Source organism: Desulfosporosinus fructosivorans (genome assembly GCF_004766045.1).
Classification (GTDB): domain Bacteria; phylum Bacillota; class Desulfitobacteriia; order Desulfitobacteriales; family Desulfitobacteriaceae; genus Desulfosporosinus; species Desulfosporosinus fructosivorans.
This window is the reverse complement of sequence record NZ_SPQQ01000002.1, coordinates 1-57,671: the sequence shown is the minus strand read 5'-3', so window position 1 is coordinate 57,671 and position 57,671 is coordinate 1. Positions and strand designations below refer to the sequence as shown.

At 39.1% G+C, this 57,671-nt stretch carries 60 protein-coding genes (1 of these 60 running past the window's edge); 53 read left to right on the top strand and 7 right to left on the bottom strand.

Features of this window, described 5'->3' with window-relative positions; all coding sequences use genetic code 11:
• The 21 genes from E4K67_RS04490 to E4K67_RS04390 all read left to right on the top strand — a co-directional run.
• On the top strand, window positions 1-502 hold the 3' portion of the coding sequence (locus tag E4K67_RS04490; protein WP_135545242.1) for a GntR family transcriptional regulator. 203 nt of this gene lie to the left of the window's left edge; 502 of the gene's 705 nt are visible here — the last part of the coding sequence; the start codon falls outside the window, past its left edge; the stop codon is at window positions 500-502.
• 246 nt (window positions 503-748) lie between these two features.
• Window positions 749-1,171: a phosphonate C-P lyase system protein PhnG gene (phnG, locus tag E4K67_RS04485; RefSeq protein ID WP_135545241.1), complete on the top strand. Its 423-nt coding sequence runs from the start codon at window positions 749-751 to the stop codon at window positions 1,169-1,171.
• Between the two features lie 16 nt (window positions 1,172-1,187).
• The gene (gene phnH, locus E4K67_RS04480; RefSeq protein WP_135545240.1) at window positions 1,188-1,787 is read left to right on the top strand and encodes a phosphonate C-P lyase system protein PhnH; all 600 of its coding nucleotides are present in this window, start codon (window positions 1,188-1,190) and stop codon (window positions 1,785-1,787) included.
• Entirely contained in the window at window positions 1,788-2,948 is a 1,161-nt protein-coding gene (locus E4K67_RS04475) for a carbon-phosphorus lyase complex subunit PhnI (RefSeq protein WP_135545239.1), read from the top strand.
• Entirely contained in the window at window positions 2,938-3,783 is an 846-nt protein-coding gene (locus tag E4K67_RS04470) for an alpha-D-ribose 1-methylphosphonate 5-phosphate C-P-lyase PhnJ (RefSeq protein ID WP_135545238.1), read from the top strand. Before E4K67_RS04475 ends, E4K67_RS04470 begins: the two co-directional genes overlap by 11 nt.
• Window positions 3,784-3,794: 11 nt before the next feature.
• Window positions 3,795-4,655, top strand: a complete 861-nt coding sequence (locus tag E4K67_RS04465) for an ATP-binding cassette domain-containing protein (protein ID WP_420841523.1) — start codon at window positions 3,795-3,797, stop codon at window positions 4,653-4,655.
• A 73-nt stretch (window positions 4,656-4,728) separates the two neighbouring features.
• The gene (locus E4K67_RS04460) at window positions 4,729-5,352 is read left to right on the top strand and encodes an LbetaH domain-containing protein (protein ID WP_135545237.1); all 624 of its coding nucleotides are present in this window, start codon (window positions 4,729-4,731) and stop codon (window positions 5,350-5,352) included.
• Entirely contained in the window at window positions 5,353-6,066 is a 714-nt protein-coding gene (locus tag E4K67_RS04455; RefSeq protein WP_135545236.1) for a phosphonate C-P lyase system protein PhnL, read from the top strand.
• Window positions 6,067-6,184: 118 nt separating this feature from the next.
• Window positions 6,185-7,234, top strand: coding sequence for a PhnD/SsuA/transferrin family substrate-binding protein (locus tag E4K67_RS04450; RefSeq protein WP_135545235.1), 1,050 nt, complete (start codon window positions 6,185-6,187; stop codon window positions 7,232-7,234).
• A 72-nt stretch (window positions 7,235-7,306) separates the two neighbouring features.
• The gene (gene phnC, locus E4K67_RS04445; RefSeq protein ID WP_135545234.1) at window positions 7,307-8,098 is read left to right on the top strand and encodes a phosphonate ABC transporter ATP-binding protein; all 792 of its coding nucleotides are present in this window, start codon (window positions 7,307-7,309) and stop codon (window positions 8,096-8,098) included.
• Complete coding sequence (locus E4K67_RS04440; RefSeq protein WP_135545233.1) at window positions 8,088-8,873, top strand: PhnE/PtxC family ABC transporter permease; 786 nt, start codon at window positions 8,088-8,090, stop codon at window positions 8,871-8,873. Before phnC ends, E4K67_RS04440 begins: the two co-directional genes overlap by 11 nt.
• On the top strand, window positions 8,870-9,769 hold the full coding sequence (locus E4K67_RS04435) for a PhnE/PtxC family ABC transporter permease (protein ID WP_243454330.1): 900 nt from the start codon (window positions 8,870-8,872) through the stop codon (window positions 9,767-9,769). Before E4K67_RS04440 ends, E4K67_RS04435 begins: the two co-directional genes overlap by 4 nt.
• Before the next feature lie 81 nt (window positions 9,770-9,850).
• On the top strand, window positions 9,851-11,056 hold the full coding sequence (locus E4K67_RS04430) for an alpha-D-ribose 1-methylphosphonate 5-triphosphate diphosphatase (RefSeq protein WP_135545232.1): 1,206 nt from the start codon (window positions 9,851-9,853) through the stop codon (window positions 11,054-11,056).
• The gene (locus tag E4K67_RS04425; RefSeq protein WP_135545231.1) at window positions 11,050-11,925 is read left to right on the top strand and encodes a PHP domain-containing protein; all 876 of its coding nucleotides are present in this window, start codon (window positions 11,050-11,052) and stop codon (window positions 11,923-11,925) included. The genes E4K67_RS04430 and E4K67_RS04425 overlap by 7 nt, the downstream gene beginning before the upstream one ends.
• 102 nt (window positions 11,926-12,027) lie before the next feature.
• The gene (locus E4K67_RS04420) at window positions 12,028-12,711 is read left to right on the top strand and encodes a response regulator transcription factor (RefSeq protein ID WP_135545230.1); all 684 of its coding nucleotides are present in this window, start codon (window positions 12,028-12,030) and stop codon (window positions 12,709-12,711) included.
• 112 nt (window positions 12,712-12,823) lie between these two features.
• Window positions 12,824-13,702 (top strand): phosphate ABC transporter substrate-binding protein, encoded by an 879-nt coding sequence (locus E4K67_RS04415; protein WP_135545229.1) that lies wholly within the window; start codon window positions 12,824-12,826, stop codon window positions 13,700-13,702.
• 335 nt (window positions 13,703-14,037) lie between these two features.
• Complete coding sequence (gene pstC, locus E4K67_RS04410; RefSeq protein ID WP_135545228.1) at window positions 14,038-14,919, top strand: phosphate ABC transporter permease subunit PstC; 882 nt, start codon at window positions 14,038-14,040, stop codon at window positions 14,917-14,919.
• Window positions 14,916-15,761 (top strand): phosphate ABC transporter permease PstA, encoded by an 846-nt coding sequence (pstA, locus tag E4K67_RS04405; protein ID WP_135545227.1) that lies wholly within the window; start codon window positions 14,916-14,918, stop codon window positions 15,759-15,761. The genes pstC and pstA overlap by 4 nt, the downstream gene beginning before the upstream one ends.
• A 33-nt stretch (window positions 15,762-15,794) precedes the next feature.
• The gene (pstB, locus tag E4K67_RS04400) at window positions 15,795-16,547 is read left to right on the top strand and encodes a phosphate ABC transporter ATP-binding protein PstB (RefSeq protein ID WP_135545226.1); all 753 of its coding nucleotides are present in this window, start codon (window positions 15,795-15,797) and stop codon (window positions 16,545-16,547) included.
• 47 nt (window positions 16,548-16,594) lie between these two features.
• Window positions 16,595-17,254 (top strand): phosphate signaling complex protein PhoU, encoded by a 660-nt coding sequence (gene phoU / locus E4K67_RS04395; protein WP_135545225.1) that lies wholly within the window; start codon window positions 16,595-16,597, stop codon window positions 17,252-17,254.
• Between the two features lie 296 nt (window positions 17,255-17,550).
• Complete coding sequence (locus tag E4K67_RS04390) at window positions 17,551-19,779, top strand: YcdB/YcdC domain-containing protein (protein ID WP_135545224.1); 2,229 nt, start codon at window positions 17,551-17,553, stop codon at window positions 19,777-19,779.
• A gap of 65 nt (window positions 19,780-19,844) precedes the next feature.
• Here E4K67_RS04390 and E4K67_RS04385 read toward each other — a convergent pair whose 3' ends face one another.
• Entirely contained in the window at window positions 19,845-20,525 is a 681-nt protein-coding gene (locus E4K67_RS04385; RefSeq protein ID WP_135545223.1) for an AIM24 family protein, read from the bottom strand.
• Between the two features lie 458 nt (window positions 20,526-20,983).
• Here E4K67_RS04385 and E4K67_RS04380 point away from each other — a divergent pair, with 458 nt between their 5' ends.
• The 9 genes from E4K67_RS04380 to E4K67_RS04345 all read left to right on the top strand — a co-directional run bounded on the left by E4K67_RS04380 (window position 20,984) and on the right by E4K67_RS04345 (window position 28,619).
• Window positions 20,984-21,766: an ABC transporter substrate-binding protein gene (locus E4K67_RS04380; RefSeq protein ID WP_135545222.1), complete on the top strand. Its 783-nt coding sequence runs from the start codon at window positions 20,984-20,986 to the stop codon at window positions 21,764-21,766.
• 54 nt (window positions 21,767-21,820) lie between these two features.
• Window positions 21,821-22,477: an amino acid ABC transporter permease gene (locus tag E4K67_RS04375; protein WP_135545221.1), complete on the top strand. Its 657-nt coding sequence runs from the start codon at window positions 21,821-21,823 to the stop codon at window positions 22,475-22,477.
• A gap of 41 nt (window positions 22,478-22,518) precedes the next feature.
• Window positions 22,519-23,250, top strand: a complete 732-nt coding sequence (locus E4K67_RS04370; protein ID WP_135545878.1) for an amino acid ABC transporter ATP-binding protein — start codon at window positions 22,519-22,521, stop codon at window positions 23,248-23,250.
• Window positions 23,251-23,712: 462 nt separating this feature from the next.
• A complete protein-coding gene (locus tag E4K67_RS04365) occupies window positions 23,713-24,909 on the top strand; it encodes an amidohydrolase family protein (RefSeq protein ID WP_135545220.1) in 1,197 nt (398 codons plus the stop codon).
• Window positions 24,910-25,023: 114 nt separating this feature from the next.
• On the top strand, window positions 25,024-26,373 hold the full coding sequence (locus tag E4K67_RS04360) for a D-serine ammonia-lyase (protein ID WP_135545219.1): 1,350 nt from the start codon (window positions 25,024-25,026) through the stop codon (window positions 26,371-26,373).
• Between the two features lie 105 nt (window positions 26,374-26,478).
• Window positions 26,479-27,285 (top strand): DUF3786 domain-containing protein, encoded by an 807-nt coding sequence (locus E4K67_RS04355; protein WP_135545218.1) that lies wholly within the window; start codon window positions 26,479-26,481, stop codon window positions 27,283-27,285.
• 42 nt (window positions 27,286-27,327) lie between these two features.
• Window positions 27,328-27,501: a hypothetical protein gene (locus E4K67_RS30065; protein WP_199242465.1), complete on the top strand. Its 174-nt coding sequence runs from the start codon at window positions 27,328-27,330 to the stop codon at window positions 27,499-27,501.
• Window positions 27,502-27,540: 39 nt separating this feature from the next.
• Complete coding sequence (locus E4K67_RS04350) at window positions 27,541-27,903, top strand: YccF domain-containing protein (RefSeq protein ID WP_135545217.1); 363 nt, start codon at window positions 27,541-27,543, stop codon at window positions 27,901-27,903.
• Between the two features lie 158 nt (window positions 27,904-28,061).
• Complete coding sequence (locus E4K67_RS04345) at window positions 28,062-28,619, top strand: GDSL-type esterase/lipase family protein (protein ID WP_135545216.1); 558 nt, start codon at window positions 28,062-28,064, stop codon at window positions 28,617-28,619.
• Window positions 28,620-28,723: 104 nt separating this feature from the next.
• Here the strand turns inward: E4K67_RS04345 and E4K67_RS04340 are convergent, their stop codons facing one another.
• Window positions 28,724-29,278: a hemerythrin domain-containing protein gene (locus tag E4K67_RS04340; protein WP_135545215.1), complete on the bottom strand. Its 555-nt coding sequence runs from the start codon at window positions 29,276-29,278 to the stop codon at window positions 28,724-28,726.
• Window positions 29,279-29,652: 374 nt separating this feature from the next.
• Here E4K67_RS04340 and E4K67_RS04335 point away from each other — a divergent pair, with 374 nt between their 5' ends.
• From E4K67_RS04335 to E4K67_RS04325, 3 genes are all read left to right on the top strand, one after another.
• Window positions 29,653-30,024, top strand: a complete 372-nt coding sequence (locus tag E4K67_RS04335) for an MmcQ/YjbR family DNA-binding protein (protein ID WP_135545214.1) — start codon at window positions 29,653-29,655, stop codon at window positions 30,022-30,024.
• Complete coding sequence (locus tag E4K67_RS04330; protein WP_135545213.1) at window positions 30,021-30,842, top strand: nitroreductase family protein; 822 nt, start codon at window positions 30,021-30,023, stop codon at window positions 30,840-30,842. Before E4K67_RS04335 ends, E4K67_RS04330 begins: the two co-directional genes overlap by 4 nt.
• A 79-nt stretch (window positions 30,843-30,921) precedes the next feature.
• The gene (locus E4K67_RS04325) at window positions 30,922-31,233 is read left to right on the top strand and encodes a hypothetical protein (RefSeq protein ID WP_135545212.1); all 312 of its coding nucleotides are present in this window, start codon (window positions 30,922-30,924) and stop codon (window positions 31,231-31,233) included.
• Window positions 31,234-31,343: 110 nt separating this feature from the next.
• Here E4K67_RS04325 and E4K67_RS04320 read toward each other — a convergent pair whose 3' ends face one another.
• From E4K67_RS04320 to E4K67_RS04310, 3 genes are all read right to left on the bottom strand, one after another.
• Window positions 31,344-32,117 carry an ABC transporter permease gene (locus E4K67_RS04320; protein WP_135545211.1) on the bottom strand — a complete coding sequence of 258 codons (774 nt, stop codon included), beginning with the start codon at window positions 32,115-32,117 and terminating at the stop codon, window positions 31,344-31,346.
• A complete protein-coding gene (locus E4K67_RS04315) occupies window positions 32,114-32,869 on the bottom strand; it encodes an ABC transporter ATP-binding protein (protein ID WP_135545210.1) in 756 nt (251 codons plus the stop codon). Before E4K67_RS04315 ends, E4K67_RS04320 begins: the two co-directional genes overlap by 4 nt.
• 182 nt (window positions 32,870-33,051) lie before the next feature.
• A complete protein-coding gene (locus E4K67_RS04310) occupies window positions 33,052-34,035 on the bottom strand; it encodes an ABC transporter substrate-binding protein (RefSeq protein WP_135545209.1) in 984 nt (327 codons plus the stop codon).
• Window positions 34,036-34,433: 398 nt separating this feature from the next.
• On the opposite strand from E4K67_RS04310, the gene spo0A reads away from it, so the two are divergent.
• The 12 genes from spo0A (at window position 34,434) to E4K67_RS04250 (ending at window position 51,721) form a co-directional block, all read left to right on the top strand.
• Complete coding sequence (gene spo0A / locus E4K67_RS04305) at window positions 34,434-35,234, top strand: sporulation transcription factor Spo0A (RefSeq protein WP_135545208.1); 801 nt, start codon at window positions 34,434-34,436, stop codon at window positions 35,232-35,234.
• A 154-nt stretch (window positions 35,235-35,388) separates the two neighbouring features.
• On the top strand, window positions 35,389-36,360 hold the full coding sequence (locus E4K67_RS04300; protein ID WP_135545207.1) for a tyrosine-type recombinase/integrase: 972 nt from the start codon (window positions 35,389-35,391) through the stop codon (window positions 36,358-36,360).
• A 634-nt stretch (window positions 36,361-36,994) separates the two neighbouring features.
• A complete protein-coding gene (locus E4K67_RS04295) occupies window positions 36,995-38,248 on the top strand; it encodes a DNA polymerase Y family protein (RefSeq protein WP_135545206.1) in 1,254 nt (417 codons plus the stop codon).
• Between the two features lie 418 nt (window positions 38,249-38,666).
• Complete coding sequence (locus E4K67_RS04290; protein ID WP_206752180.1) at window positions 38,667-39,353, top strand: helix-turn-helix domain-containing protein; 687 nt, start codon at window positions 38,667-38,669, stop codon at window positions 39,351-39,353.
• Between the two features lie 614 nt (window positions 39,354-39,967).
• Entirely contained in the window at window positions 39,968-41,089 is a 1,122-nt protein-coding gene (locus tag E4K67_RS04285) for a ParB N-terminal domain-containing protein (RefSeq protein WP_135545204.1), read from the top strand.
• Window positions 41,090-41,317: 228 nt separating this feature from the next.
• A complete protein-coding gene (locus E4K67_RS04280) occupies window positions 41,318-42,004 on the top strand; it encodes a ParB N-terminal domain-containing protein (protein ID WP_158408391.1) in 687 nt (228 codons plus the stop codon).
• Between the two features lie 271 nt (window positions 42,005-42,275).
• Window positions 42,276-44,420, top strand: coding sequence for a hypothetical protein (locus tag E4K67_RS04275; RefSeq protein ID WP_206752178.1), 2,145 nt, complete (start codon window positions 42,276-42,278; stop codon window positions 44,418-44,420).
• A 1,687-nt stretch (window positions 44,421-46,107) separates the two neighbouring features.
• On the top strand, window positions 46,108-47,373 hold the full coding sequence (locus E4K67_RS04270) for a hypothetical protein (RefSeq protein WP_206752177.1): 1,266 nt from the start codon (window positions 46,108-46,110) through the stop codon (window positions 47,371-47,373).
• A gap of 315 nt (window positions 47,374-47,688) precedes the next feature.
• On the top strand, window positions 47,689-48,651 hold the full coding sequence (locus E4K67_RS04265; protein ID WP_135545200.1) for a hypothetical protein: 963 nt from the start codon (window positions 47,689-47,691) through the stop codon (window positions 48,649-48,651).
• Between the two features lie 54 nt (window positions 48,652-48,705).
• Window positions 48,706-50,433: a metallophosphoesterase family protein gene (locus tag E4K67_RS04260; RefSeq protein WP_135545199.1), complete on the top strand. Its 1,728-nt coding sequence runs from the start codon at window positions 48,706-48,708 to the stop codon at window positions 50,431-50,433.
• Window positions 50,430-50,783, top strand: coding sequence for a MazG nucleotide pyrophosphohydrolase domain-containing protein (locus E4K67_RS04255; protein WP_199242464.1), 354 nt, complete (start codon window positions 50,430-50,432; stop codon window positions 50,781-50,783). Before E4K67_RS04260 ends, E4K67_RS04255 begins: the two co-directional genes overlap by 4 nt.
• Complete coding sequence (locus E4K67_RS04250; RefSeq protein WP_135545198.1) at window positions 50,780-51,721, top strand: radical SAM protein; 942 nt, start codon at window positions 50,780-50,782, stop codon at window positions 51,719-51,721. The genes E4K67_RS04255 and E4K67_RS04250 overlap by 4 nt, the downstream gene beginning before the upstream one ends.
• Before the next feature lie 27 nt (window positions 51,722-51,748).
• Here the strand turns inward: E4K67_RS04250 and E4K67_RS30060 are convergent, their stop codons facing one another.
• The gene (locus E4K67_RS30060) at window positions 51,749-51,913 is read right to left on the bottom strand and encodes a site-specific integrase (protein ID WP_420841525.1); all 165 of its coding nucleotides are present in this window, start codon (window positions 51,911-51,913) and stop codon (window positions 51,749-51,751) included.
• Window positions 51,914-51,984: 71 nt separating this feature from the next.
• Between E4K67_RS30060 and E4K67_RS31715 the strand changes: the two genes are divergently transcribed.
• Window positions 51,985-52,221 carry a sunset domain-containing protein gene (locus tag E4K67_RS31715; RefSeq protein ID WP_199242463.1) on the top strand — a complete coding sequence of 79 codons (237 nt, stop codon included), beginning with the start codon at window positions 51,985-51,987 and terminating at the stop codon, window positions 52,219-52,221.
• Window positions 52,222-52,258: 37 nt separating this feature from the next.
• Window positions 52,259-52,474, top strand: a complete 216-nt coding sequence (locus E4K67_RS04235) for a hypothetical protein (RefSeq protein WP_135545197.1) — start codon at window positions 52,259-52,261, stop codon at window positions 52,472-52,474.
• A 283-nt stretch (window positions 52,475-52,757) separates the two neighbouring features.
• Here the strand turns inward: E4K67_RS04235 and E4K67_RS04230 are convergent, their stop codons facing one another.
• Window positions 52,758-53,402: a hypothetical protein gene (locus E4K67_RS04230; protein WP_135545196.1), complete on the bottom strand. Its 645-nt coding sequence runs from the start codon at window positions 53,400-53,402 to the stop codon at window positions 52,758-52,760.
• A 698-nt stretch (window positions 53,403-54,100) separates the two neighbouring features.
• Here E4K67_RS04230 and E4K67_RS04225 point away from each other — a divergent pair.
• The 6 genes from E4K67_RS04225 to E4K67_RS04200 all read left to right on the top strand — a co-directional run bounded on the left by E4K67_RS04225 (window position 54,101) and on the right by E4K67_RS04200 (window position 57,407).
• Window positions 54,101-54,577: a hypothetical protein gene (locus E4K67_RS04225; RefSeq protein ID WP_135545195.1), complete on the top strand. Its 477-nt coding sequence runs from the start codon at window positions 54,101-54,103 to the stop codon at window positions 54,575-54,577.
• Between the two features lie 22 nt (window positions 54,578-54,599).
• Complete coding sequence (locus tag E4K67_RS04220; protein ID WP_135545194.1) at window positions 54,600-54,905, top strand: hypothetical protein; 306 nt, start codon at window positions 54,600-54,602, stop codon at window positions 54,903-54,905.
• Between the two features lies 1 nt (window position 54,906).
• On the top strand, window positions 54,907-55,149 hold the full coding sequence (locus E4K67_RS04215) for a hypothetical protein (protein WP_135545193.1): 243 nt from the start codon (window positions 54,907-54,909) through the stop codon (window positions 55,147-55,149).
• Window positions 55,150-55,310: 161 nt separating this feature from the next.
• A complete protein-coding gene (locus E4K67_RS04210; RefSeq protein WP_135545192.1) occupies window positions 55,311-55,805 on the top strand; it encodes a hypothetical protein in 495 nt (164 codons plus the stop codon).
• 310 nt (window positions 55,806-56,115) lie between these two features.
• Window positions 56,116-56,535, top strand: a complete 420-nt coding sequence (locus E4K67_RS04205) for a hypothetical protein (RefSeq protein ID WP_135545191.1) — start codon at window positions 56,116-56,118, stop codon at window positions 56,533-56,535.
• 302 nt (window positions 56,536-56,837) lie between these two features.
• Window positions 56,838-57,407 carry a recombinase family protein gene (locus tag E4K67_RS04200; protein ID WP_338031839.1) on the top strand — a complete coding sequence of 190 codons (570 nt, stop codon included), beginning with the start codon at window positions 56,838-56,840 and terminating at the stop codon, window positions 57,405-57,407.
• The last annotated feature ends 264 nt before the right edge of the window (window positions 57,408-57,671 follow it).

The window sequence follows — 57,671 nt, the reverse complement described above, 5'->3', positions numbered from 1 at the left end:
CCGCCATAAACAAATTGAACTTGTGCTTTCTGGGGATGTGAGTTTCAGCCAAAAAATGATTGAAAAAGGCTATGATTTTCGATCGGAAACAATATTTTGCAAAGAGATTAAATATGAGAAAAGGATTCATGACTCTTTAGAAACGGACGAGGAGGATAAGGTTTTCAAAGTAGGGAGACTGAGGTATATCGATCGACAGCCCATCGCCCTTCATATCTCCTACGTTGCCAAATCAGTCTTTCGGGATATTAATGCTGTAGGAATGGATATTACATCAATGTTTGACTATTACCATAGTAAAGGATATCGAGAATTTTTCTCAAAACCCAGCATCTTGAGCGTTTCTTTTCCCACGAAGTCCCAACGAAATTTGTTGAATTGTACATCATTAATACCGCTTTTAGTTTTAGAGTCAGGCTGCTCGGATAAAAAGACCGGCACAGTATTAGAGTATTCAAGGATATTATACAGATGTGATTGTTTTTCCTATGTCATACCATAAACTGACAAGCCTTATGCGTAATTGTGTAAGGTTTTTAATTTTATACTAGTCAGAAAGTATAACTTTCATTTATATACTTTCTGGAAACATAAGTGCAACTAAGGTGCCGCCTTCGCCAAGGCTTGGCGCCAGCCAAGTTTTCTTTACCCAGATTTAACAGGGAAGTAACAGACTTTTAACAACTGCCAACTTGGCAACAAGTTATGATTAATTACGTAGATAACTGCAAAAAAGGAAGGCTAATTGATGATTAGAAAGAAAAGAACTGAACTCTTAATCAAAGGGTCAGCCGAGGTTTCCAAAGAATTTGCCCAGGAAATTCTTAAAATGTATCAGGTCAAAATCATAGAGGAACCCAATAATAGTCTGGTGATGGTTAAAGTGCGGGAAAGCGCTCAACAAAGCTTGTTCTATCTAGGCGAGGTATTTATCACGGAATGTAAGGTTATGATCGACGGATATTTAGGAATCGGCATGGCCAAAGGGCATGAGCTGGATCTCGTATACAATCTGGCAATTATTGATGCAGCTTATAATGCAGATTTACCAGAGACAAAAGAATGGATGGACGTTTTACTGCTTGAGGAACGCCGGATCAAGGACGAATGTGAAGGACTAAATAATAAGGTGTTACAGACAAAAGTCCACTTTGAAACTATGGATTTGTGAAAAGAGGGGTGAATTAATGAAACTGGATTTGGTTCATGATCTTCAACGGGTTTATCGCAAAACGCTAGATTCAATGTCTAGGCCGGGTGTTATTCACAATTTCTTGAATCAGGCGGACAAGTTGGATATGGAGGAGATCGGTTGTTTTGACGCAACCTTCTTATTGGTGCTGATGCTGTTAAATACAGAAGTAAAATTTAGCGTGTGTTCCAAACATGAAGCTGAAATGGCGAAACTAGTAAATCAGTTAACGTATGCCAAAAGAACGGAAGTCCAGAATGCGGAATATATTCTTGTTTTACAGGACGCACAACCTGAGGAGTTGGAAAGAGCACTCAGATTGGCTTATCTAGGAGATTTGAAAGATCCCCACAAAGCAGCAACAATTATCATTGAAGCTGATGCTTTGAGTAATGAACGCGATTTGATTCTGACAGGTCCTGGAATCGAAACAGAAAGCTACGTCAAAGTGACAACAGCAGATTGTTGGGTAGATCTACGGGCGGATAAAAACTCTGAATATCCCTTGGGAATCGATCTTATCTTCACCGATCCTAATAACAACATTTTATGTTTGCCGCGTACGGTTCAAATCTTAAAACAGGTGGTTGGGTAGATGGGGTATGTTGCAGTAAAAGGCGGAACTCAAGCAATTGAAGAATCCATCAAACGGCTAAAGTATGAACGGCTGAAAAAGGGTCTAGTTTTAGATTGTCATGAAATTGAAAGTGGCATGCGCTGCCTGATCGACCAAGTTATGTCCGAAAGTAGCCTATACAGCGAAACTCTGGCAGCGATCAGCATTAAGCAGGCTGAAGGAAGCCCTGAAGAAGCGGTGTTTTTGCTGAGAGCATATCGTTCAACGTTGCCACGCAAGCATTATTCGCGAACGGTTCACTCCGAGGACATGTTGGTGGAAAGAAGAATATCAGCCAGCTTTAAAGAGATTCCAGGAGGACAAATCTTAGGGGCTGCCTATGATTATACTCATCGATTAATCGATTTTGACTTAATTATGGAAACGGATGAAGATGCCATCAACTGGGTGCGTGAGTTTAACAAGGAAAGCGTAGTTCACAGTGAGAAGGCTGATTTAGCCAATCTGCCTAAAGTTCTGGATTATTTGCGGGCGGAAGGGTTGATTCCGGCCTGTGCCAAGGATGATAGTGATCCAGATGATGTCACCAAAGAAAGCGTCCAGTTTCCTACCAGCCGCAGTGAGAGGTTGCAGATTTTAACCAGCGGACAAACAGGTGCTGTCACATCGTTAGGGTATGCTGCCTTGCGAAGTTTTGGGGCGTTACATCCTAATGTGGGGGAACTTCGGATTGGAAATTTACCCGTGTATGTCGATAACCCCTTTAATGAGCATATCGAGAATGAGGAGGGTGAATGTGATGAGAATAAGGATAAGCGTGAGGATAAGGATGCTTATTACATCGGTGAAATCAAAGTCACGGAAGTTGAGACGTTGTTTCCGACATCTGCTCAACAGGGAAATGGTCAGAGAGTGATTGAATTTGGCTTAGGATATGGAATCTGCTTTGGTCAAAATGAAACAAAAGCAATTGCCATGAGTATTTTAGACCGTTGCTTGGAAATAGGTGGTACGGAGTATCCAACCCATAACGAAGAGTTTGTCTTGTTGCATATTGACTCCGTCGAATCAACTGGGTTTATATCCCATCTCAAGTTGCCCCACTATGTGACCTTCCAATCAGAGCTCGACAGTGTTCGTAGATCAAGAAAGGAAGGGCGTGAAATCAATGAAAATTAACTACAACTTTGCCTTTTTTGATGAAGATTCAAAACGTGAGATTAGAAGGGCGACACTAAAGGCAGTTGCCCTACCTGGGTACCAAGTGCCTTTTGCTTCAAGAGAGATGCCGATTGCCAGAGGGTGGGGAACCGGAGGGCTACAACTGACTCTTTCATTAGTGGGCAAGGAGGACATCCTAAAGGTGATTGACCAAGGTTCAGATGAATCTGTAAATGCGGTCAATATTAAAAAGCTCATCCACCTAACCACCGGCATAAAAGTAACCGACGAGACAGCGGAAGCCACGATCATTCAATCAAGACACAGAATACCCGAAATTCCTTTGCAAGCAGGTCAGATTCTGGTACTGCAGGTACCCCTTCCAGAACCACTCCGATATTATGAGCCGAGCGAGTTCGAAACGAAAAAGCTCCATGCAGAACAAGAGTACAGTGGTGCCTGGCTTATGCTCTTTGAGCAAATCATGAATTACAAAACGATGGCGACAGGTGCAGATCACCCAGTGATGGTTCATGACCGGTATGTGATGGCTCCTAGCCCTATCCCGAGATTCGATAATCCCAAGCTTAATAGTTCCCCAGCGTTAATCCTGTTGGGGGCAGGGCGTGAAAAGAAGGTTTATGCAGTGCCACCGTTTACTAGAGTCGTTTCCCTTGATTTTGAAGACTATCCTTTTAAGGTTGAATCGTTTCAGGATAAGAGCTGCCGATTGTGCGCCGCTAAAGGTGTGTATTTGGATGAGATTTTGGATAGTACCACGGGCGAAACCGTTTATCAATGCAACGATACCAGCTTTTGTTTGCAGAGAATGAATGGAAGAATGGTAGGGTGAGAGATTTTAGTATGAAAGATTTTAGTATAAAAGATTTCGAACAACCTGTCTTATCTGTAAAGAGTATAAATAAACAATTTGGCAGCGGGTGTGAAAACTGTAGCGGGTCAAAAGGGGAGCGTTTGCTGAAAAATTATTGCCCTGTCTGCGGTACGGTGTATGCCTGTCGAGATATCACGTTCGAGTTGTTTGAGGGAGAAATTTTAGGTGTTGTAGGAGAAAGCGGCAGCGGTAAGTCCACCTTGATGGAGTGTCTGTATTTTGATCTGGAGGTGAGTAGTGGAGAAGGATATATCAGTTCCTACAAAGGGGGGGCGGCGAATGTTTTTGCAGAATCATCCCAGCAGAAACGCTACATCAGGAATCATAGGATGGGTAAAGTTTATCAGAATCCACTTATGAGTTTGAAAATGAATTTCTCATCGATTGGCAATATCGCCGAGAAATTGATTTCTGCGGGAAACAGAAATGTTGGGAAGATGGAAGCCAGAGGGAAAGAACTGTTGGAGCACGTCAACATACCGATATATCGTATGAAAGAGGCTCCCAAGAACTTTTCAGGGGGAATGCAGCAAAGAGTTCAAATTGCCAAAGCGTTATCGAACAATCCACCGATTCTCTTGCTCGATGAGGTTACCACAGGGCTGGATTTGTCGGTACAAGCGAGTGTACTTGACTTAATCAAGACAATACAAAGAGAGTTGATGATCACGGTGGTCATTGTCTCCCATGATTTGGGCGTTATTCGAATGCTCGCGGATAGAACCATGGTGATGTTGGATGGCAGGATAATTGAACAAGGCTTGACTGATCAGATCCTCGAAGATCCTCAGCATAGCTATACTCAGCAGTTAGTGCAATCTTTGCTATAGGATGCTAGGTAAAAAAGGAACACATAATCCGAGAGCTTGGATAAGTTCAACTTCATACGGAGGGATAAAGATAATGATAAAAAGGCTTAGTACAGAACCCTGTATCCATGAGAACTGCAAGTTGCAGAATGTAGAGTTAGGTGAGTACACAGAGGTTGGGATGTACAATGTCTTCGAAAATATCAAATTAGATGACTTTTCCTATACAGATCAGTTTTGCACGCTGCAAAATGTTGAAATTGGTAAGTTTTCCAACATTGCTTCTATGGTTAGAATTGGACCGACGGATCATCCAATGGATAGGCCAACTATGCACCACTTCACTTACCGGCGGAGGAAGTATGATTTAGCAGAAACGGATGATGACGTGTTCCTAGAGTGGCGAGCGAAACAAATAGCCTATATTGGCCATGATACTTGGATTGGCCATGGGGTGATCATTATGCCGGGTGTGAAGATAGGCAACGGAGCGGTGGTCGGCAGTGGTGCTGTGGTGACTAAAGATGTTGCCGCGTATACCATTGTGGTCGGAGTGCCAGCCAAGCCAATCAAGCAGCGATTTGCTGAAGATACTGTCAGAAAATTAGAGGTGATCAAGTGGTGGGACTGGTCTTACGAAATTCTCAAAGAGAGGCTGGATGATTTTTACCTTCCTATTAATGAATTCACAGACAAGTATTACAAAGTAGGTGTTTAAGTGGAAGAGATACTAGCAATCAAACACTTATCAAAATCATTTACTATCCATAATTTAGACAAGCATATTGAAGCGCTGCATGACATTAGCATCGACATAAATGAAGGGGAATTTGTGGGTATCACGGGGAAAAGTGGCAGTGGAAAATCGACCGTATTCAAGTGTATTTATCGTACTTATGCCCCACAGAAAGGGAGTATATGGTATAACTCTAAAAAATTTGGGCCTCTTAACTTGGCAGAAATATCGGAACGACAGATGATTTATCTTAGAAAATTTGAAATTGGCTATGTATCTCAGTTTTTAAGCATTATGCCACGAACAACCGCTCAAGAAATCGTAAAACAGGCGGTTTTAGAGATGGGGTACGTCGAAGCTTATGCAGAGCAAGAAGCTAATGATATGCTCGAGCATTTTGAATTGGACAGAGAATTATGGGACTGTCATCCTAGCACCTTTTCCGGCGGTGAAAAGCTGCGTCTAAATATTGCCAGGGCCATGGTAAAGCGTCCAAGGTTGTTGCTTCTGGATGAACCGACTGCCAGTTTAGATCATGCTTCAAAATTAAAAGTCAGAGAACTTATTGAGCAATTGAAAAGTGAGGGAACGACGATGCTGGGAATATTCCATGATATCGAATTTATGGAGAACCTCTGTAGTCGGGAATACACTATGCGCGCAGGGAAATTGACGGCTTTTGAAAATTTAACCTAAATCTTACAGTAGTATAATCGGGACTTAACCCTCAACAGGTAGAATAAGTTAACGATCATCTACATTGTTAAATTCAATGGATGAGATAAATAGTTCAAAATTGAGAGGAGAATACAACATGAAAAAAGTCCTACCGCTAGCACTGGCTGTTGTTCTTGTGTCATCTCTTTTAACAGGATGCGGATCCACAACGTCAGCCTCAGACTCCGCTACAGACGTGAAAGACCCAAATACTATCACGATTGCTTGGTTGCCGAATAATGCGGCAGAGGAGTTTAAAGAGGCTCGGGCTGAGATTGGCAAGGTCATTGAAAAGGCAACGGGCCTAAAAGTTGAAGACAAATTAACCACAGATTACGCCATTACCGTTGAAGCCCTTGCCAGTGGCAATGCCCAACTTGCCTTCGTAGGAGCGGAATCATATGTTGAGGCCCATAAAAAAAATAGTAAGGTTATTCCCCTAGTGGTCAACAGCGGAGATTCAGGAACCTTAAAAGATGCCATGTATTATAGCCGGATACTGGTAAAGAAAGGCAATGGAGATCAATACAAATCTGGCTCAGGTTATGCTCTGGATAACATAGTTGGGAAAAAGTTTTCGTTCGTTTCAACTAGTTCGACATCCGGATTTAAGGTGCCTTCTTCAGCTATCGTGTCTCATTTCTCCAAGCAAGACAAATGGAAGGACCTAAAGTCAGAAGATCTATTGCAAGGGGGCAGTGGCAAATTTTTCAGCCAAGTAATTTTTGGAGGTTCTCACCAACTATCTTTAGTAAACGTGCTTACAGATAAATCTGATCTCTCAGCCGTCGATGATTTCGATGTAGTCAGTTATGTGGATCTCACTTCAGGAACAGACAATACGCCGGGAGCTGTCTATACAGTCAAGAAGGACGCCGCCGATCCGTTCAGCAAACTGGCCGGTGAACAATTCGAGGTCATCCAATCGGTTCCGGTCATCAATGCACCAATCGCGGTCAATACTGGTGCGTTAAGCAAGAAAACTATTGACGCAATCACTCAAGCGCTTACCTCGGATGAAGTTGCCAAGAATGAAAAGATTTTCTTACCCAAGGATTCCAAAAGTAAAGGAATATGGAAAGCTCCACAGCGTTTTCTTACCACAGAAGATGCCTGGTATAACCCAATCAGAGAACTGAGCAAATAAGAGATATTCCCAGTAAGGGAGCGGTTTAGAGACACAGCTCTTTCAACTTAGGATGAGAAAGGAAGAGTCAATATGGCATTATTAGAATTGAAAAATATAACAAAAAGATATAACCATGAATGTTGCGCTTTGGACGATGTCAGCTTCAGTGTCGATAAGGGCGAGTTTGTGTCCGTGATTGGTCCATCTGGATCAGGAAAGTCCACGCTTCTGCGCTGTATTAACCGGATAGTTGAACCAACCACGGGAGAAATCTGTGTAGACGGCGTTATATCATCGAGTTTAAACAAAAAAAAGTTAAGAAAGCTTAGGACAAAGATTGGCATGATATTTCAGCATTATAACCTAGTTGAACGACTAACTGTGATTGAGAATGTACTCCATGGCAGGCTCGGCTATAAATCGACGCTAGCGGGTGTCTTTGGGAGATACAGCCAAGAAGAAAAGAGACAGGCTTTCCAAATCCTTGAGATGTTGGGGCTTAATGATCAAGTGAACAAGCGGTGTGATCAGTTAAGTGGCGGCCAAAAACAGCGGGTTGGTATTGCTCGGGCTTTAGTTCAGAATCCCAAACTGATTTTATGTGATGAACCGATTGCTTCGCTGGACCCTAATGCTTCAAAGATCATCATGGATCATTTAAGAAATATTTCCACGGAGATGGGGATCACTGTCATTGTAAATTTGCATCAGGTAGAAGTCGCTTTGAAATACTCAGACCGGATTATAGGGGTTAACAATGGGAAAGTCGTTTTTGACGGTCCACCAAGTGAACTAACAACTCGCCAAATTCATGATATTTATGATTCAGAGCCTGAGAGTGTAGAGCTGATGGTTTACCAAGGAGAAAGACATGCGGGATGATATTTTTACCAAACGCAGGAACGTTAATCTGGTCTTCTCATCGATACTAATAATCTTAACAGTAGGCTCGATTAGTATAACTCAGTACGATGTGTTGAAAGGCTTTGCCAGTATCGGCAAAGCCTTAATATGGGGAATGGCTAATTTTTATCCTGATCCCAACTCAATGAGGATAGTACCTGAAGTGTTACCTAAGTTACTGGAAACGGTTTTGATGTCTATTGCAGCAACCACTGTAGCGGCAGTATTTGCTTTATTATTGTCTATAGCTGGCTCTAAAACGACACGGATTAACAGCCTATTTAGTATGTTTTGCAGAGGAATAGCGTCTCTTTTTCGGAACATACCCCTTGTGGCTTGGGCCATGGTTTTGATGTTAGCGTTCAGCCAAAGCCCACTGACAGGATACTTGGCCTTGTTTTTTGGTTCTCTTGGGTTTCTGACACGGGCCTTTATGGAAACGATCGATGAAGTGGGCAATAACTCGATTGAAGCTTTGCACGCGACGGGTGCTAATTATAGCCATATCGTTTTCCAGGCGGTCTTGCCAGCTTGTATGCCTCAAATGATCAGTTGGTTATTGTTTATGATTGAAACCAATATCCGTGATGCAACCTTGGTTGGAGTCCTAACTGGAACGGGTATCGGTTTCTCTTTTGATCTGTATTACAAACAGTTTGATTACCATGCAGCTAGTCTAGTGGTGATGCTCATTGTGATCACAGTTATTTTGATTGAAATTGTATCAAATAATATCAGAAGGGTGATTTTATGATCCAATTTGAAAAAGAAATACTTGAGGAATCAATATTGATTGAAGATTCACTTACAGAATATATGGCGTTAAGCTATAACACCAAGGATGTTTTCCAAGGCACAAATAAACCTGTTGATAGATCATCTGTTGTTATGCAGACATTACTCCTAGTGCTTACAGGGTTGACAGTGTATTTTTTTGTCACTCTCGATTATCAGAGTGTCGATGTTCTCAAGGGTTTTGTCGATACACTCATCAATTTTCAGACGATGTTTCTCCACCCTGCAACGCATCGCTTTACGTTAGGAGAAGCTTTCTACAATGTTGTGGTGACGTTAGGTTTAGCCTTTTTGACAACGTTGATCGGTGGAATCGTCGCTTTGTTTTTAGGGCTGCTGGCCGCGCAGAATTTGGCTCCGAAAATGGTTACCAATATTATTAAAGGCTTTGTCGCTTTCATTCGAGCAGTGCCAACGATCTTATGGGTTTTAATTTTTGCAGTGGCTGCTGGACTTGGTAGTGCAGCAGCGGTTATTGGTATGAGCTTTCATTCGATTAGCTATTTGACTAAGGCGTTTTCTGAGTCATTTGAAGACCTAGATAAAAGCGTTATTGAAGCGTTAAAGGCCAGTGGGGCCAACTGGTGGCAAATTGTCTTTCAGGCAGTTATACCTTCCTCTGCGACCTATCTATTGTCTTGGACATTTTTAAGGTTTGAAATAAACTTCGCGAACGCCGTTGCTATGGGTGCCGCTGCTGGAGCAGGTGGGATTGGCTTTGATCTGTTCATGGCCGGTGGCTTCTATTTTGATCTGCGAGAAGTGGGATTGATCACGTATCTCATTATAGCCATTGCGATTGTTCTGGAGGTGGTTTCTACGAATGTGAAGGCGAAACTCCAGCAAAGTACTTAATTATTAAAATATCAATGTCAATATCAATGAACTCTATGGTTAGAGCTGAAATATCATTTTAAAGGCAAGGAGTAATCACGTATGAGAACAAACAAGATATGCATTTACAACGCCCAGATCATTTTGCCTGAAAAAGTTATTATGGGTCATATCCTCATTGAGGGTAATCGTATTTCAGAGGTGACAGAAAGTAATTTTCCAAAAGTCAAATGCTATTCCGATGTCACGATGATAGATGCAGAAGGTTGTTATGTTATGCCTGGAATGATCGATCTTCATAGTGATGCTATTGAAAAAGAGATACAACCTAGGCCAAACACCTTATTCCCTATCGATATGTCCTTTTATGAACTGGAAAAAAAGCTGACAGTTAGCGGTATTACCACCATGTATCATTCTCTTACGTTGAGTGACGAGTGGGGAGTACGAAATATTGACATGGTTATCGAAGTTATCAGGAGCATAAACAGGCTTAAAAGGGCTCGTTCGATGATCAACCACAAAATACATCTCAGATATGAGTTGACTTTCCTGGCTGGAATTAGTGTCTTAGAAGGTCTTATTAGAGATAAGAGCATAGATTTTATGTCCTATATGGACCATACTCCGGGTCAGGGGCAGTTTAAAGATGCCGAAGCACTAAAGACCTTTACCATTCAACAGCATGGTAAAAAAGAGCAGGAAGTTGAAGATTTTATGGATAGAACCTTCATGAACCAGGCGAGAATCGATTGGTTCAAACTAATAGGCTTAGCTAAAATCGCCAAAACAATGGGAATTAGATTAGCTTCTCATGATGATGACAATAGAGAGAAAATCGAGACACTAATAGCGTGCGAAGGAGTATTAAGCGAATTCCCTATCAACATGGAGACTGCCATCTATGCCAAATCCAGAGATATTCATGTATGTGTGGGAGCGCCGAACATTATACGAGGGAAGTCTCATAGCAACAATATGCGAGCGATTGAAGCCATCACGAACAATGCCGCTGACATCATATGTTCTGATTACCTGCCTAGTGCTATGCTCCCGGCAGTTTTTCATTTAACCAAGGAAGGGATTAAGCTAACCGAAGCCGTTAAGATGGTAACGTTAAATCCAGCAAAGGCTTTGGGAGTGGACTGTGAAGTTGGAAGTATCGAAGTTGGAAAATGTGCGGATTTAATCATAGTGGAAATGCATCAGGATTATCCTCTAATTCGAAAAACCTTGGTAGGCGGCAACCTAGTATTTCAAACGGATTTTCAGGTGTTTAACACTGAAAGGGTCGAAATAATATGTTAAACAAACCTATGAAAGCGGATTTGCATTGCCATTCCAGAGTATCTGATGGCTCAATCGAAATAAGAGAGTTAGTGTCATTAGCAAGAAAAAGCGGGGTTATGACCCTGGCGATAGTTGATCATGACACGGTGGACGGACTTGCGGAAGCGGAAACTGCTGGCAAAGAGTATGGAGTTAAGATAATCTCCGGTATTGAAATCTCCGCCTTTGACTATCAAAGAGGCAGAAAAGCACATGTTTTAGGTTTTCTAATGGATCATCCTCAACAAGTTGGAGAAGCATGCCGCCCCACCCTAAATAAAAGGCAGAAAACGTCCGAGTGGATCGTAGAAACACTTTTTGAGGCAGGTTATTTAATAACCTGGGACTTTGTGAAAATGATTTCTTCCGGTAGTACAAACGTCTATAAACAGCATATAATGCATGCTTTAATGGAGCTCGGCTACACCTCAGCCTTAAAAGGTGATTTATACAAAAAGCTTTTTGCGAAGCCTAGCGATGCGGCTTCAGGAGGAATCGCTTATAGCGAGATTGAGTACATTGATGTCTTTGAGGCTGTGAAGTTGATAAAGAAAGCGGGAGGAGTCGCAGTACTTGCTCATCCGATAGGGTATAAAAATATGGAACTGATACCTGAACTTATAGAAGAAGCTGGCTTAGATGGCTTGGAAGCTTGGCACCCAAGTCACGATGATGAGGCGGTTAACCGAATTCTGGCCGAAGCAGAAAAATACGGCTTAATCTTGACAGGTGGTTCTGATTTTCATGGCATGTACGATGGTAAGCCGAATCTTCTAGGAAGTTGCAATATGTCTAATAAGTGGATTCAGCGGCTTTATGAGCTCAAGGCGAGCCAAAAACATGTTTAACAATAACTTTACACTCTGTTCATTCAGAATTTACAAACAACCATTATGATATAGACAGAATCAATATTAGTAAGGAGGGCCTTTATTAGGAGGAGTTATAGTGTGACCAAAATTTTGCTCATAGAGGATGACATTTATATTCAAGAACTGGTCCGAACTAACCTAGAAAAAGAAGGGTTTACAGTTATACCTGCCTTGGACGGCGAGCAGGGGTTAAATCTTGCCAGAAGAGAAGAACCAGACCTTATACTCTTAGATCTAACGCTTCCTTTGATCGATGGCTATGATGTGTGTAAAATACTACGGGACCAAACGGATACGGTAGCCATCCCTATCATAATTATAAGTGCTCGTGACGATGTAGCGGACAAAATAATCGGGCTTGAGCTTGGGGCGGACGATTACATGACAAAGCCTTTTAGTCATCGAGAATTATATGCCAGAATCAAGGCGAGATTAAGAGAAGGGCAACGGAAAAATGAGCTATCGACCGGTCCTTTGAAGTGGGGAGACCTAGAGATAGTGCAAGAAAGCTACATTGCAACCATAGAGGCTAAGCCTTTAAACTTAACTGTGAAAGAATTTGAATTGTTAGTTCTCTTTGTAGCCAACCCTTACCAAGTATTTAGCAGGGAATACTTAATACAGAAAGTCTGGGGCCATCTTTCCAGCACGGATAGTAGAACACTTGATGTCCATATTAGCCATTTGCGCAATAAGCTGAAGGCAGTAGGACCAGTAGTTGAATCGGTTAGGGGAGTAGGATACCTTTTTGCACGACGGTAATTACAAATTTATTAATAACTTTAACTTTAACTTTACATTTATTTCATATGGACTTAACAAACTTCCAGTATAATCAATTTGTGGTCACAGGAAATTTAAGGGGGAAATGAAATTGTTTAAAACTAAATCAAAAATTGCTCTTGTAAGTACGACTTTAATTGCGTTAATGGTCCTGGCCGGATGTGGCAAAACTGCTGCTCCAACGACAACTACTCCAGTTTCAACTCCGAGTGCAACTACTATAGACAAGATGACTATTTCTTCTGCAGGTTCAACTGCACTCCAACCACTCGTTAAATTAGCTGCCGAAGATTTTATGACTAAAAATGCTGGTGTACAAGTAAACTTAAGCGGTGGAGGGTCTATGACCGGTCTAACGAATGTCGCTAGTGGTGCAATAGATATTGGAAACTCAGATGTATTTGTTACGGATGAACTAAAGGACAAAGGATTAATCGATCACCAAGTTTGCGTAGCCCCCTTCCTTCTAATTACTAACAAAGATGTTGCGATTGATAACTTAACAAAAGCTCAAGCGACTGATATCTTCACCGGCAAAATCACCAACTGGAAAGAGGTTGGAGGTAAGGACGCTCCAATCGCCATTATCGGACGAGCTAAATCTTCGGGTACCCGTGCGACGATAGTTAAGATTGTGATGGACGGCAAAGAGTTCACAGATGCCGCAGCTGCCCAAGATTCTACGGGCAACTTGCTCACAGGTGTTGCTCAAACTCCTGGTGCAATTGGCTATATTGACGCAGCCTATCTCAAAGACACAGTCAAAGCCTTAAAGTACAATGGAGTAGCATACAGTGCGGATGCCGTGGCTAGCGGACAGTATCCAATTTATGCTTATGAACATATGTATACCAAAGGTGAACCCACTGGAACGGTAAAGCTCTTCTTAGACTATGTCATGAGCAAGGAATTCCAAGAAAAGAGTGTCGAGAAGACCGGATTTTTACCCATCAGTGCGATGAAAAAATAACTCGTTGTTTATGATAATTTAGAACTCTCCCAACGCGTAGCATTCGATACCTCTTCATCTGAGTATAACGATCCAAAAGGAGCAAGGCTATTACTTGCTCCTTTTGCTACGAGAAGGCTTTAAACTAGCTCAGAGCAGTCGACAGAGTTGTTTTGGTTTCCATAAAGAATATGAGTTTCAAAAACGATTGTTAACCTTAACTTAACAATCGTTTAATCAAGAGTTTACACTAATGCGTTAAACTATAAACAGGTCAAACCTTATTAGAGTCAAGGGTGCTGAAAAAAGTAGCTGGAATTAAAGTTGTAAAAGCAAATAATTGGAGGTGAAAAGGGTTGCCTCATAGTAAGTCTTGGGTGTGTTTTAGTGACCGCCTAGCGCGTTATTTATTTATTAGTAGTGCTGTTCTGGTCTCATTGATTATCTTGTGTATTATTTGGTTTGTGGGAATGCAGGGTTTATCCACGTTTCGTGACGCTAGCGTCATCGAATTCTTTTCGAGTAGCAAGTGGAGCCCCGACACTGGCCAGTTTGGCGCTCTAACGTTTATTGTAGGATCAATAGGAACTACTTTAATCGCAATACTCATTGGTGGTCCACTGGGATTAGCTGGGGCAGTATTTCTTGCCGAGATTGCCCCACCATGGGTGCGCTCTGTCATGCGCCCAGCTACGGATCTTTTTGCAGGAATCCCTTCAGTTGTTTATGGATATGTAGGGCTTACGGTGATTGTAGGCTTAGTTCGGAGGTACACTGACTCATCGTCGGGCTATGGTGTTTTGGCTGCAGGGATTGTCTTAGCGATAATGATCTTGCCAACGGTAATCAGTCTTTCGGAGGATGCTTTACGCTCCTTACCGGCAACCTATAAAGAAGCTTCCCTTGCCTTAGGGGCAACGCGATGGCAAACTATTCGGAGGGTCCTAGTTCCTGCTGCTTCACCAGGCATTTTAACTGCGATTATTCTAGCGATGGCTAGGGCCATCGGAGAGACCATGGCGGTTCAAATGGTCATTGGAAACTCTCCCCGTTTCCCAGGTTCCTTAGTTAGTCCGACATCAACGTTGACTAGTAACATAGTTATGGAAATGGGGAACACTCCTTATGGCTCGACCTGGAATAATGCCTTATTTATGATGTCCTTTATTCTTTTAATCATTGCCCTGATCATGATTATTCTTGTTCGAACGGCAGTGAGAAAGGGGGCAGTCCGTTGAAAGCTCGCCAAACTGACCGATTGGCCAGTGTTATGCTTTGGGTAGGGGCCATAGCCATAATCGTTTTATTGGTAGCGTTTTTAGGACTGATCTTAGGACGGGGGCTACCATATTTAACACCTGATTTTTTTAATGGTCCTGACGGAGTAAGAGGACAATTATTTAACTCTTTCTATCTACTTGCTCTTTCCTTGGTTTTTTCTCTGCCAGTGGGAGTAGGCGCCGGAATTTACATGGCGGAATACGCTCCACAAAACAAACTAACGGATCTAATCCGCTTGAGCACAGAAAGTCTTGCTACCGTGCCGTCCATAGTCTTTGGTCTTTTCGGTATGATCATTTTTGTGAACAAGCTGGGTTTGGGATTTACGATTCTTGGAGGAGCGGCCACTCTGGCGTTGCTTAACCTACCTATTTTAGTCCGTGTAACAGAAGAATCTCTACGAGCAGTGCCTAGGAGTTACAGAGAGGCTAGTTTGGCTTTAGGGGCCACGATGTGGCAAACCCTATATAGAGTCATTCTACCGACGGCTCTACCGGGTCTTATTACGGGGATAACCCTCGTTGCTGGCCGGGCTTTAGGTGAGACGGCTATCCTGATCTTCACGGCTGGGATGAATGTTTCTCGTATCTTATTCGACACGAATCCGTTAGCTGCCGGAGAGACCTTAGCTGTACATTTATTTGCAGCTAAGTCAAATCCCTTACCAGGGACAAACGCTGACCAAATTGCAGACGGAACAGCCGCACTGCTAATCCTCATGGTCATAGTCTTTAACATTTGTTTGACATTACCCAGTCGCTGGCTTCAATACCGCCTCTTAGGAAAAAATAAGGGTTAGAACTCATTAAGTGTGTTGTAAGGAGACGTTAAAATGGACAAGATCGTGGTCAGTAACCTCGACCTTTTTTACGGTGAGCAACAGGCCTTGAATAACATAAACTTGGCAATGACGGAGAAAAGCGTAACAGCCCTCATCGGTCCCTCCGGTTGCGGTAAGTCTACCTTTCTGCGAGCTCTCAATCGAATGCAAGATTTAATACCTAATGTGAAGATCTTAGGTCAAGTTAGAATTGATGGGCAGGATATTTATGCTACTAATTCTGATGTAGTTATGTTGCGCAAAAGGGTAGGTATGGTTTTTCAGAATCCTAATCCCTTTCCAAAGTCTATTTTTGAAAACGTAGCCTACGGTCCTCGTATTCATGGAGAAACTAACAAGAAAAAGCTAAACGAAATAGTCGAGACTAGTCTACAGGGTGCAGTTTTATGGGACGAAGTTAAAGACCGCTTACACAAATCAGCACTAGGACTGTCGGGTGGACAACAACAAAGGCTTTGTATAGCTCGCGTTTTAGCGGTGGAGCCTGAGATCTTGTTAATGGATGAACCCACATCGGCACTCGATCCCATTTCTACCATGAAGATTGAAGAGCTGATTTCTGAGCTGAAAAACAAATACACAATCATTATTGTTACGCATAATATGCACCAAGCGTCTCGAGTATCTGACCGAACGGCGTTCTTCTTAAACGGCGAACTTGTTGAAGAGGATGTAACGAGTATCCTATTTACTCGACCGGCCAAAAAGAAAACGGAGGATTATATATCCGGTCGTTTCGGCTAAAAGATGGTCCTTGAGTATAAATGAGGTCTATGAAAGGAGGGCTTGAGATGCCAACTCGGCAGAAATTCGATAATGACTTGGAGGATCTTCGTTTAAACATTATAGATATGGTAAACATTGTAGGCCAACGTATCGGTCAAGCCGTTGAATCTTTAGTTAACCAGAATCTGGAGTTAGCCAATACTGTCGTAGTGGGAGATTTAGCTGTCAACGATTTACAAGCTATTATTGAAAAACAATGTATTTTATTAATAGCCACTCAACAACCCTTTGCACGTGACTTACGTAAGCTCGTAGCGGGCTTTAAAATATCTATATACTTAGAAAGAATGGGTGATTTGTCAGTTGACCTGGCCAAGTTGACCCTGAGAATAGGGCAAGATAAATTGATTAAACCTCTTATCGACATCCCTCGCATGACTGTCTTGGTTCAGGAAATGCTCAACAGGGGGCTAAAAGCATATATTCAGGAAGATTGTGAGGCTGCCACCCTGATGGCACTATTGGATGATGAGATAGACTTGATATACTCTCAAGTTTTTGAAGAACTGCTTCACATAATGATGAAGAATCCTGCGCAGGTAACGCAAGCCAATTATCTAATCTTTGCCTGTCGCTTTTTAGAGCGCTTAGGAGACTACTGTACAAATATTGCTGAAGAGATCATGTATCTATGTAATGGCAAGAGAATGAATTTAAACGAATAATCACAGGAAACCGAGGGGACAGGTACGTTGTTTTGCCTTTTGAAGACAAACAACGTACCTGTTCTTGTGGTTCTCCTGCGGAATATGTATATAAATGTCGATAATTTCTTTGTCAGAAACTCCTTTCTAATGCGTCTATAGCTTTGTAGGGAGTAGGCTGGAAAACGAAGCAATCGAGTCTATGCTACTATGGACAAGCATAATCTTTGTAAAGGAGGTATAAGGCAGGTTACATTTGGAGGGAATTGGACTTTAAATTGAACTGAGTAAAAAAAGAGGGGATGGTGGATAACAGAATGCAGAAGAATAGGCGTTCTATCTTAGCTATGATCGTTGTTGCAGTTATGCTAGGTCCGATAATTTCAGCACCCGTTGCTATGGCGGGAGAAGTTAATTCATCGCCAGCGGTACAGGGTTTGGCTATGCCTGAAATCACACTAGAAAAAGCAATTCAAATTACTAAAACTAACTTTGTCGTACCCAAAGAGTATACTGACTTTAATTCTACATACCACACTTACGATGATCGCCAGGCTTGGTCCCTGCACTGGAATGGGACGAATGGGCGCACTGGAGATTTTACTGCAGAGGTCAATGCGATTAATGGTGATATTTTGAGTATGAACTATTGGAACAATAATGAACAATCGAGCAATAGTGGGGTGCTTCCAGCTATTAATAAGGATCAAGCCCAAGAAATTAGCGATAAATTGCTGACCCGTCTATTGGGCGATCGGGCTGGACAGTTAAGACTTATTCCAAGCGATCTGGCGGTTGTACCAATAAGCAATTATGGTTCGACTGATTATACTCTACAATATCAACGACTCATTAATAACATACCCTTTCTAAGCAATGGCGTTAATGTTCAGGTGTCCAGCACGGATGGACATATTATTTCATATAATCTCAACTGGAGTGAGGTGAAAGCACCTGAAACTAAGGGAGTGATTGAGGCCAGTCAGGCACAGAAGGCTTTCACAACATCATCTTTTTTTAATCTTCGATACTGGATTCCACCTTCCTTTAGACCGTTGGCTGCCGGTCAAAAGCAGGAGGCAAAGCTCGTTTACCAATTAACGGGGCAAAGTGGGGGTGCGATTGATGCTTTCACAGGCGAACCACTGAAGCTGGCTGAGGGAGAGTGGCTGGCAACTGATTCCTCAGGCGGTGGTGGAATGGGCGGAGCCAAGATGGAAAGGGCCGGCTCGAACTCTAATGGAAACCAGGTGCTGACGCCTCAGGAACAACAAGAGGTGGAAAGCACTGCCAAGCTCTTAAAGCAAGATGAGGCAATTGCTGCTGTACAGCGTTGGGTTGGAATTCCAGCTAACCTAACCCTTCGTAGTGCAAATCTAAGTACCGATTGGCGTAGTTCAGATAAGCGTCTCTGGAACTTTGACTGGGCTAACACAGGGGGCGAAATAAGCGGAGGGAAGCCTCAATACTTTAATGCGAGCGTCAATGCCACAACCGGTGAGTTACTAGGTTTTAATATTTCTTATCAACACACTGGTAAGACCGAGGTCACACTCGACCGAGATGCTACGCAAAAGCTAGCTGAGGAATTTCTGAAAAAAGTACAAGGTGAGAAGTTTAGCCAAGTTGCGTTGGATCCGGAAAGGAACTTTAATGGAAAAACGGGTCCTGAGCCTTGGAATATACAAAACTTTTCTTATCACAGAGTGGCCAATGGAGTGGATTTCCCGGATAATGGCATGAATGTCAATGTGGATCCTGTGGCAGGTATTGTCACTGGTTATGATCTTAATTGGTCTGAGTCCAATTTGCCTAGTGTTTCAGGTATCCTAACGAAGGATAAAGGTGTAGAACTGTTTTTGAAGGCACGTCCTTTGAATTTGGCATATGTTCGTATCTATTCTAATGGAGTACCAGGGGATCTACGTTTGGTATATATTCCTGCCGACCAAGATCGTAGTATGCCACTCTCTAACACATTGGATGCGAAAAGCGGAGAACTCCTTGATTACGAGGGTCAACCGCTAGGAAAAGGACCAAAACCTTATGTCTTTTCAGACTTAACAGAAGTTAAGGGAGCTCAAGAGATTGCAGCACTCGGGCAAGCTGGGCTTTTCGGAGATTATGGAAATAGTTTCAGACCAGAGGAGCAGATGAGTATTTCTTCGTTGTTGCGAGCGATGTATCTCAACCGATTTGGCTTAGAGGGGAATACTAGCCTTACAGAGAGTGAGGTTATGACTAAAGCCAAAGAGCAGGGATGGGTGAAAGAAGAGCTAAAGACGGGGGAGCCTGTCAATCGTGAACTGTTGGCCAAACTCTTGTTACGCTACATCCAGCTGAATAAATTGGCCGAACTGAAAGATATCTATTCTGTTACTTTTCAAGATTCTGCCGAAATTACCCCAGATGCACTAGGATATATTGCTCTTGCTAGTAGTACTGGCATACTTAAAGTAGATGGGCTGACACTAGCCCCTCGTGAAGCTGTAAGTCGTGCTGAAGCAGCTGTAGCACTTTATAGAGCTCTCAGTTGGCGTAATTAGTGAGATTAAAAGGGTAGGTAATTCATAATTGTATGAATTACCTACCCTTTTTGATGGTGTGAGCGTTAATCAACACTAATCTTTAATCCAGATAATCTTTCTGATGGCTGAACGAGAACCATTTGGTTCGGTTGATTAAATTGGAACTGATAGGACTCTCCAGATGTTTGTCCTATGGCAGTTTTCCAGCTGAAATTATTAGTTGTTACACGTGGGTCGCCCCCTCCATTAGGGTCACTTGTCCAAGCTACTAAAGCATCAGGATCGACGACACAAGGTGCTTCAAGCATTAGGGGATTACCATCAGACATAACGGCAACTTGCTGAACTTGGTTGGAGAGGTTACTGAGAACAGTTGTCGCTAGACCTTTTTGAGATAAGACTCCACTACCTACAAAGCGTACGTCATATTTAAGTTCAAGAGGAAAAGCGAGAAGGTTTTCACTTTCAACAGATAAGCAATCCCCCGGCTCAAGTGAAAAAACTGAAATATGATAAGCATTTGTTGCAAAATAAATAATACCTGAACCTTCAACCGTCATTAGTTGAATATTTTCTCCCGTTAGTTTTCTTTTTGCCATCCCTAAGAGAGACCCCATCACTCCTCCGCCGTTGTCGGGACCTAACAACATTTTATCAAACTTGAAGTCCCCCTTGTAGGCGACCATCGCACCTTTCTTAGCACAGAATTTTCCTGTACCTTCCACTTTGCAAAATAATTCATCCTCAATATTAAATGTAAACAAATTTACTGTCTCCTTGTCCTTTGGAATTTATTTGTTATACTAACTCAATACTTACTAATACCTTTTTTAAAATATATAACATAATGTCCCTACATTCAATACTGGCAGAGAGTGAGTAAGCGCAGGGATGGTTAAATACTGCATACTTTTTAGGCATAGACGTTAGAGTTGAACATGGAACATATGGAGTACCATTTCCACTTTCAGAAGTAGGAGATTCACGATTGGATGAAGGGGAAATCTAAACGAATGCGTGTTAGATTTCTCCTTCATCCAATTCATTCCATTGTTAGGCATTGACCCTAAGTTATTAAACATGATATAGTAAAACATCTAACAACTTCAATAATGAAATCAAGTTGCTAGATTGGTTCGGATTCTTAGAGGGTATTTCTAGTGTTATCTTTGTCTAAGAAGTTCCGACAAAACTTAAAAATATGTAGGAGGTAGAAAGAGAAATGAAAAAGTTTAATGTTCTTATACTTGTTACCCTAATCATGTTGGTAGCAACCGGCTGTGGTGCATCAAAGAGTAATTCTGCCACGAAAGAAGCCATGGACAAGATTAAGGCCGACGGAAAGTTGACCTATGCTATGAGTGGGCAGTACCCACCATTCAATTTTTATAATGAGAAGAACGAGCTTACTGGATTTGACGCGGAAATTGGACAAGAGATTGCCAAACGAATGAACGTGAAAGCAGAACCGGTCGCTATCCAATGGGATGGGATCATCGCTGGGTTAACAGCCAGCAAATTTGATATGATCTTAGGGAGCATGGCGATAACAGACGAGAGGTTGCAAAAAGTGAATTTTAGCACCCCTTATTACCGCTCGGGAGCCCAAATTATTGTGCCCAATGACTCGAAAATCAGCGGAGGAGCAGATCTCAAAGGCAAAAACGTCGGGGTTGTACTTGGTACAACATTTGAAACAAAAGCACGGGAATTGGGGGCAACTGTGAAGACGTATAAAGGCGACCCTGATGCCTTTAATGATATGTCTAGCGGAAGGCTTGATGCCGTGATCACTGAAAAAAATGTCGGATTGAACGCGATAAAAATGAATAAAGCCCCTTTTAAACTGGTGGGTGATTTGTTATATGTAGAGAAAATCGGTATCGCGATTCGCAAAGACAGTCCAGAATTACTGAAGGCAGTGAACGATGCTTTAGCAAAAATGATGGAGGACGGAACTTATAAAACAATTAGTGAAAAATATTTTGGTTCGGACATCCGATAAGCCGGAAACGAATCGGCAAAAGTACACCTTTGATAAGACTGGAGGTTAGTCGCTTTGGATCTTGACTTTAGTATCATCTTTAAATATCTGCCCATTTTGTTGCAAGGGGCAGGTTTAACCATAGAACTGGCAGTAATGGGGATTATTTTTGGTATCGCAATAGGTTTAGTTGCTGCTCTAATGAGGCTATCCCACACGCCACTGCGGTATATTGCTCATTTTTACATTTGGCTGATTCGAGGCACCCCTTTGCTTGTGCAGTTATTTCTCATCTATTTCGGTCTACCACAGGTTGGCATCGAAATTAGTGCCTTTGCATCTTCTGTACTGGGATTGGGGATTAACAGCGGGGCGTATCTCGCCGAGGTTTTCCGGGGGGGAATTGAAGCGATTCCAGAAGGACAAACGGAGGCTTCTTTATCGCTTGGCATGGGGAAATTCTTGACCATGCGCAGGATTATTCTGCCTCAAGCTTTGCGGATAGCGTTACCGTCATTAAGCAATCAGTTTATCATTAGTTTGAAAGATTCATCTCTTTGTTCCGTCATTACCATGGCGGAGCTCCTTCAAACTTCCCAGCGCTTAGCCAGTACAACGTTTGCTTCTCTGGAATTCTACACAGCAGCAGCAGCGTTCTATTTGCTGATGACCACTGTGTTAACGGCTGGTTTACACAGTCTTGAATGGCGATTATCTAAAGAAACCCGATGAAGGGGGTGCTAAACATGAAATTAAACATACAAGAAAAGTCAATGATTGATATTCATGGTCTAATCAAAGACTTCGGTGTAACACGAGTCATTGACGGTATCGATATGACAGTGTCTGAAGGCGAGGTTGTGGTGCTGATCGGAGCGAGTGGTTCAGGAAAGAGTACTTTTCTGCGTTGTTTGAATGGACTGGAGACACTAACCGCGGGAGAAATCGTGATAGAGAGCGTACTCCTCGAAAGGAACCCAAAAAGTCTCAAGCAGATTCGCCGAGAGGTGGGAATGGTGTTCCAGCAATTTAATCTCTTTCCACACTTAACAGTGTTGGGAAATATCATCGAAGCTCCTGTTCATGTGCTTAAACAGCGGAAGAATGATGCAATCCAAGTTGCCCTGGAGTTGCTCACAAAGGTTGGTCTTTCCGACAAACAGGATAGCTTTCCGGGCACGTTATCTGGGGGGCAGGGCCAGAGAGTGGCCATTGCCAGGGCTTTAGCAATGCATCCCAAAATAATGCTTTTTGATGAGCCAACGTCGGCCCTTGATCCTGAGTTGGTTGGAGAAGTTTTAACAGTAATGAAACAGTTGGCAGAAGACGGTATGACCATGATTGTTGTGACCCATGAAATGAGCTTTGCTAAGGAAGTCGCGGACAGAGTGATCTTCATAGACGAAGGCCGGATTGTGGAGCAAGGCCCACCTTCTCAGATTTTTGGTGACCCTCAGGAGGAACGAACCCAGGCTTTCCTCAGTAGGTTTAGTACAAGTATTTAACTACGTCGGGCAAGGAAGTATAAATCCAATTTTTTTGTGAAACGCATTAAAAGGAACAGAAGGACGCTTGGCAGTGCATTGCCAAGCGCCCTTCTGTTTCTATGAAGATAGTTGAAGTGATTTATCAAGAAACTCGTGAATATCCTGAATTAAATATTCGCTTAAACCTATCCCCATACAACTCCCAACGAAGATTAAATCTATCGCTAAACAAAGTTTCCTTTATCGAAAGTTTGTTGTAGGATAGAATAAACGAATCGGAACCAAAAGGGTCATAGGAAAGGTGAAGCATCGATGGATGGAAAGATACTCATCTTGATGATGATGGAAAGATACGGCAATTGATGGATATCCCTAGAAAATGAGGGCTTTGATCCTCAAATTTCACTTGTGAAAGGAAGCAGATTATGAATAGGAATCTTATAATTATAACCTTGAAATACCTGCAAGACGTATAGGAAGATGTATATTTCGTGTAGTGCAGAACAAAAAATCATAGAGATTCCTGATGAAGGAGAAGCGATTGTAGCAGGGTATTGGAGCCATGAACTGGGTTTGTGCTCTCAATCCGTACTTTTAAAATGGAAGAACGGTAAGATTAGTTCTTTGCACCCTTTAGGTCATTTAGAGAGCGGCCCTAACAAAACGCAGTGTTGGGATGACTATTTCCTCTTGCCCGGATGGATCGATGCCCATGTGCATTTAGCATTAGATAGCCTTGATTTTTATCAGTGCTTGGAAAATTGGACTCAGCCTTCTTTAATCGAGGAAAACATGCAACGATTTTTACAACGCTATTTGGAGAGAGGTATTGTGGCAATACGAGATGGCGGTGACTTGTCAGGCTTTTCTTGGAAGGCAAAAGTTATGGTAACTGAAGGCGTTTGGTTAGGGCCACGGGTTATATCGGTGCATGAGGCCGTGAATCGAGCGGGAATGTATGGGCGTTTTCTGGGTCGTGGCTTCAAGGATATTTTAGAGTGGCAGGGAAACGAAAGGGATTTTTTCGATCAAGGTCTAGATCAACTTAAAGTCGTCGTCACAGGACTGATACGTTTTGATGAGTTTCAAAAGGTTGGTTCAACTCAGTGGACGGTTAAGGATCTAACAAAGCTCGTCGAGTCGGCCCATGGACGAGGAATACCTGTCATGGCCCATGCCAGTGGAGAAGAGGGAATTTCGGTGGCCATTGCGGCGAGGGTAGATTCAATTGAACACGGTTATTATATGACGACGGGACAACTTGAGCGGATGAGAGAAAAAGGAATTGCTTGGGTCCCCACAGTTGCACCGATCGGGAATCTCTTAAAATATCCAACCGATCGTTATTCAAGCCATGAAATCGAGACATTGAAACGGATTCTGGAGGGACACCTTGCCAAAATCCAGGAGGCCTATAAGATGAACGTTCGAATAGGGGTGGGCACAGATGCTGGAGCTTATCAAGTACCTCATGCCGAGAGCCTGTATGATGAGATGAACTGGATGATTCAGGCAGGAATTCCGAGGTTGGAAGTCTGCCGAATGGCAATTCATGAAAATGCTCAGATTCTCGGTAGCCCTGAATTGGGGAGGTTAGACGTCGGAACCCCCATGAGCTTACTTCAGCTTGCTGAAAGAAATGTTTTCGCCAAAGAAAATAAGTCGTTCGTAATTTGACCAACACGTGGATAGACAAGAACAGAAGAAACCTGTCCATCTGTTTGAAGCGATTAAAGGATCAATTTATACCCTCCGAAAAAGCAGAATGAAAGAACTAGTGAGGTAATCAATATGATATTAGGAAGAAGTATCGAACTATGGCAGCAAGAATATCCATTGCTTACTCAAATGATTAATACTACTGAAGTATTCTGGACCAATCCGAACTACAAGGATTATACTGATGCCATTTCAAAGATTCCACTAACAGAAGAGGATGTATTGGGGGCGGAGGCGCGATTTAAAAGATTTGCACCCTACATAGCAAAAGTATTTCCGGAAACAAAAGAGAGGGACGGAATTATCGAGTCGCCTACTATAAAAATTCCACGTATGAAAGAGCAAATGGAGGAAATGTTTAACCAAAAAATGATATGTGAAAATATGTTGCTTAAGTGTGACAGTCATCTCGCTATTTCAGGGTCAATCAAGGCCCGGGGCGGAATTTATGAGGTGCTAAAACATGCTGAAGATTTAGCGTTTGAATTTGGGATGCTTTCCATCGAAGATGACTATTTGATCTTAGACAGTGATAAATTTAAAGAATTCTTTGCCCGCTATACTATAGTAGTTGGCTCTACCGGGAATTTAGGGTTAAGTATAGGTATAATGAGTGCTAAGTTAGGCTTCAAGGTAACAGTGCACATGTCAGCAGAGGCAAAGCAATGGAAAAAAGACATTCTCAGAAGTATAGGGGTTACTGTGATTGAATATCTGTCCGACTACAGCAAAGCAGTTGAGGAAGGTAGAAAGCAGGCAGAGAAAGATCCTGTAAGCTATTTTGTAGATGATGAGAATTCTAAAAGTTTATTCTTAGGATATGCTGTTGCAGCACTAAGACTAAGAGAGCAGCTTAAAGATTTAGAAGTTGTGGTAGATGAAACCCACCCGTTGTTTGTATACCTTCCGTGTGGTGTGGGAGGAGGACCTGGAGGAGTAGCATTCGGACTAAAACTTATCTATAAAAATCTTGTGCATTGCTTCTTTGCTGAGCCCACTCACTCTCCTTGTATGTTGTTAGGATGCATGACAGGGAAACATGATAAAGTATGCGTCCAAGACTTCGGAATTGACAACAACACTGCTGCAGACGGACTCGCTGTAGGCAGAGCGTCGAGATTTGTGGGGAAGACAATGGGGGATTTATTAAGCGGGATTTATACTGTAAACGATAATATGCTCTATAGAATGTTAAGTGCTTTGGCAGATACAGAAGGGATTTACCTTGAACCTTCAGCATTGGCGGGTGCTCCAGGTGTGTTTAATTTGTTCATGACGGAAGCAGGTCAACAATATATTAAAGATCAAGAGTTGAACAGTAAAATGCAGAATGCCTCTCATATTATCTGGGCAACTGGTGGCAATATGGTGCCCAAAGCAGAAATGAATGATTATTACCGAAAAGGTGTCGGATTGGTTTAAAATCTACACACAGACCTTGCCTAGAAAATAGGGCAGTCCAGGAAGGATAAAGAGATTTAACCTAGAATTAAGGAGAAAGAAGACTTATTTAAGGAGTGATATTAAATGTCACAACTAGACAATCCTCTAGCAATTTATAAGTTACTCCCAAAATCAAATTGCAAACTATGTGGGCTAGCGACATGCTTAGCGTTTGCTGCTGCAGTGATAAAGGGAGATAAACGTCTTGATGAATGCCTTCATCTGGAAAGCAATATCATTGAGGAACTAAATAGAAATATTGTCAGACAACCAACTCCAGAAGAGCAATTGATGCAAATACTCGAACCGTTGAAAAGAGAATTTGCTTCAATAGATTTTGCTGCATCTGTGAAACGATTAGGGGCCACGCTTTCAGGTGATAAGTTGACAATTAAGATTCTTGGAAAGGACTTTACGGTTGATTCCGAGGGGAATATTATATCTGACTGCCATATTATCGTTTGGGTGATGGTACCCTTACTCAATTATATTATCTATAGTGTCGGAAATGAGCTTTCTGGAAAATGGGTTCCGTTCAGGGAACTAAGTAAGGAGACTGTATGGGGTTCATATTTTGAACACAAGTTCGAAAAACCATTAAAACAACTTACGGATACCCATCCGGATTTGATCGAGGACATGATTTGTATTTTTGGCGGCAAGCAAGTGGAAAATAGTTTTTCCTCAGATATTTCCCTTGTATTGCACCCTTTGCCAAAGGTTCCAATGCTCATTTGTTACACCAAACCAGAAGAGGACCTAGAATCCAAGCTGAATGTCTTTTTTGATTCGTCAGCGGAAGACAATCTCAACATTGATTCACTCTATCGGCTTTGCGTTGGGCTCTTGATGATGTTTCAAAAGATTACTTCCAGGCACATTAGGTCGTGAAGCAGTGAAAATAACTGAACGTATAGAAGGAGATTTTAATATATGGAGACTTATTTTGCGGGGCTAGAGCTACAACAAATCCTGATCCTGGGTTTAGGGATCGTTGTCGTGGGTTTTGTGCTGAAAAAGCTATTTAAATTGGCGATAACTATAGTGCTTATTCTTGCTTTTGTTTATTATGGATTACCGATAATCCAGACTGTGATTGCTAAGTAAGAGATAAGAACTTTGAGTCTTAGTAAATGGAGGACAAGAATGAATTTTATTGGTAACATTATATGGTTATTATTTGGAGGGATCATTGCAGCAATCGTATGGTTTTTAGCAGGATTAATTTTGTGTGTAACGATAATTGGAATACCGTTTGGGCTTCAGTGCTTCAAGATTGCTATATTCGTATTGTGGCCTTTTGGAAGAGAAATAGAACTTGGAAATTTCGGAGCAGGCGGATTAATTTTTAATATCATTTGGCTCATAGTTTTTGGCTGGGAGCTTGCTATAACTCATCTAGTTATTGGTGCAGTTTTTTGTATAACAATTATCGGTATTCCGTTTGGACTACAGCATTTTAAATTTGCCCAACTTGGGCTCTTACCGTTTGGGGCGAGAATACACTAGGAAAAAATGGGGATAGATACGTTGTTTGCTGTTTTGCATTTGTTGGAGGTGGTGTCACAATGCCATCACTTCATCATGCACGCATAACTGACAAAGCATTTCCGAAGATCATGAAGATAGAAAGAACTTATTTGGAAAGCTAAATGGGTGAAAAATACATGAAAATAGTTGCAATAGGAGATTCGATTACGGAAGGGTATCCTTTTAGCAATCAGGAGTCTTGGGTGGAACATTTAGCCCAAGCAGTGAAATGCCAGGTTTTAAACGAAGGAATATGCGGAGATTTCACGGGCGGTATGCGTACGCGGTTCCAACGGGATGTTATTGAGCATACTCCGACCCATGTGATTATTCTTGGTGGGGCTAACGATGCTTACGAAAAAATCCATTTGGCTAGTGTAAGCGCAAATTTCAAAGCAATGGAGGAATGTTGTAGGCAAAACAAGATTACCCCTATCTTTGGATTACCGACTCCGTCCTTATTACTTGAAGAAGAACAGATCCTGATTAAATATAGGAATTGGTTGAAAAGCTATGCGACTGAAAAAGGCATTATTTCAGTTGATTTTTATACCCCATTCATGGATAGGTTGATAGTCGGGCAGGGTGCTCAACTATTCGTTGACGAAGTTCATCCAAGTATCGAGGGTTATAATTTGATGGGAGAAGTGGCTGTCCGAAGCTTGGAACAGTCAACTTTATCTTATTTGTTCTAGGTAATTTGAGAGGCTTTTTTGCTATCAAGGTCATATTACGCCACAAAAACCAGAAAAGCCACGGCATTGCCGGGGCTTTTCTGGCTAATTTTGGTCTGTTCTATCTAGTCTAGATAAATACTTTTCAAAGCATGTAGGGTAGCGTGGAATTCCTCATGCTTATTCGGGCCGACTTCATTTTCTTCAATCCTTGTGAACTCAGCTTCCATTGCTACCATTTTCTCTGCAGACAATACGCGTTCAGCCATGACATAGAGTACGTTATTTTCTTTGTCAATGTGAGAAGTTAATAGCTTACCATATTTGTGGGCATTTTTGATAATTTCGGATATAGAACTTTCTTTGCCAACGCGATAGCCTTCAACTCCACTTCTTAAGCCCTGGACAAGACTGCGTCCTTGCTCGTGCTCATAGAGCATAGTGGCAATCGGACCGCCCTCTCGAGGAATACCAGCTGCTTCCATGGCAGGGAAGAGAACCTTTTCCTCCTTGCTATGATGACATTTGTCAACAAAAACAGCAAGGAATTCAAGAATTTGGTCTAAATGTATTAATTCTACGGTTTGACCTGACTTTAAGAGAGATGTTATCTGGTCTATAATTCGGATTGTTAGCAAAACCGCCTCGTGTTCATTTTTTAACTCTTTTATAACGGTCATAGTAATAGCACCATCCTTTTGTTTATATAAGCAGGGGATTATTTAAATTTGGTCTTGGTCTAAGATTCATCCGATCGTGAGACTCCCCCTATACAAGGGGGAGTGGTACCCCTGTGCCGCTTTGGTGGGGGTAAAGTCCTCTTTCGAAGTCTCGATGATCACCTTTAGTTGAAACGAGTTCACTAACTTTAAATATAGGATAACAAATTCCACTGACTATTTATGTGACTACCGTCACGAAGTGGAGGTGATTTGGAGGGAAATCAGGAGTATTAGCAACTCATGATTCTGCGATTATCTTTACAAAAGTTAGCAGGAACTTTGGAAAACCTGTTGAATGCTAAATAAGGGCCTGGTTATGAAGGAGGGATTTTATGAAATATGAATGGCTTGATGAATATTGCCTTTCTAAGAAAGGAGCCCAAAAAGACTTTAAAGTAGATTGGAACGCAACGAGATATCTCATTGGTGGAAAGATGTTCGCCATGCAAGGTGGAGACAAAGATCATAAACCAATCATTACGTTGAAATGTGATCCTCTATTTACGCGATCTTTGAGAGACCAATATCAACATATTGTAGCAGGTTATTATATGAACAAAGAACACTGGAACTCAATGTATTTAGAGGGTGATGTGCCTGATAATATTTTAAGACAGATGATAGATATGTCCTATGAATTGGTATTAGGAAAACTAGGTAAGAAAACAGTAAAAGAAATTAATGAAGGAACGAATGTAGGATGAACTTAGATTTAATTCAAGTTAACCAAGAAACGTGTATCCACTGTGGTTTCTGTGTTGATGTTTGCCCTACGGTATTTATCACTATGGGGGATCAGGGACCACAGGTTACTGGGCAGAACTGTATTGCCTGTGGTCACTGCGTGGCTGTTTGTCCAGTGGAGGCGTTGGATAACGCGAAAACGCCTCTCAGCCAGCAATTGTCACTAGAAAATATGCCAGTCCTAGACGCGGACACGGCAGCTCGTTTTCTCCGCACTAGACGCTCGATTCGCAGTTATAAGCAAGATCCAGTATCACGAGAAAAAATCCTACAGCTTCTCGATATCGCTCGGCTGGCACCGACAGGTGGCAACACCCAGGGCGTCGCGTATCATGTCATTGATAACATTGACACACTGCACAAAATTACTTCTGCAGTAATTGACTGGATGGAAGAACAAGTCCAAAAAGGCTCTTCTTGGGGGCCGTATTATGCTGCGCCAGTGGATAATTACCGTAAAACGGGTAAAGATGTTATTCTGCGAGATGCGCCTTGTCTGATTGTGGGTATAGTGGCGGAAAATTTTCAGTCCCGTGGCCGGGATAATACGCATTTTTCTTTGTCTTACGCCGAGCTATATGCGCCGTCGATCGAATTGGGAACGTGCTGGGCGGGGTTCTTTGAAGCATGTGCAGCTATCGGTTATCAGCCGCTGCTTAACCTCTTAGGACTGCCAGAAAAAAGCGCGGTAACCGGCGGACTGTTGCTGGGATATCCAAAGTATACTTATAAACGGCTCGTAGACAGAAATCCGTTGCAAGTGACCTGGGAAAAATAATTTTAATAGTTGACAAACTTATCTGATAATTGTATATAATATATTAATTAAATAAATCACAATTGAGGAGGAGAAAAGCATGGCTCAAGTGACGGGGGTTGCATGCCCTATTTGTGGTAAAGGTGTACTTAAAATTGATGCACTGGATAAGTTTGGTCACTCTATTGAATCAGCCGAATTAAGCGTGAACATGTTAGGAGAGGTAGAATTCTACGGTGCGGAAGAGCTGACTGGAACTGATAGTGAGTGGATATCCACGACAGCAGTTTGTACTAAATGCGGTGCGGATCTAGAAGTAAACACGGATCATGAGATTACGTGTCCAGTGTCAGCTTCAAATGCAGACGCCAAAGAATATAGAATAGGAAAGTGGGTCAATATTAGAAATTAACCAGTAATAGAATTCGGTTGTCTCGAACAATTGGATACAAAAAAATTGCCTTCTACTACTTGTGAGTAGCGGCAATTTTTTTCGCTATAATTTCGGATTTATGCGTTCGCTCAGTTTTCTTTGACATGCTGCCAGCGGCAAAAGATCGTTTCTAAAAGATCTACGACAATAAATAAACTAACTCCGAGAAGAGCCATCATAATGATTCCGGCAAACATCTCATCTGGGGCAGCGCGGCTCCATGAATCCATAATAAAATAACCTAAGCCTTCAGTCGTAGCAAACGACTCGGCAAAGAATAAAACAGCAATCGCTGTTCCCATGCTCAGGCGAAGAGAGGTCAGAACATCGGGCAAGCTCGCAGGCAAGAGCACGTATCGATAGATTTGAGCTCGGTTTCCACCCAGAGAACGCAGAGAGGAAACCGTTTCAGCAGGTACTTTTCGAACGGCATCGCGTGTTGTCACTAAAATTTGAAAAAAGACGATAAACGTAATTAGAAAAATCTTTGAACCGTCCCCCAGACCTAGAAACAAAAGGATCAAAGGAAGAAAGACAATCTTCGGGATAGGGTAGATTATATAAACCAATGGGGCTAAAAACCGGTCAATTCGCCGTTCATACCCCATAATCAAACCTAGAGGAAGACCAAGGAGTAAGGAGATTAATGTCGATAGGACGACTCGATACGTGCTGACCCAAAGGTGCATCCCAAGGCTCGCTTCGAACAGCAATCGAGCAGTGGCTTTTATAGCTGCCTGAGGTGTAGGTAAAAGGGGAGAATTAAGACTCCAGGCGGCATATTGCCAAAGTGCTAACAAAAATAAAACAGCTCCAAAATACCCAAGGAACTGTCGCTGAAAGCCACTACCTCGTTTAATCATCCCACCATTCCCCCTTCCAAGAGAGAACGAACGTAGCTAGTATTCTGAAAAAATTCCGACGTCTGACGATAGCCACTTTGTCCAACGAGCGGATTCAGTATTTCGCCTATGACATGAGTGGGACGGCCATCCGCCAGCACCAAGATACGGCTACCTAGAAAAACAGCCTCTTCAATACTGTGAGTGACTAAAACAGTGGTTAACTTTTGTTCCTGCCAGATATCCAATAAAAGTATTTGCAATCGTTCACGGGTCAAGGCATCGAGGGCAGACAAAGGCTCATCCATCAAGAGCAGATCCGGTTGTAAGGTTAACACCCGAGCCAAAGCTACTCGTTGTCTTTGCCCTCCACTCAACTGACTTGGGAAATGATGCTTCACTTCCCACAAACCCATTTTGTGGAGTATTTCTTGGACTGCTCCCTGATACAGCCGCTTGGGCATATGCCGAACTCGCAACCCTAAACTCACATTTTGCTCCACAGTAAGCCAAGGAAAGAGCCCATATTCTTGCAGGATAAAGGCTGTTTTCAGCCGAGTACCCATCACCCGCTCCCCCAAAATCCTGAGCTCTCCGCCTGTTGGTCGCAGCAACCCAGCTAATAGATAGAGAAGTGTGCTCTTACCGCAGCCTGATGGGCCTATTAATACTAAGCTTTCTCCTTGTTCAACCTTCAAACTAAAATCGTCATAGACCTTGACCTGTGACGCTCCTTGAACATAAGCTAAATCACAATGGGAAACTTCAATCACAGGTTATTCGCTCCTTATAATCGATATCGGAAATTAGAGACCGGACTCGAGTATTCGAGGTTCGAACCTCGAATACTCGAAATGGAAGGTTTAAAGTAGACACGAACCACGAACCACGAACCACGAACCACGAACCACGAACCACGAACCACGAACCACGAACCACGAACCACGAACCACGATTAGGGTAGAAGAGTGGAATCCACTAAATCTTGATAGCCATAAGCTTGAGGTATGAGCTTTTTATCGACCATCCATTTCATTACACTATTGACTTCTTCCTCGGTTGGAAGTTGAAGTTTCGAGAAGGTAGGTGTTTCATAACTTTCTTTTAAATCAGTTGGAATTTGAGCTTTTTCTAAAAATAAATCGCGATATTGATCGGGATTTTTACTTAACGCCTGTCCAGCAGTGCCATAAACTCGTATGGTAGCTTTAATTCCTTCAGGGTTATCCTTGATGCTTTGGGTTCGAAATAAGAAAACTGTCTGGGAAATATTTCGGTAAGTATCATCGATAATTAGATGAGCCCCTTTGGCTTGAGCTAGCGAAGCTAACGGGTCAGGAAGACAAGCGGCATTGATTTGGTCCGAGAGCAACATGTCAACGCGCACAGGCATCTTAGGGATCGACATCTTCACGACATCGTTTAATAAGATTCCTTTATCCAGCAGCATTTGATCGCTGACATAATCAATAATCGAGTTCTGAGATATCCCTAGGGTCGCACCTTTTAAGCTAGTCAGATCCTTAATATTTGACTTGGGAGACGTTAAAATCGCAAAACGCCCTTCATTGGGAGTTGCCCCGAGCCCGATTGAAGCAATCTTTACATCAGTACCAATTTTCTTTAATAAAGCCACGGCTACCATATCTGCGACTTCCCCATCGATTTGTCCTGCTTGTAAGGCGGTATCTCGTTCCAGGGCACTCGCAAAGCTTATAAGTTCAACCTGAACTCCTTCTTTGGCATAGAGGCCATCTTTTTCCGCAACATAAAACGGCAAATTATCTTCAATAGGCAATACACCAATTTTAACAGTTTTCACTGAGCTTTTTGTTGGTTGATTATTATCAGGGGCCTTAGTTGTAGCGCAACCGGAAACACCGATGGTCAGACTGAGAACAACACTTAAAATAGTAAGCCAATAACTTGATTTTTTCATTAATCTCGATCCCCTATTCATACTAATTATATTCTGTAGCTTAATTTAAATAGTTTCGACAAAAAATATGTGATTCCTCTTTAAAATCTAGGCTTTCTTCATTATGACTTTATTTAACCATGCCATACGGAATCGCATTGAAATTTTACTTAATTCACGTGAATTCCTTATTTTTTACTTTCACATAAGAACATGTGTGGAATTTGCGCTATTATTATTTCCAATAATATCCATAAACCCTTATAGATAGGCTTTTTCGAAGTATGCACAGCTTTACGAAATCCTCATATTTATTACGATTTCGACAAGGTCCATAACGTATAATTACGATACCGGTCGATGTAATTGCTTAAAGAGAATAAAATGTACCGGAATACAGTTAGGCAGGATGATGGCGAATGGGTAAGGAAATTAAAATTATTGTTGCAGATGATAACCGTAACCTTTGTCAAATGTTACAGAACTATCTTCAAGGTCAAGAAGATCTCAACATAGTTGGCGTGGCTTATAATGGTTTAGAAGCTTGGGAGCTTATTCAAACCCAGGGACCAGATTTGATTATTCTTGACGCTGTGATGCCAAATTTAGATGGTTTAAGCGTATTGGAACGAATCAATGCCCGAGCAACCATGATACGTCCTAAAATTATCATGTTAACGGCTTTTGGTCAGGAATCTTTGATGAATCAAGCTATGACACTCGGAGTGGATTACTTTATTTTGAAACCATTTGACCTTGATTTTCTTGCTAAACGGATACGTTCTTTAATGGAGGATATGTCGTCATCCATTCCTGTTCAGTTTACTTCTTCAGACTGTCCAGTAATAACTACCGTGGGAAGTGGGCTCAATCTATTCAGTGAAGTGACCACGATGATGCACCAAATTGGGATCCCTGCTCATGTTAAGGGCTACCAATATATTCGAGATGCAATTCTGATGGTGGTAGAGGATGTTTCCTTATTAGGCGCGGTAACCAAGGAGCTTTATCCTGGCATCGCAAAAAAGCATGATACTGCACCAAGTAGGGTAGAACGCGGAATTCGTCATGCGATAGAGCTTGCGTGGGAACGTGGAAATACTGATACGCTTAAACGGATTTTTGGATATTCTATGGATATCGAACGCCAAAAACCCACTAACTCCGAATTCATTGCACTTCTCGCTGATAAATTTAGAGTAATGGGTAAAGTGAGCTAAGGGCTTGTACCAACGGATGCAGGGTTTTATAAACCAATGAACTTTTAAAAATGGTACTTTAAAGTGCTATAAACAAGGTTCATTAAAACCCATAAACTTTTTGTTCGCTAAACGCTTTCCTTCATACATTAATGGGTATGATGAGGAGGCAATTATGTTAAAGTATTCAAATTTTGACCTGAAAATCGAAGAGTATATGCTGTATTGTTCTAGTCGAAATCTTTCCCCTAAGACACTAAAATCTTATGAAACAACTCTGAAATTATTTTCAAACTATCTCGTCAAAGAACATACGGTTGATGATGTTGAAGATGTAACAAAAAATCATATTCGGCATTATGTAAAATTTCTACAAGAACGTGGAAAATATACTTGCATGGAAGAGAAAGGGAATAATAAGCCTTCTGCTCGAACTGACTTCGGAAAACCAATTAGCGTGAATACTATCAATAATTATGTCAGAAATATTAAGGTTTTTTTCAATTGGTTAGCGGATGAAGATGAAATTGAAAAAAACCCTATGCTGAAAATTAAACTGCTCAAAGGATCAGAACGTATTAAAGCAATGCTTAGTGAAAAAGAAATTAAATCAATCCTAAATTCCTTTAATAAAACTATTTTCAATGAGTATAGGAACTATATTATTACCTTGGTTATTTTGGATACAGGCTGTCGAATCTCTGAATGTTTAGAAATAAAGGTTGATGATGTGAATTTAACTAATCAAGTTGTCGTATTGCGATACACCAAGAACAAAAAGGAACGTCCTGTTTTCTTTTCTCCCAAGTTGAAGAAAGAATTGAATCAATGGCTTAAATATAAAGATCGCTATATGACCAATGATCTTCTTTTCCCAACAAATAGGGGAACGCTACTAGCCATTAATCTCTATGAAAAGGCATTAAGAAAAATAGGTAATGAGTTAAAAATCGAATTATATCCTCATAAATTGCGTGCTAATTTTGCTCAATATTACCTTTTGAACGGTGGAGATATTTTAACTCTTAGTAGAATCTTAGGACATTCAAATTTGGAGGTTACAAAGGTTTATCTTCAATTCGATGATGAAAGTGTAAATCGACAATATCAGAAGTTCAGCCCGTTAAATGGTTTGAATCTTAGATAGAATCACATTTGAATTTCCATACAGAATTAGGGCGAATTTTGCTCAATATTATTTGCTTAATGGTGGTGATCTTTATTCTCTAAGTCGTATTATGGGTCACTACTCTTTAGAAGTAACAAAGGTTTACTTGCAACTGGATAATGAGAGCGTGGATAGGCAACATCTAAAATTTAGCCCACTAACTGGCATTTAACGTATATTAAAGCAAACTCATACCCACCCATTGAATTGAACGTCTTAGAACGTGCTTTGTGTGCGTTACAGTGCAAAATACTCATCCTCTTTCATAGAAAGGATGAGTATTTTTTGTGGCTGAAAAATATTTGTCCTGTGGGAGAGATGCCTTCTAAGGGGTTTTTTTATTGATATTATCACAGAAGATGGTTATAATAAGAACAGATGTTCTATTTGTACCAAATATATGTACTGTGAGGCGAATGAAATGATAGATATATGCATTGATTGTAAACGAAAGACTTATTGCTTAGAACCGTGTGAACAATGGTTAATACAACATGACAAATGCCCAGTGTGCCAAAACAAACTCATACGTTCTGGTGGATGCACAGAATGTATCACTGGAGATTGGGCAAGGTGTGGTTGACATGAGAATAATTATGGAATCATGGTTCTTATGAGTCAACGAATTATATTCCATATTGATGTAAATTCTGCGTATTTGTCATGGGAGGCTGTTCACAGACTTCAGCATGGTGATCCATTAGACTTAAGAACTGTACCTTCTGTGATTGGTGGAGATCCAGTGACTCGTCATGGCATAGTATTAACAAAATCAATTCCTGCTAAGAAATTTAATATTCAAACAGGTGAGAGTATTTTCAGTGCTAGTGCAAAATGCCCAGAGTTAATTATCGTTAGACCCAATTATTCTTTATATATGCAATGCTCTAAAGCCTTTGGTGATATTCTCCGTGAATATTCACCTGTAATCGAGCAGTATTCAATAGATGAGTATTTTGTGGACTTTAGCAACATGCAATGTCTATATAAAGAACCAGTTGAAACGGCATATACAATCAAAAATCGAATTAAGAATGAGCTAGGTTTTACTGTTAATATCGGCATTAGTACGAACAAAATCCTAGCTAAAATGGCATCAGAATTAAAGAAACCTGATAAGGTTCATACTATCTTCCCAGATGAAATTGCAACAAAGATGTGGGTCTTACCCATCGAAGAATTGTTCATGGTTGGACGGGCTACTGCGAAGAAGTTAAGGAGCAGAGCTATTACTACAATTGGTGATCTTGCTAATTATGACCCCAAGCTTATCAAATTATTTCTGATGAGCCACGGTATGCTCGTCTGGAATTACGCTAACGGAATTGAGTACAGTCCAGTAAGAGAAAATCGCAGACCCATGATTAAAGGCATTGGCAACTCCACAACAATTGCCTTTGATGTAGAGGATAAAGGGGCTGCACATTTGGTCTTGTTGTCATTGACCGAGACAGTATCCGCAAGGTTAAGGCAATCAGGTTATTGTGCTAGGTTGGTATCTGTTTCGCTAAAAACTAATGAATTCTATTCTTGTTCTCACCAGAGGAAGATCCTCTCTGCAATTGATTGTACTAACGCCATTCATGAAATTGCTTGCGAATTGTTTGATGAGCTTTGGACAGGTGAACCTGTTCGACATTTAGGAGTTCGTGTTTCCGAACTATGTCAGAATGATTTTTATCAGTTAGCATTATTCGAGAAAGACTATGTTAAGCAACGTGCAGTGGATCAAGCCGTTGATTCTTTACGTTCAAGGTTTGGTAATGGTTCAGTGTTTAGATCTTCATTTTTGAATAGCGGAGTTCGCTTCAGCAGTGGAGGGACAATGGATGATGAGGAATATCCGATGATGAGTAGTCTATTGTAACTTTATGAACCAGTTAAGGTAACGGATGAGTTGTTAGCTTTGTACGTGCTTGGAGGCTTTGTAACATCCCCAGGTGTTTCTCAGAAACAAAATATAATCCTGATGATTCAGAAAAGCCCTCACAGCGTCTTCATAACTCTTGTGAGGGCTTTTTTCAGGGAAAATTGACCATCAGAGAGGTTTAGTCCTGTGTGTTGTTTCCCCAAGAATTTCTGTTGCTTAAGTTCTAATGTTGAGAGAAATAGTCTAATTATCTCTCTAACAACAGTCGGATTTATAAATTGCTATCCTACCATTAGGACCTCATGGACAAGCCTATAATCACGAAGGACTATAAAAACACCCTTTGTTGACAATTAGTCACCAAGATGTTATTATATCTTGTAGACAAAAAGTAAACAAGAAACGGGTGATGACAATGGTGTTAAGAGAGCTCAGGAAAATTTATAAAATCAGTATGCAAGAGTTAGCCGACGCCATAGGCGTTAGTAAACAATTAATTGGGCAAATCGAGAAGGGTAATAGGATAATTACTGATGATGTATTAAATAAATTGGTTGAGTACTTTGGGCTCAATAAAAATCTTCCGAATGATTATAGAGGCTTTTTACTTAAGGATAAAATGGACGACATTGAGGATTCCAAGGTGAGAATTGTTAAAATTAACAAAGAAGTTGAAGAAATCGAAACTGAAGTTACTGACCCTGATACAGGTGAAAAGTATATTAGTCATCACAGAATTATCGATGAGTCGGATTACATAATCCGAAAATATAAACTCAGTAAAGCCATGTTAACTAAAAAAATTGAAGGCAGATTAAGTGGCATTATTGAAAATTGCATGAAAGAACAAGAGGATAACTATGGAGTGACATCTGTCTCTTACGAAAAAGCCCTTTTAGAAGCAGAAGCAAAAGTAAACTTCTTTGAAGAAATTATAAACTTAGATTCAAAAGCTGACCAAAATATTTTCAGTAAGGTTGTAAGGGCATTGTCAATAGCTACCAATGGCGGGTTTGATTCAGACATTTTCACGAATAATCTCGTTGAATTAATCAGGAAAGAGATGAAACCAGTGGCGACTCAAAAAAGTTTACAAAGATAGCGGAGATGATCATGTGTCATAGGCATTCAACGGACTTGTAGAAACAACAGACTTGTAGAAACAACAGACTGAAGGGGGGGATTACGGCGAAATGTGTAACTTATTGAAGGAGGTGATGAATGGAAAAAGTTATTCAGCAAACCTGGCGAAGTTATGTGGTTAAATGATCAATGGTGATGAGATACACTCACATGCAAATAAGTCCAAGGCGAGATCATAGGATACTGATATTGAGTACATAGAGAGACTATCTTTCAGTAAGAAGTGCATAGACGTATAATGCATAAACATAGACGGAGGAAATAAATAAATGAATGAACGAATCAAAAGTTTAACATTGACGAGCAATTACGGGATCTATTCCCACATCTCACCGCAGATGAATTTGACCAACTGGAGAAAAACATAATCACAGACGGCTGTAGAGATCCTCTAGCCATTTGGAATGGATATATTGTAGATGGTCACAACCGCTACAACATCTGTACGAAACATAATATTGAGTTCCATACATTTACACTTGATTTCGACACCAAGGATGAAGTGATCACTTGGATGGTGGATACCCAGTTAGGTAGAGAAATGAAGATGGTAATTTAGAAGGAAGGAAATTAATGGACATAGAATTACATATTGATCAACGGTTTAGAGACTTACTCCCTCCTCTGTCTCAAGAAGAGTTCACCAAACTAGAAGAACTTATCCTAGAGGAGGGATGTACCGAATCTTTAAAAGTTTGGACAGACAATACTACGGAGACCACATACATAATTGACGGTCACAACCGTCATAACATCTGTACGAAACATAATTTAGAGTTCAGAATAACTGAGATGGAGTTTAACACTCATGAAGATGTTCTAGATTGGATCATTAAGCATCAGTTTGCCAGACGTAACATCAACGATGAAACGAAGGCTTATCTCAGAGGATTTCAATATGAGAATGAGAAGAATAAGTGGGGAGGTACAGGTGCTAATCAATTTAATAGCAGAGTGGAACATTCTGCCACTCTGCAAAATGAAAGCGAAGGGGAAACCAAGAATGAACTATTCCCAACAGTCAAAACAGCAGAAAGGATAGGCAAAGAACATCAGGTAAGTGAACGCACGATCAGGGAAGATGGTAAGTATGCCGTTGCCTTAAATATAATTGGTGATACTTTTGGAATCAAAGCTAAGAACATAATCCTGAACAAGGAAAAAATAATCTCTAAACAAGATGTGATCAACATTGGGAACCAAATTAAAAATGGTACAGCAGACATTGAAGTCTTAAGAAAAGAGATCTTAGAATCTGAAGACAAGAAGATTAATGTACCTATAAGAGAACGTCAAGAAAGGAAACAAAAAACACCAAAACCAAAAGTAGATAAAGTTGAGATAGACGATTCGCAAAAATCGTCCTCTGGGCAAGAAGCTCCTCCTCTCGAACCTAAAGTTAAAGTTGAAGTTGAAAAGATTAATACTTCGACAGAGACAAGTCAATATCAACCTTCGGAAGCAGTTATTAAGGATATGAAAACACCAAAAATATTCATGGATTACCTTGTTGTTTCAGATGAATTATTGTCAATTAAATCTTGTATTCAAGACCAAATAAGGATCGCACATGAAAAGATTTTCAATAGATATAATTTACCAGAAATAATGACTGCGGAAGATAAAAGTAACTTTGTTGCTTATATGGATGAGATTATTGAGAACCTTGTAGATTTAAAAAACAAATTTAAATGATAGTTCGTTGAAAATATACTACTACATTAAAATTTATATCCCATTGACATCCAACTTCGGCAGGTTGAAAAACAATCCAGTTAAGCAAGGTAAGGTTTACAGTGAGAAGTTGTGTGGGATCACTCATTGACGGTTTAAGAGGACATTATGTCCGTTTGACATAGGAAGACATTAATTACCGTCTACCGTCTTGGAGCAGAGAATATATAATATCTAATCAACCCTCCTGTGGTAACACCTTCAAATGAATTGATTGCGGGCGAACGCAGATTAAGAGCTTGTATGTTGTTAAACTATCAACAAATTGAAGTAAGGGTCATGTCTGTAAAGGACAGTGAGCATCAATTGCAGATCGAAATCTCAGAGAATGAGAACCGCAAAGACTTTACCTTCAGTGAACGTGTTGATTGGGCAAAGAGATTGGAAAGAGTTGAAAGGTTGAAGGCAAAGGAGAGACAATCTGAGTTGAATGGCAAGAGTCAGCTTACGGAGAATTCTACGGAAGCTGAAAAAGGAGAATCCAGAGATATTGTAGCCGACAAGTCAGGTTTTGGTTCAGGGAAACAATTTGAGAAAGCCAAATACATAGAGGAAAACGCAACAGAGGAAATGATCAAAGATCTAGATGACGGTAAATTATCAATCAACGGTGCTTATACCACTCTCAAAAAAGAAAAGCAAGAACTCGAACAAGCTAAGAAAGAACTTGAACAAGAAAAAGAAAACCTTGAGCAAGACTACGAGAGTTTATCAAATCAAAAGGATGCTCTTCAAAAGGAAAACGAAACCCTTGAAACTCAGTTAGAACAGGCACTCGATAAGAAATTGGCAGTAGACAACACTGACTATACGACGATTAACTCCTTGCGGGAACAACTGTCTAAATGGTCAGCGTCACCTAAGAAGCGTACATAGTCAAGAAAGCAATGTAGTGCTAGGAATTATTGATAGAAGTTGAGTAGGAGAAGGCTATCTGTCAATAAGGGTAAGATCAATGGCTATGCGCTGAGATTGCGAACGACGTATTGCTTGTCTAATTGTCTTGAAGGCGGGACTTCGATAACTTACTTATGGAACAATGGTTAGAACATAAAAGGATAGTAGTTAATGAAAATAAGGGTATGACAGGCGATAAAGATCTGTTGTTCCCTTGATAAAAATGCAGAAGAATAAGGAGAAGAACGTCTTGGAGAGCATGGACATCACAGATTTAGTTAGAACAAAAGCTGGATACAAAAAACATGTAAATAATATTATTAAAAACTTTAGAAAAACTCTAAATAGAGATATTCCTATTCCCAGAAGGCAAGTGGAAAACTTAAAAAAGCTCGCCAGTTTGTTCTTAAATGATGTGAAAATTGATAAGCCTATTGTGGTTAATCTAGATATAGGACAAGGAAAATCAACATTATTGATGGAGTTTGTAAAATACATTTACGAAATTGATAGCACATTTTCCACTGTAATAGTTAAGAGAACACTGCAAGAGGGAAGAGATTTTTGTATTCAAACTGGATTGAAGGAAATTGAACCTCTGAAAGATTGGGTAGCTTTGAGTGATGAACCAATGAAAAAGTTAGAAGACATATACTATGGCGATACCAAAGTCTACAAGGAGTCTGGCTACTCTGGTGAGCTTCGCAGAGAAGATGTATTCATTGCAGGATTGCTTAGAGGATTTAATTATAATGATTGCCTTATATATGAAGACCCTAAGACGGCGAAGAATTGGTTTGGTAAATTGTCTGATAGTTACAGAGAATATTCTCCTGTTTTATGCAAGGAGTGTACAGTGACATGTGGTGCAAAATCGAGTAAATGGGCAGTGGATAATCACCCCGCAATGGTTATAACTCATCAGAGACTATTTATGAGTAATGATTTGGAAGAAATCTCGAAAAGTATATCTGGGAGAAAGGTTTTAATCATCGATGAAAAAATTGAAACAAAGGACATCGGAGATGTATTGCTCGATCAGTGGGAAGCCATACTGACGAGAGTAGTTGCCTCAAAGTTATCTGATGAGATGAAAAAGGAATTTGAAAGAATAGGGTCATACCTCAATGGTTTACAATACCCAGAAACGTCAGATGGAACAATTGTGGTGATACCTCCGTATGACGATGTAGTTAAGTTTGATAGTAAAGTTTACGGATTACTAATGGAAAATCATAATGACATCAAGATCTTGGAGGCTGTAGAAAAGTTCATAAACTATGGGGGTACAACAAGCAGAAGTTGGCATAAAGAAGGTAGGAAGCAGTTTAGTTATATTAGGTATATCAACCTTGAAAACTATACAAAACACTTTGAGAAAACTATTATTCTCGATGCTACAAGTGCAAGAAATGGTGAGGTACTAGACGAAGATTATAAAAAAAGCGACGTTGTCTTCTTAGGCGGATTGAATAAAACACCTATAGGCAAAGTTAATTTATATCATAGTTCACAAAGGACGACTAAAAGTTCCTTGATAATTAGTAACAATTCTACAACTGTTGAAGGAGAAAAGCGGTTTAGAAAGTCCAGGGGAGATAGAAAATTCTACCTAAAGAATGTGAATCTGATTGCTAATGAGATTCAAGATATAATTACTGTAACATGTGAAAAAACATTGATTATTTGCTATAAAGCCATCGTAGACAAATATGGAGGTGAATTCAATTTCGAAGATGATTTGAAGAAGATATTGACGCTCTCAAAACTCGATTCTAAGCTGTATACAGTTAGGCACTACGGAGCGGCTACTACAGGGGTAAATGATTTTAGAGATTATGAGAATATAGTTTTCATAGGGATGTTAAATAAAGGGAAACTGTATTATACCAATAAGTCTTTAGCAATAGGTAGTATGAATTCTGCGCATTTGGCTCTCAGTGAATATATTATTGACTGCATTCAACAAATTGGTAGAATTTGTGTACGGCAAGGTGAAGAAGCAAATGTCTATATGTTATTTGAAGATGACATTGGACTGACAGCCGAACTCGATAAGCATTTTGTATTACAAAGAAGGAAATGGATTACAAAGTATTTTAATGGAATCAATAATGCCACTGTAGCAAAACAAACGAGCTGTTGGTATGCCGTTGTCGATGAACTGAAAAAAATGAATGCAGGAGATGAACTAAGTTTAAAGAGTCTGCAGGATGTTTTAGAATCCCGTTTTAAAGCAGATACTATATATCGGCAAATAGAACACTCACATGTTAAAGAGTTCATGGCTTCCCAGTTTTTCACGTATAATAAAGGTCAAAGAGTTTTTCAAAGGTCATTTGACTTCAGTGTGGAAGATTTGTTTATACCGCCAACTTTCAGGGAGGCAAAATAGGTTGCATCAGAATCATATTAGATCGCAAAAGATACCCCGAAAAAATTTACCAGAGGTCGGGAAATTGTAAATGCTATAATGGCTTATGACAAGACCTTTTTTGCACATCATGCGGATGATACGCTACTAATATAATACACTTTGTCCGAGCAGATTCTTAAACACTCCTAATGGCTTGGGGTTTCTGCTAATCTACAAAAAGTGTGAGTGGTAAAAAAATGAAAGATGCTTTACAGAGCCTCATTAGTATAAGTAGTGCAACGGTTTCGTTAATCATTAATTATAAAGTATGTCATCTGATGTACTTGATTTTGTGTATGGCGTATTCGTTAGGAGCGTAGCGAAGCGAAGAGCCTACGCATACGACACTACACAAATAAAGTACATCAAAAAGAGGATTTGTATGAGTTTCTGGAATGTGCATGAGATCGTAGCGTAGCGAAGATCTCACTGCACATGAAGAACTCATGCAAATTCGATATACCATGCGTGATTCGCAGCGATTAATCCTGCTGTTGAAGTTCCTCTTCCCTGCTAACAACAGACAGATAAATAGATTGACTTATATGTTTGGATGGTGAGCAGGGTTCAATGATATAAATTATTTCGTAGGAAGGGTAGGCATATTGTGTCTATCCTATTTCTATGTAGTCTCTAAGACAATGAGAGTGAGATTGATTTGTGTCTTGGTGGTTCAATCCTGTCACAATATCGGATACAGATACCATTATCATAGGGGTGTTAATAATTGTTAGAACATCTCAGCTATTCAGATAAGCGAGTTATATAATAACGAGAGTTACGATGGTTTTCCAACTAAAATAGTGTATTAAAACCTACAAAAGTCCTTGGCTCATAAGGATTTCATCGAAGTGATATCGAAGCTAGGTAAATTTAATCAGAGTTTAATTCAGGTGTCCAAAAACCACACTTGCTTCCGTTTTACTTGGAGAACGATATCTTTATACTAGACATAGTCAGAAGCAATAATTTTCCTTTGTTATCACAAAATGACCTTGAGCAGTATTACATAAAAGATAGATTTTGGAACTAGTATTCTTGACATATGAAGAGTCATAAAAGGCATTGAGGTCACTATGTTTCATACGTCATCTATGAACGCTTAAAGCATCGTTGTGAGCGTCAAAAATGCCTAGGTTATCCACAAAGGAGCCGAATTGCATTAATGATCCGATATATTAGAACGTGTAAGCACTATGCTTACACGTTTTTTGCCTCCCGTTGTAGAATGCTTAAACCAGTTGACAACAATATGGTTGTCATAACTATTGCTGATGGTCTAAGTCAAACCTTGAAACTATATTTCATTAAAACGATTAAATATATGCCTTAAATTGACTTAGGAATAAATGATACTACTTAGAACAAATATAGACGATTAAACATTCGAATAAATACCAATTATAGTTACAATAATTACTATAAATGTATATAATGTAAATATTAGAAGGTATAATAAGGCAGATTAAGTAGGGTTTTTCAATCTAAAGATTCAAGTTTAAGTGCTATATTGTGCGTAAAATACTTATTGCGATTGGCAGAACAAGAAATAATCGAGTTAACCACTTATTTTGATTACCAAGAAGGACTTCAAAGTTCCAAGGAACACTTTGGGAAAGGTAATACAACGAAGGATCTTGAGGATTTCGAGAGGGTGTTGAAATTTATGTTGAAAGATGAATTTATCGAAATTAATTTATGGTCTAAGGTAATTAAGCGTTATGAAGATATGGGTTATCCCATTCCTCGAGAACCTAATAGAGATGGAATTTTAACAGTACATAGAGGGACCAAAATCTTAGTGAAAATTTGTGATCTACCCACTGGAAGTGATGTTAAAATCGAGTTAGAGTGTGACTATTGCCACCAACCATATAAAACACCATATAAAAAATATTTTATTCATCATGATAATCCTATAGTGGATTTAGATGCTTGTAAGAAATGTTCATATAAGAAGCAAAGTGATGTTATCAAACTTAAATATGGTGTTAACAACGTTGCTCAAATACCAGAGGGAATCGATAAACGTAGAGTTTCTAAGAGGAAGTACAATATCTCTGATATTGCAAAAGAGTTTGAAGAAGAAGGTCTACAATTACTATCAACAGAGTTTATAAGTGTAGATCACTATTTAGAGTTTGTTTGTACCAAACATATTGCAAGGGGTATTCAAAAGGTTGTTTATAAATCCTTCCAAAGAAGTGTTAGTAAAGGATGTAAATATTGTGGATGGGAACAAACTGGTAATGCGTTGAGACATAGTCTTGAGCATGTACGATCATGTTTCGAAGGAAATGGTTACGAGTTGTTGTCAACTAGTTATCAAGATGCGTTCCAGGCTTTATTCTACAGGTGCAGAACGCACCTGAACCGTATTCAAAAGGTTTCTTTCGATAGTTTTATACATGGCACAAAATGTAAGTATTGTTCACTGGAAGATAGAATTTTTAGTAAAGATAATTTTCCCTTGAGTGAAATATTTGAATATCTCAGGTCTAAATTGTCTGAATGGAAAAAAGAAAGTGCGAAAGAATGTAATTACAAATGTGTTGTCACTGGTAATACATTTGACGACATACACCATCTTTACAACTTTCACTGGATAGTTCTTGAAGCACTTGATGAATTAGACTTGCATGTCAAGCCGAGAGCTTATGATTATTCAAATGAAGAAATGTTAATGATTATCAATAAGACTTTAGAACGACACTACGATTATCCATTAGGTGTATGCTTGTCACGACCAATTCACAAGCTGTATCATAGTATTTATGGTTATTCATATAATACTCCAGAACAGTTTGAAGAGTTTAAACAAAGATATTTTAACAGCGAATTTAAAGATTTAAATACAGAACGTTCGGAAGCTGATGGTATTAGCTGTCCCATATTTCGATGTGAGGATTTGGTTAATAGCCCAGAGAAGTAGAGTGGAGCAAAGTATAGGAAGAGAAAAAGGGTTAGGCTAGCCCTCTTTCTTTTCATAAAAGAGAGCTAGTAAAGTAGGGTTGCTCCCTACCTCATATACCAAACTCCAAAGCAAACCCTTTATTGAGCAGATTTGAGGATCTGAAGAGAATATAATAGATGACGAACACTCAACCCTTTAAGGTTTGGGTGTTTTTTATTTAGTCGTAAAGGTAAAAGGTAATTATTTGTCGAAAAGGTAATATTGTTAAATTCTGAATAGGCAATCAAAATATAGGGCTGAAATACTGAAAAATTAGGAGTTAGGGGTGGAAAAATGTTTGAAGGGTTTGAACTTGAAATTATTGAACATGAAAAAGAAAAAATATTTCCTTGGATAGAAGAATTTTATAAAGCTGTTGGAAATTCCATGTTCTTAGTAAATCAATTAAATGACACTTCCCTTAGGCAGGCATATATTCTCTTAGATAATGCGGTGGAACTGTTCTTAGTGAATTTTCTAAAAGCTAAAAAAACTAATTCGAAAAGTGATTATCGTTATTTCGAGGTAATCATTAACGAAACAAAGGAAATACTTGTTAATTCTATAGATATTCTAGATAGAATATCACAGTATCATAATACTCGTAACATTTTGTATCATAAATCCGTTTTTATAACTATTTCAAAAAGTAGATTTAAAGAATATTTAGATGATGTGATTGAAATATGTGATCTCATGAAACTTGATAATAGTTCTGAGATAATAAATAGAGCTTTTTTTGATGCATATCATAATGTTTTTAGTTCTCATTTTGATGAGAGGTCTAAAGCCTTGAATATTATTGAAGATACAATTAAGAACAATTTCGGTATAATTCCAGGAGAATATCATGGAGATATTATATTAGCAAGCCCTTGTGGCAGTTCATTCCCTGCTCTAGAGAATTTCGAAATAATTTTATTAGGTGTACTAAAGAAAGAAAACGTTAATAGAAAAAAAGCTAGAGTGCTTGAATTAATTGAAGCGAATGAAGAAAATGCATCTCACTCGTTCTTGATTTCTAGGACTGATTCATATACTTGGTTTAGTTTTATTGATTGCTTTTGGTCTAAGTGGGGTGAAGGGGAAAGGTCAGATATTATTAACATTCGAAAAATGATAAATAAATATGAATCACAGGTAATTTATAAACGTGACTATATTAAAAAAGAAATGTTACTAAATGCATTTGATCCAATGTATACAGGACAGAATTCTTGTAATAGAGAAAAAGATAAATATATAACAAATTGGTAATATTGTTGGTTTAATGAAGCGTGAAGCGTTTAATATTGTAGGGGGAAATATGAGATGAGAATCATACAATTATCAGATTTCCATATAAGCTCTAAAATTAATCTGGATGAATGCAAGACGAAGATAAGCATATTATGTGAATGCATTAATCAGGAGTGTAATAACACGGAAAAATTGGTATTTATATTATGTGGCGACGTTACTGACGGCGGATCAGTTGATGGATATGAAAATGCAAAAATATTATTTGATTTGATCAAATTAAATTTAGTAGATAAACAAATTTCATATGAATTTGTTCCAGGGAATCACGACCTATGTGGAGGAACGTTTAGTGATTTTGACAAATTCATTACATTATACTCCTCTGATGAATACAGATATGAAGAAAGTGGCGTTGTGTTAAAAGAATATGACGACATAAATATTATTTTAGCTAATTCAGTTAGTCATAGGGATCACAGTTATGGAAAACTACCATTAGAAGAACTTTTAGAGGCACTTGCTAAGTGCAAAAAACCAATAGTTATTGTAATGCATCATACGCTAATGAGCCGATATGAAGGTGATTTTTCTGCGATCACGAATACATATAAGTTTATCGAACTGATTGAAAAGCATAATGTGATCGCAGTACTTCATGGGCATACACATGGGTATAGTGATATAAACGTATCTAAAGAATGTAGAATTATTGGGGTAGGTCCATTCTTTAAAAAAGTAGATGATGTAAACAATCAATATAACATGATAAGTATTGTGGCAAACCAGGTTCAGCAGGTAGATAATTACAGATACAGTTCTGACATAGATAAATTTGTTATGACGTGCCTATATAGGAGACAAAATATAAATATTTTTAGTGGCTTAAGTACAAGTGAGGTTTATGAATCCGTAAGAAATGCGACATTTGCTCATAGTTGTATTTACAATTTGAGTATGAACGTTCAGACCAAGTTCAGTGATTTTATCGTAGATATGGAGAAATCGTTCATAAATGATATTGAAAAGGCAAAGGATTGGCAATCGCTTGAAGTGCCTAAAACACTATATTACAATCATGGACAGTATATGAGAGCGGGTGATAGTGACGGAATAAGCCACGTCATTAGTGAACTTAATAATAAAGCAACTAGTAGTAGAGCGATTATACCTCTTATTAACTTTAATGATGTGTCAGGTAGTGGGGATAATTTTTTACCATCCTTAGATATTATTCAATTTGGATTCTCTAATGAAGAAAAGACAGAGTTGTTTTGTACTCTGTATTTAAGAGCATTAGAGGTTAACCATTTTTTGAAGATAAATCTTTCTGAAATTTACATTATGAGTATAAAGATTAAAGAAAGTATTCGTTCAATTAGTAAAATAAATATCACTATACTGGCATTTAAAGCACAATATAAAGAAAAGTATAGTTGTTTTAGAAGAGCTGAACTAGATATGCTAGAGGAAAGAACTTTAATGAAAATTGTAATAAAAAGACAAATATTAATAATTAAGGATTTAGTTAAGGAGAAATTTGAGCTATCCGAAACTATAGTAAATACTCAAGGCATAATATATTTATATAATTGCTTGAAGGAGGATGACAATGATGACAATTACTATTCATCTGAGTTAATAGATTCTTGCTATAAATTAATGAAAGATATGGAATTTCTAAAGAAAGAATGTGAAAAGACTTCAAATTACGAGGAGATTTCTAAAATTGAAGTTCAAGTATCATTACAAATGGAAGACTTGCTTAATAAAATAGGAGTAATGGAGGGACTAAAATGAAAATGACTATTGAAGAAATAATTATTCAACAACAGGAGTTTGATTCTAATTATAAAGGGAAATTTAATTGGAATCAGATAATCGATAATGAGCACTTGGAGATATTAGAGTTCCTTTTATTATCAATGGTAGGGGAATTTGGGGAAGCAACAAATATTGTGAAGAAAGTCATCCGAGGAGATAAGACGCTAGAAGAAGTTAAAGACGATTTATCGGAGGAAATAATAGATATTTTTATTTATGTTATCAAGTTAATATATCAACTTGATATTGATTTAGATAAAGTGTACAGTGCGAAAATGGAAAAGAATAAGATTCGTTTTAAAGAATATGAGAGTGATAAAATATGAAGAAAAACTTTGAAGTGCATTTTGAGATGGAAAATAAATGTCTTCTGGATTGTAAACATTGTTCCTCATATGATTTAAGAATGAATCAGCAACTAAATTATTCTTTAGAGGAAGCTAAAGAGCTTATCTCCATTCTTGATGCTTCCACACATGTTTACATAACAGGTGGCGAACCTCTAATTAACAAAAATCTTCATGAAATTATTTCAAGTTTCAAAAAAGCAGATGCGTCTATGGGCATAGGGTTATTTACTTGTGGTGTCATTACTTCGAATAACAGTTTATCTGCTATTTCTTTCAAAGAAGCAAATATGTTGAAACAGACTGGGCTAAACGATGTATATATTTCAGTGTACCATGTTAAACCAGAATTACATGATACAATTACCAATCAAATAGATTCTTTTGCATATACTAAAGAATCTATTTCGAACTTAATCAATGCAGGAGTTGAGGTTAAGATACATTTAGTACTGACTAAACAAAACATTAATGAGTTAGAGTATATAATTCTTTCATTAGCGGATTTAGGAGTTAGTGAAGTACGACTCCTGAGACTGGTACACAATGGGAGTGCTATTACTAATTGGTCAGATATTGGTGTATCATATCAAACGCAAAATAAAGTTATTTATGATATTTTTAGTAAACGACATGAGTTCCCTATTAAAATAACAATTTCTGGATTCCCCGAACTCACGGCATGTAGACCATTTGATAATGCTCATAAATGCCAAGGAGGAACTAATATTCTGTATGTAACTTTAGAAGGGGAAGTTTTCCCGTGTGCATGTACCAAAGGTTGCACCAGATTTAGTATTGGTTATATTTCGGAAATTGATAAAATCTCAAAGTATATAAGTAATAACACTCAAGATCATAATGTTTTCTGTTTAAATCCATTGACCGAAGAATGGAGGGATGATTACAGAAGGTAGGGTTTAGTTACCCCCTACCTCTTTGCATTATAAAGAATTTACTTTTTCGATCATCTTAGTGTGACTTGGATTGGTATATCTGAGTGTCGTGTGTATGTTTGAGTGACCTGCAATATTAGCAACTTCAGCTACCGTAAACCCTTTTTCTAGAGCGTTTGAGCAGAAGAAATGACATAACTGGTGAGGTTTTATTGATTCTACAAGGGGGCGGCTGTTATTAACACACCTGCTAATGCTAATGCCAAAATATTCCTTTTCTATCTTTGTTTATCGCCGTTAAGAGTAATCTTATTTTCTCTAAACCTGTAAACGGATTCTCAACTACACAGCCTAATAGTGCAGGACAACAAGGACAGAAAATCAAAGGAAATATTAACGCCAAGGGGGAGAAAATTTATCATATGCCTGGTGGCAAATACTATGACGCTACTATTCCAGAAGAATGGTTCGATAGCGAGAAGGATGCTCAATCTGCAGGCTTCAGAAGAAGTCAAAGTTGATATTAATCATTAATTGATAAATACGAGGTGATCTATAATGTTTATGTGTTTCCCATCTGACGAAAGAACAAAGGCTCGACTTGATGCTATTTGTAAATCGCTCAATATTTCCCTCGAAGAATGGTTCGAGTCTGCTTTGAAATCATCGAAATTCGATGTAATGGTAAAGTTCTTGGATAATCCAGAAGACCAAACATCGTGGATGTGGGACGAGGAATTAAGTCGATTTGTTAGACGGTTTGAGGATGAATGAGCTACAGTCTACGCTTCTAGTGTAAAGTTGGATGAAGGCATGTTAATGAGATTTTTTAGAAGGAAGATAACTATTCTTGGCATGTGAAAAGGGATTAAAATTACAAATAATACTGAACAAGAACAAAAGGCAACGTATGAAAGCTATAATAAAGGTGAGCCACAATTCAGTGAACAAAAGGAGACTCTTAAAGTCGCTTAAATGAATCTAAACTTTCCTTCTGCAAATTCGATAATCTCTGCCTTCGTGTTACGTCCATATTTCTTAAGTATTCTTTCCTCTATTATTTGTTGGGATTTTCTTCAAATACCCAACCTAATTTATCTGCATATAACTCAAGAACTGTATCATCGGTAAAAACAATATCAAAACCAGAATTTAACTTTTTATTGGCAACAATATGATCAATGGTTTTACCTTGAATTTGCTTGATAAGTTCTTGGTATTTATCCATAACGAAATCATTATCTTCTTTGCTAATTGAATTGCCATTTGAGGAGGATGAGTCTGGTGTGTCTCGGCTAAGAACAACGGTCGGCTGACTAATCTCTTCTTCAAGCGTTTCAAGTTGCAAACTATTTTGAATAAAAAATACTAATCTTCTGGAGTACTGAATATCGCCATTAAGCATATACCAAATACGTAAATGGTCAGGGAAACCTTTTACTTTTAAAGTTAAGTTAATAATATCACTCTCATAGTGAAATCCAAGAGATTCAACTGGAACGCCAATTTTACAAATATTATCATCTAATTCATCTAACGTGGATTGTATACTTGCTTCGTATCCATCTTTTGTATAGTGCAAGAATATATGGTAATTAGATGTAGATGTTCCGTAAAAGCGTGCTAGTTTTTTGGAAAACTTTGTTAACTGTGCTTTGGAAAAAATCTTGTATTTATATTCATGGGTGATCTGTGTACTCATTGCCGTATAGCCTCCAAAACATTAAGAATGTTATGTTACTATTCTGCTCCATTGTCTTGAAACCCTTCTTAAGGATAAAAGGCTGTACCATTATCATTTACTAAGGGATCGATTTGCTAAATCCATGAATATTGTTCGGGTCTAGATGTCTGTCTGGGGTCAATGTGCCTTGTTACAAGTCAAATGGTATATTAGTACATAAGTGTTTAACCCTTGCCAGATAGGGGTGGAAGAGTATTTAATACACATAAACTTCATGGATTTCAAGCTAGGTTAAGTCGGAATTAAGACAGGGTTGGATTATGTCAGGGTGATGTTAAGAAAGGCTTATAGGGCGTTTGAAATTGACTCAGCTTCTATTTAACTTAACAAAGAAAAAAGGAAGCTGTATCCTCATACAAGTTCAGAAGGTGTTAGATTAAAACAAGAGGCAGTTCAATTGTCTCTACTTACAGACAACCAAGCGAACAATCAGAAGTATTGTTAGGAGATTTAGGTGGCTTGTAAGGGCGAGGATTGATTTAGTGATACTTTGTATGCTATATACGTTTATTAATGATGATACGTATATAGCTTATTTATTATTATGTGACAAGTTTTTACATAAAAGTAGTATAGTAGGGTGATATACTTGTGAATATGTGGTGACCATTCTTATGTAAATACTATTTCTATCTGAAAGGATGAAGATAATCAAGATGAAGAAGTGGAAAGTACCTGCGTTTATGTTAGGATTTTTGATCTTAGCACTAATATTACGATGGGGAGATTTAGGGTCGGCAACTAATAATGGCACAACTATTAAAACAAAAGTTGACCATTGGAACGGTTCTGTTTGGCAAACCACTATTAAAAATGGTAGTTATACTGAAAAAATTGTTAGTCCGTCATGGCTTGAAGCCAGTAGAAAGCCGATTGAAAGACAAGAAGAATATCAAGAACCCATTTATGGAAATGCACCTCAGTCAGTATTTAAATTTGCAACAACTAAACCAATTGTTGGTTATTACACAGCTACTAAAACAATTCAAGCACCACCTCCCCCTATTTATTGGTTGAGTAGTGATGGTCTTCTTAAAATATGGGTTTGTGTAATCTTGGTTATAGGAATATGGTTGATTGTAGCGGTTGTTATTACTAGTAAAAGAAAAAACTATATTGGAATGGAACTATAAGTGTATTAAGTAAGGAGAAATCATGAGAAGAAAATATGATGCGATATTTATTACATTACTCATAACAACTATCTTTTATCTGCTAATAGGATATTCTTCGAGTCAAAAACATTTAAAAGATATAGGTAGGTTAAGAGGTTCTATTATTGAATCAAGGCATTTATTAGATTCACCAATACAAAAATTAGATGAAGAAGCAAGACACACTAATTGGCTAGACGATTCTAGCATATCAAAAAAAACCTTATCAGAAATTAAACAGGAAATTGAATATGCTCAAATAATCTTAGAAAATGCTCAAAACAGTTTGGAAGATAGGGGGTTTTAAATTGCAAATAGCTATTACCGCAATTGTGACTTTTATTATAACGGTTGTGTGGCAGAAATCGGCTGATCGTAAAAACAAGTTGCCTTTACGAGTTATCTTAAAAGGCATGAGGATTGAGTTGGAAATATTAGCACAAAAAGCAGGATATCAAAGCATATTCGAGTATTGGGAAATTGAAAAAGGAAAGGACTATGCCCAAGTTGCACAAATGAATTTTGATGGGGCGTTGAGATCTCTTGAATAGGTTGTTACAGATAGTAATTTTATTTGTTACTAGAGGTGGATAATGACTCACTGATAGAAAAAGCCGATGGAGAATACTAGCTTAAGATAGACAAAAGAGAACAACACCTCAGGATTCTGAGTCTCCTGTTCTAGCATGAGCGTTGGCAAAAGGAGTATTTTATGTTTGGACTATTTAAGAAAAGAGATATCAATAACACCGCTAAAACTATTGTTCAAAGCACATACGATCTAGCTTCAAATTTTGCAAATGATCAAATGAATTACTCAAACTATAATCTGAAAAAAGATGAATCGTTATCTATCTTATTAGAGATGGTTTGTGTATACGTATCCAGTTCAATACCAATCTTAGAACAACAGAATTATAAGTTAAATGAAATTGATAAAATATTAGAATATGTTTCCTATTTTATGGAGGAAATATTCATTAAGCACTATCATATATCCGATTTTACGGCTAAATACATGTTAGACCTATTAAACCAAAGACACCAAACATATTTGTTTACACTTAACCATGGAACAATTTATGACTTAGGGAAGGCTATCTTATTCTTTTTAGATAACCATCATGAAATGGATGAATATAGTACGGGTGGCTTAGCCCAAGAATACATAGATTCACAAGAGTTATTAATGACTTTATTAAAATAGTAATTAATAGAGGTGTTGTTATTATGATATATCTATTAATTCCAATCTCTATGTTGTTGTTTTATACCATGTACTCACTGTCAGAAAAATTCTTAGGTTGTGAACCATTATGGGTAAAGGTCTATGTTCTGGTTAGTTTTATCATCATTATGGCAACCCCTGTATTAGTAATACAAAAAGTATGGCATCTGTTAGAATTTTCAGTTATTACAATGTCCTATATTACTATTTTCTGTGAAATTGTGCTTTTGCTATCTATTATTAATGTAATGCCTAAGGAAAAAACGAAATGTTAATCTTGGAGGCACATATGATTTACAATATATTCAATTACATTAAACAGCATCCAGAAGTTATTTGGTCAGGGTGTGGAGTAGCCTTTGTTTTATTTATGATTCCTATATTTAAATTTTTATTTGAGTATATTAAGACTCATATGATTATTAACAAAAGCGAATATGAAAAGCTAATTAAAACAGGACTAAACTTTGTAGACATAAATGAGTTAAAAAGTAATTTGGAATTTGTGAATGAATTTGGGATATATATGAATAGTCAAACCAATGAAAAGTTTTGTCCTACTTGTCTTACAAATAAAAAAGTATTAAATCATTTAACTGAGTCAATGACCGAATTTGGACTAGTATATCATTGTCATGTTTGCCCTCAATATTTTCGAGACAAAGGATTCAACCAAAGAATGGATCAAGCAAATCAAATATTCATGTAATGGATTAAATGTATCGCAAGGTACACCTTTCTGTCCACTTATAGCACTTTCAAGAATGCAGTCATAACCAAGGCTTTTAGAATACTAAATCCATAACATAGGTTGAAAAACTAATTATGGAACGCACAATATCAATCAATGACCCTTCCGAGCAGAATAATATAGATCATAGTCATAACTTAACAGTATTGACTATGATTTTTCGATAGTGTAGAATCAAGGCATTGGATGTAGTCAAAACATATAGTCAAAATAACATTGGAGAAATGAGGCTATTGATCATGATTAGGGGATATGCCAGAGTGTCAACGAAAGGTCAATTGAAAGAAGGTTATTCTTTAGAGGTGCAAAAGCAGGAGATTTTAAATAGGTATGAGAATGCACATATTGAGCTTGAGCAATTTACTGGTGCTACTACCGAAAGACCAATATTCAACAAGATCATTGACGAGTTAAACCACGGTGATACCTTGGTTGTTTCTAAACTTGACAGATTAGCTAGGAATACTGTTGAGGGTATTCAGATAGTTCAAAACCTATTTGATAAAGGGGTAGCTGTCCATGTCTTGAATGTTGGATTGTTAGAAAATACATCAATGGGTAAATTCTTTCTAACTACATTACTTGCAGTTGCTGAAATGGAGAGGAATACTATTATAGAACGTACCCAAACAGGTAAAGCAATCGCTAAGACAAAGGCAGGGTTTAAGGAAGGTAGACCTAAAGAGTTTACTCAAACGCAAATTGATATGGCATTGGACTTGTTAGGAACGCATTCTTACACACAGGTTGCTGAAATGACTAAGATAAGCAAGGCGACATTGACAAGGGAAATGAGGAAAAGAAAAGCATTATTATTAGTAGCAATCTAAAATCTGAAGCAAGGCGAATGACCTTGCTTTTTTGTTTGCTATGGGGAGGGGTGAATAATCCGGAGCAAAATGAGCTACTATTCCGGACCACGAGAGCCACAATTCCGGAATTTCAGAGCATACCTTCTGGCCTGAGAGCCGTTTAATGATACTTCCTATTAAAATGTAGATATACACTCAGGAACGGGTGTAAATACATTTCATAGGAGGTCAAAATGACCAATTATCGAGAGATTCTTCGGCTAATTAGCCTAGGAATCAGTC

Coding starts and splice junctions, on each gene's coding strand:
- phnG (WP_135545241.1), top strand. CDS start 749: ATGATTAGAAAGAAAAGAACTGAACTCTTAATCAAAGGGTCAGCCGAG.
- phnH (WP_135545240.1), top strand. CDS start 1,188: ATGAAACTGGATTTGGTTCATGATCTTCAACGGGTTTATCGCAAAACG.
- E4K67_RS04475 (WP_135545239.1), top strand. CDS start 1,788: ATGGGGTATGTTGCAGTAAAAGGCGGAACTCAAGCAATTGAAGAATCC.
- E4K67_RS04470 (WP_135545238.1), top strand. CDS start 2,938: ATGAAAATTAACTACAACTTTGCCTTTTTTGATGAAGATTCAAAACGT.
- E4K67_RS04465 (WP_420841523.1), top strand. CDS start 3,795: ATGAAAGATTTTAGTATAAAAGATTTCGAACAACCTGTCTTATCTGTA.
- E4K67_RS04460 (WP_135545237.1), top strand. CDS start 4,729: ATGATAAAAAGGCTTAGTACAGAACCCTGTATCCATGAGAACTGCAAG.
- E4K67_RS04450 (WP_135545235.1), top strand. CDS start 6,185: ATGAAAAAAGTCCTACCGCTAGCACTGGCTGTTGTTCTTGTGTCATCT.
- phnC (WP_135545234.1), top strand. CDS start 7,307: ATGGCATTATTAGAATTGAAAAATATAACAAAAAGATATAACCATGAA.
- E4K67_RS04440 (WP_135545233.1), top strand. CDS start 8,088: ATGCGGGATGATATTTTTACCAAACGCAGGAACGTTAATCTGGTCTTC.
- E4K67_RS04435 (WP_243454330.1), top strand. CDS start 8,870: ATGATCCAATTTGAAAAAGAAATACTTGAGGAATCAATATTGATTGAA.
- E4K67_RS04430 (WP_135545232.1), top strand. CDS start 9,851: ATGAGAACAAACAAGATATGCATTTACAACGCCCAGATCATTTTGCCT.
- E4K67_RS04425 (WP_135545231.1), top strand. CDS start 11,050: ATGTTAAACAAACCTATGAAAGCGGATTTGCATTGCCATTCCAGAGTA.
- pstB (WP_135545226.1), top strand. CDS start 15,795: ATGGACAAGATCGTGGTCAGTAACCTCGACCTTTTTTACGGTGAGCAA.
- phoU (WP_135545225.1), top strand. CDS start 16,595: ATGCCAACTCGGCAGAAATTCGATAATGACTTGGAGGATCTTCGTTTA.
- E4K67_RS04390 (WP_135545224.1), top strand. CDS start 17,551: ATGCAGAAGAATAGGCGTTCTATCTTAGCTATGATCGTTGTTGCAGTT.
- E4K67_RS04380 (WP_135545222.1), top strand. CDS start 20,984: ATGAAAAAGTTTAATGTTCTTATACTTGTTACCCTAATCATGTTGGTA.
- E4K67_RS04370 (WP_135545878.1), top strand. CDS start 22,519: ATGATTGATATTCATGGTCTAATCAAAGACTTCGGTGTAACACGAGTC.
- E4K67_RS04365 (WP_135545220.1), top strand. CDS start 23,713: ATGTATATTTCGTGTAGTGCAGAACAAAAAATCATAGAGATTCCTGAT.
- E4K67_RS04360 (WP_135545219.1), top strand. CDS start 25,024: ATGATATTAGGAAGAAGTATCGAACTATGGCAGCAAGAATATCCATTG.
- E4K67_RS04355 (WP_135545218.1), top strand. CDS start 26,479: ATGTCACAACTAGACAATCCTCTAGCAATTTATAAGTTACTCCCAAAA.
- E4K67_RS30065 (WP_199242465.1), top strand. CDS start 27,328: ATGGAGACTTATTTTGCGGGGCTAGAGCTACAACAAATCCTGATCCTG.
- E4K67_RS04350 (WP_135545217.1), top strand. CDS start 27,541: ATGAATTTTATTGGTAACATTATATGGTTATTATTTGGAGGGATCATT.
- E4K67_RS04345 (WP_135545216.1), top strand. CDS start 28,062: ATGAAAATAGTTGCAATAGGAGATTCGATTACGGAAGGGTATCCTTTT.
- E4K67_RS04340 (WP_135545215.1), bottom strand. CDS start 29,278: ATGACCGTTATAAAAGAGTTAAAAAATGAACACGAGGCGGTTTTGCTA.
- E4K67_RS04335 (WP_135545214.1), top strand. CDS start 29,653: ATGAAATATGAATGGCTTGATGAATATTGCCTTTCTAAGAAAGGAGCC.
- E4K67_RS04330 (WP_135545213.1), top strand. CDS start 30,021: ATGAACTTAGATTTAATTCAAGTTAACCAAGAAACGTGTATCCACTGT.
- E4K67_RS04325 (WP_135545212.1), top strand. CDS start 30,922: ATGGCTCAAGTGACGGGGGTTGCATGCCCTATTTGTGGTAAAGGTGTA.
- E4K67_RS04320 (WP_135545211.1), bottom strand. CDS start 32,117: ATGATTAAACGAGGTAGTGGCTTTCAGCGACAGTTCCTTGGGTATTTT.
- E4K67_RS04310 (WP_135545209.1), bottom strand. CDS start 34,035: ATGAAAAAATCAAGTTATTGGCTTACTATTTTAAGTGTTGTTCTCAGT.
- spo0A (WP_135545208.1), top strand. CDS start 34,434: ATGGGTAAGGAAATTAAAATTATTGTTGCAGATGATAACCGTAACCTT.
- E4K67_RS04300 (WP_135545207.1), top strand. CDS start 35,389: ATGTTAAAGTATTCAAATTTTGACCTGAAAATCGAAGAGTATATGCTG.
- E4K67_RS04295 (WP_135545206.1), top strand. CDS start 36,995: ATGAGTCAACGAATTATATTCCATATTGATGTAAATTCTGCGTATTTG.
- E4K67_RS04290 (WP_206752180.1), top strand. CDS start 38,667: ATGGTGTTAAGAGAGCTCAGGAAAATTTATAAAATCAGTATGCAAGAG.
- E4K67_RS04285 (WP_135545204.1), top strand. CDS start 39,968: ATGGACATAGAATTACATATTGATCAACGGTTTAGAGACTTACTCCCT.
- E4K67_RS04270 (WP_206752177.1), top strand. CDS start 46,108: ATGTTGAAAGATGAATTTATCGAAATTAATTTATGGTCTAAGGTAATT.
- E4K67_RS04265 (WP_135545200.1), top strand. CDS start 47,689: ATGTTTGAAGGGTTTGAACTTGAAATTATTGAACATGAAAAAGAAAAA.
- E4K67_RS04260 (WP_135545199.1), top strand. CDS start 48,706: ATGAGAATCATACAATTATCAGATTTCCATATAAGCTCTAAAATTAAT.
- E4K67_RS04255 (WP_199242464.1), top strand. CDS start 50,430: ATGAAAATGACTATTGAAGAAATAATTATTCAACAACAGGAGTTTGAT.
- E4K67_RS04250 (WP_135545198.1), top strand. CDS start 50,780: ATGAAGAAAAACTTTGAAGTGCATTTTGAGATGGAAAATAAATGTCTT.
- E4K67_RS04235 (WP_135545197.1), top strand. CDS start 52,259: ATGTTTATGTGTTTCCCATCTGACGAAAGAACAAAGGCTCGACTTGAT.
- E4K67_RS04230 (WP_135545196.1), bottom strand. CDS start 53,402: ATGAGTACACAGATCACCCATGAATATAAATACAAGATTTTTTCCAAA.
- E4K67_RS04225 (WP_135545195.1), top strand. CDS start 54,101: ATGAAGAAGTGGAAAGTACCTGCGTTTATGTTAGGATTTTTGATCTTA.
- E4K67_RS04220 (WP_135545194.1), top strand. CDS start 54,600: ATGAGAAGAAAATATGATGCGATATTTATTACATTACTCATAACAACT.
- E4K67_RS04210 (WP_135545192.1), top strand. CDS start 55,311: ATGTTTGGACTATTTAAGAAAAGAGATATCAATAACACCGCTAAAACT.
- E4K67_RS04205 (WP_135545191.1), top strand. CDS start 56,116: ATGATTTACAATATATTCAATTACATTAAACAGCATCCAGAAGTTATT.